Here is a 44,887-nt window from a genome sequence, read left to right on the forward strand (position 1 = left end):
GTAGCCTGGCAGGTTCATGGCGAGCGCCGAGGTCGAGAAGTTGATCACGCGGCCGCCGTCCGCGAGCTTCGTCGCCGCTTCGCGCAGCGTGTTGAGCGTGCCGCGCACGTTGATGTCGAAGGTCTCGTCGTAGAGCGCATCGGTCGATTCGGCGATCGTGATGGTCTTCATGATGCCGGCATTGTTTACGAGCACCGTGGGCTGGCCGAGTCGTTCGCGGGTGGTGTCGAAGAGCCGGCGCACCTCGTCGGCCTTCGCAATGTTGGCTTTTACGGCAATGGCGCGTCCGCCGGCCGCCTCGATCTTCGCGACGAGCGCCTCGGCCTCGGCGCTGCTCGACGCATAGTTGACGACGACGGCGTAGCCGTCGCGCGCGAGGCGCGCGGCGAGGGCGGCGCCGATGCCTCGCGAGGCGCCCGTGACGATGGCGACGCCGCGCGAAGGGGTGGATTGGGCGGATTGGGTGGATGCATTCATGACCGTGCTCCTTGCGTGTGAGGTGAGAACGGGGTCGATCATGAACGAAGCGGCGGCAGGAATCATTGCCTGCCGCCGGGTTTCATTATTCCATTTCGATTAACAATGATGCGGCAGGCGGCTGAACGTTCGAAAACATCTCCGACCGCCGCATCGATGCGGCGGGCAACGGAATCAGTACGCGATGCAGACGGATTTCGTCTCGGTGTACGCGTCGATGATCGCGCGGCCGTGCTCGCGGCCGATGCCCGATGCCTTGAAGCCGCCGAAGGGCAGCGCCGGGTCGACCATATTGTGCGTATTGACCCACACGGTGCCCGCCTGCACGCCGTCCACCACGCGCAGCGCGCGGTCGAGCTGGTTGGTCCACACGCTCGCGCCAAGTCCGTACTCCGAATCGTTGGCCGCCGCGATGGCTTCCTCCACGTCGTCGTAAGGCATGGCCACGAGCACCGGCCCGAACACTTCCTCGCGCACGATGGTCAGCGGCTTGTTGTCGGCGTTCGATATCACGGTGGGCTCGACGAAGTAGCCGGGGCGATTGCCGTCGCCGCCACCGGCAACGATATCGCCGCCTTGCGCGCGGCCCTGCGCGATCATGCCCGCGACCTTGGCGCGATGGCGCGCGGAAACGAGCGGGCCCATCTGCGTGGCGGCGTCGAAGCCCGAGCCGAGCACGGTCGAGCGCGCGAGCGCGGCAATGCCCTCGACGATCTCCGCGTAACGCGCGCGCGGCACATACAGGCGCGAGCCCGCCGTGCACACCTGGCCATGGTTGAAGAAGATCGCGCCCGCCGCGCCTTCGATCGCCCGGCGCGGGTCGCAGTCGTCCAGTACGATCACGGGGCTCTTGCCGCCCAGTTCGAGCGACACGCGCTTGAGATCGCTCGCGCATTGTTTGCCGATGATGCGGCCCACTTCGGTCGAACCCGTGAAGGTGACCTTGTCCACCTGGGGATGGCGCACGAGCGCCGCGCCCGCGGTTTCGCCCTGGCCCGTGACGACGTTGAACACGCCCGGCGGAAAGCCCGCTTCGTGCGCGAGCTCGGCGAGGCGAATGGCCGTGAGCGGCGTTTCCTCGGCGGGCTTGAGCACGACGGTGCAGCCGCACGCGAGCGCGGGTGCGATCTTCCAGACGGCCATCAGCAGCGGGAAATTCCACGGCACGATGGCGGCGACCACGCCCGCGGGCACGCGGCGCGTCGAGGCGTTGTAACGCACGCCGGGCGGGAAGGCCAGCGAGAGATCCACCGTGCTGCCTTCGATCTTGGTCGCCCAGCCCGCCATATAACGCAGCCATTGCACGCTGCCGCCCACTTCGAGCATCTTCGAAAAGCCGAGCAGCTTGCCCTGGTTGAGCGTTTCGAGCGCGGCGAGCTCGTCGCCGTGCTGCTCGACCAGGTCGGCGAGCTTGAGCAGCAGGCGCTCGCGCGCGGCGGGCGGCAGGCGGCGCCACGAGTCGGCTTCGAAGGCGCGGCGCGCGGCGTGAACGGCCGCGTCGATATCGGCGTCGCTCGCGTCGGGCACCTGGGCGATCTCGGCGCCCGTGGCGGGGTTGAATGCGGCGAACGTGCGGCCGTCGCCGCTTTCGCTAAAACGTCCGTCGACGAACATTTGCGTGCGGATCGTGTGCGTGAAGTCCTGGCGGTCCATACCGTCTCCTGGTTTCGGTGAGAGTTTCCGTAGTAATGCGAACGGTTTTGTGTTTGCTTCAGCGAAGGTCGAGTGCGCCGCCCGCAGCGAGCGCGGGCGCAGCGGAGTAGAGCGTGCGTGCCGTCGTCGCGCGCGGCATGGCGAGTGCGAACGCGCACGCAAGATTGAGTGCGCCGCCAAGCAGGAACAGCGCATAAAAGCCCGCGCCGAAGCCCCATGACGTCGTGGCGAGCGCTGCGCCGGCGACCATGCCCGAGTGATGTGCCAGACCGGGGCAGCCCGCTCCCGAGGCGCGCGCGGCGCGGCCTGCGCGCATGAGCGTGGGCAGCGTGAGAAAGTCGATCAGCGCGAATGCGGGCGCGGCGAGCGCGATCCATGGCGCGAGCGCGTTCAGCGTGAGCGCCGCGAGCAGCACGCCGCGCAGCACGAAGAGGGCGAGCAGCGCGCGCCCGTGGCCGACGCGCTCCGCGAGCCAACCGGCGAACGTCACGACGGCAAGCGAGACCGCGACTTGCGTTACCGAGGCCGCGCTTGCGCCGCAGAGCGCGAAGAACTGGAAACGCGCGAGCATGCCGCTGGACAGCCCGGCGAGCAGCGCGGGCGCGAGCAGCACCGCGCCACTGCGCCACGCAGGCGCCGCGAGGCGTGCGCCAGTGCGTGCCACGGTGTGCGTATGCGCCGGTCGCGGCGTCGCCACGCGCCGTGAGCGCCGCGAACGCCACCAGAGCGCCGCGAGCAGGGCGACGCCGCAGAGCACGAGCGGTGCCGCACCCGCCGCCGTGCCCGTGCGCGCCCAGGCCGCCGCGGCGCTCATCGCCGCCATCGTGAGAACGAGTGCGCTTGCCACCGGCACCGTGGCGTGCTGGCCAAAGGACCGCACCAGCGCCGCGGGAACGAGCGCCATCGCCAGCAAGGCGAGCGTGCTTGCCGCGTAGGCCGCAAGCGCGCCGCCCGCCTGCATGGCCGCGAGCATGACGCCCGCGGCGAGTGCACAGGCGCTGCCCGTGACCGCGCTCCACAACGCGAGCGCGCGCAGCGCATTCATGACGGCAGGGTGGCGCTCGCGCAACGTCATCGTGTGCTCACGACTTGCTGTGGCAGCACGATTGCGCTTCGGGCGCGGGTGCGCCGTCCTGCACGCTGTGCGGATCGCGCCCGCCCGGCAGGTCCATCGCCGGGTTGCCGTAGAAGAAGTTATTGGGCTTGAGCATGAAGCCCGCATACTCCACCGGCATCACCGGGAAATCCTCGGGCTTGCACACGTGCGTGTGGCCGAAGCTGTGCCACAGCACGATGTCCTCGTTCTCCACCTTGCGGTTCGCCTCGATATAGCGCGGCAGGCCGTCGCCGCCCGCGTGCTGGTTCGGGCAGTCGCCGCTCGCGTAGCGCTGCGTCGTGTCGTACGGCGTGACCCACACGTGGCGCGTGGCGAAACCGCCGCGCTGGCGCACCTTCGAGTTCGGATCGGCGAGCATGAGCGGCGAGTCGTTGATGATGAGCTTGTAGCCCGGATTCGCGCCCACGCGATTCTTCACATTCGGGTTCACGACCTTCCAGAAGCGCCCCGTCTGGCCGTTGGCGTTGCGCGCCGCTTCCTGCTCGGTCTTGAGCACGCGCTTCGTCGTGTCGAACACATTGCCGTACGGGTTCTCCGGGCCCATGGGGCGCGGCACGAACTCGTGCTCGGTCACGGAGTTCTTCTCGCCGTCCACCATCATGTGCAGACGCGCGTTGAAGAAGTGCTGATGCGTCGGGCCGCCCAGGTTCTCGGTCACCATGCCGCCCCACGGGTAGGTGTCGCCGTCGGCCACCGCCGACGTCTGGATGATGCCCGTGAGCTTGCACTCGAGCTGGATCGTGCCGTCCTGATAGAAGTACCAGTAGAAGCCGTAGTCGTAATTGCCCACGGTCGCGAAGAACGAGATCACGAGGCGGCGCGAGCGGCGCATTTCGAATACGCCGGTGCGGAATTCGTAGTGCTTCCAGAGCGTGCCGTAGTCCTCTTCGTGCAAGCACACGGCGTTCTTCATGACGAAGCCGTTGCCGAAGTCGTCGGCGCTCGGAATGTCGAAATAGCGGATCGTGCCCAGGCAGTCGCAACCCAGTTCCAACTGGTTCGCAAGCTTGCCGAGGCCGTACTCGCCCGCATCGAACGCGCTTTTCCAGTAGTGGTTCGTGGTCGGGTCCGAGTAGGGCACGCACATCTCGGTCACGCTCGCCCGGTAGACGATGGGGCGCGGCGCGCTCTTGCCGTCGTCCCAGGTGATCTGGTGCAGCACGAGCCCTTCGCGGGGCGTAAAGCCCACGCGGAATTTCCAGTTTTGCCAACTAACCTGCCAGCCGTCGATCGTGAAGCTCGGGCCTTCGGGCTGGCTGATCGACAGCGGCTTGACCGTGCTGCGCGGCTCGCCGAGGCTCGGCGTGTCGTAGTTGTGCTTCGCGCGCGGAATGGGAATGATGCGGCCGTCGTCGACGAGTTCGATCACTTTTTGCGCGAGCAGGTCCACCACGGCCACCACGCCTTCGATCGGGTGCGCATAACCGTTGTCGGTCACGGACTCGCGGTAGTAGCTCACGCAGCGCACGAGGCGGCGGCCGTTTTCGTTCGGCCGGTCGAAGGCGCCTGCCGAGAACGGATCGACCTGCACGCGTGCGAGATCGTCTTCGCTCAGCCCGCGCTTCTTGATGGCTTCGCGCCACGCGGCGTCTTCCTTCACGATGCGCTCCGCATTCATGAAGTCCTCGATCATCACGGGCGGCTGGCCATACGGCGCGCTTTGCAGCGCGAGCGCCTTGCGCGATTCCACCTTTTTCTCGCGCAGGTCCACGACGAATTCGATCGTCTGGTTGCGCGTGCGGTCGATCGCAATGACGAAGGCGCGCCGCGAATAATAATCGCCCGGCTTGTAGGCGACGACTTCGGCCTTGGGCGGCTCCATCAATTCGGTGACGGGGAAGCGCCCGTATTCATCGAGCTGCTCGGCGGCTTTCACGATGTCACAGGCGAGCTGCATTTCGGCGATGCTGAGCAGGTCGAGCGGATGCGCATTCGGATTCGTGTTCATAAGCATTTCGTAAGGATGACGTTGGGCGCAACATCGCGTGAGACGGTATGAAGAAAGCGGGGAAAACCGCGGCCGCCTCTTGCGATGTCGATGGCCAAATCGTAGAAACGCCGTATTTTTTTCGCGCTTGCAAAGCGCGCCAAAGGGGCGATAGAGTGCGCCAGAGACGATCGACGGTTAAGGCCGTCGTCGCAAACAGGCCCTAACGGAGCGAGACATGAAAAGAGTGCCTGTCAATAGCGGTTTCCCCATGATTCGCGGCGCCGTGATGGGCCCCATCATGCGTGCGCTCGACGCCGCTGATGCGGACTGCGATGCATTGCTGGCCGAGTTCGGGCTGAGCCGCCGGCAGCTTTCCAATCCTTATGAAATCGTGGCACTCGGACGCTACGTCGGTGCGTTCGAACGCGCGGCAAACGTGCTCGACGAACCGTATCTCGGCCTGCGCCTCGGCTCGGAGTTGCAACTCACCGAATTGGGGCCGGCCGGACTCGTGTTCATGTCGTCGCCGACGCTCGGTTCCGCAATCCGCAAGTTCACCGACGCGCTCGGCTCCTGGCAGAGCGGGACGGCGGTCGATCTCGTGCGCGACAACGAGTGGCCGATGTGGAGCTATCGCATCGCGCATACGCACATCTGGCCGCGCCGCCAGGACGCCGAATACAGCGTCTCGGCGATGTGCCACATGATCCGCCTCGTGCGCGGCGCGGCGTGGGCGCCCGTGGAGGTGCATTTCGAGCACGCGGCGCCCGCCGACCTCAAGCCCTATATGCGCGTGTTTCGCGTGCCGGTGCGCTTCCAGCAACCGGCGAGCGGCGTGGTCCTGCATCCGCTGGATCTCGACGCCCCGCTCAAGAGCGCCGACGTGCAGATGGCGCGCATGATGGAACGTCACGCTACCGACCTCATTTCGCGCGATACGCTCCCACACTCGCTCGTCGACCAGGTGCGCGATCTCGTCACGCGCCGGCTCGCGCGCGAGAAGCTGGTGGTCGCCGATATCGCCCGCGATCTCGGGCTATCCGACCGCTCGTTGCAGCGTCACCTCGGCGAGGCGGGCACCTCGGTGCGGCAGATCATTCGCGAGGAGCGCGAGCGCAGCGTGGCCGTGCTGCGCGAGCAGGACGGCATGACCAACGCGGCCGTGGCGCGCGCCGTGGGTTACGCCGACGCCACGGTGCTGTGGCGCGCCACGCGCAATTGGGGCCGCACGGGTGTGAAGCGAACGCGCTAGCCAAAACGCGTTGAAAGCTGATTGATATGAAACGGTAAGTCTGTTGGCTGAACAAAGCACGTATTTCCCGTTCACGCATTTGATCAGGATGCCGAAGGTAATATCGACCGTTTGACGGCATTCAGTGAAAACCCGCTCCCGGCCTGGCGCAATTTATCGAAAATTTGGCGCGTTGCGCCAGGTCGGCAAATTTATTAGCTGCCTAACATGCGCTCAAATCGAATCGGGAAATTCGATACGTCGAGCGCCACAGGCACGCGATTGTTCATCGTGTCGCATGGCGAATCCAGGACAGACACCAACAGAGGCAACGATGAACGAACCGTATTCTCCCACTCACCTGGCCGCCGGCGCTCCCGCAGCGCAGCCGGCAGGCGAGTCCGCCGTGGCGTCGAACCGAAGCCTCCTCGGGCTTTGGCAGATCGTCTTTCTCGTCATCTCGGCGGCCGCGCCGCTCACCGGCATGCTGGGCGCCGTGCCGCCCGCCATCAGCCTCGGCAACGGCGCGGGCATTCCGGGTGCGTTCGTGCTGGCGGGCGCCGTGCTGCTCGTGTTCAGCGTCGGCTTCGCTTCGATGAGCCGTCACATCGTGCGTGCAGGCGCGTTCTATGCGTACATCACCGCGGGCTTCGGGCGTCCCGCCGGCATGGCCGGCGCGCTCGTCGCGCTGCTCTCGTACACGAGCATCCAGATCGCGCTGTATGGCCTGTTCGGCTTCTTCTGCACCGTGGTGCTCGGGCCGCTCGTGCATGCCGCCGTGCCCTGGTATGTGTGGTCGTTTGCGTGCCTCGTGATCGTGCAGTTCACGGGCCTGCGCGGCATCGACCTGAATAGCCGCCTGCTCGGCGTGCTCATGTGTCTCGAACTCGGCATCCTGCTGCTGCTGAGCCTTGCGATCGTGATTCACCACGGCGGCCCGGACGGCCTCACGCTCGCGCCGTTCGCGCCGCGTCATGTGTTCAGCGGCCACCTGGGTATCGCCGCGATGTTCGCGCTCGCGTCCTTCATCGGCTTCGAGGCCACGGCGATCTACGGCAAGGAGTGCCGCGACCCGAAAGTGACGGTGCCGCGCGCCACCTACGTGTCGGTCACGCTCATTCTCGTGTTCTTTGCGTTCGTCACGTGGGCCATCGTTTGCGCCTATGGCATCGACAACGTCACGGAAGTGGCGACGAAGCAACCCGGCGACTTCTGGTTCATCCAGTCGACCAAGTACCTGGGCGGCGCCATGACCACGACCATGAGCTTCCTGCTGCTCTCCAGCATTTTCGCGAGCCTGCTGTCGTTCCACAACACGATCGTGCGCTACATCCACGCACTCTCGGGCGAGGGCATCCTGCCGGCCGTGCTGGACCGCCTGCATCCGAAGTACGGTTCGCCGTATCTCGCGAGCTATCTGCAAACGCTCTCGGTGGCCGTGCCGCTCGGCGTGTTCGTGGCCGCGAACAGCGATCCGTTCAATATCGTGTTCAGCTGCACCTCGGCGCTCGGCACCATCGGTATCGTCATGTTGCAAGCGCTCACGAGCTTTTCGGTGGTGGCGTTCTTCCGCGCCACGAAAAAGGACACGCGGCTCTGGCATGCGCTGCTCGCGCCGGTGCTGGGCGGCGTCGGTCTGCTTGCGATCGGCATCGTGCTGATCGGCAATCTCGACGCGCTCTCGGGCTCCGATAGCCCCGTCGTGCGCTCGTTCCCCTGGATCGTGCTCGCCGTGGCGTTGTTCGGCGTGGCGATCGCCTTCGTGCTCAAGCGCTCGCGTCCGGATATCTACGCGCGATTCGGCCAGTAGCGCGGCCAGTAGCGTCGCGCTTCACACCGCGCACACGCTTCACGCGCCTCACGCAGTTCCCGCAAGACCCTGATCGGGCGGCGCGCGCCTCGCGCGCCGCGCTCCGGTCGCGCGCGCGACGAGCTTCGCGGCGCGGCCCATCTCTCTTCGAACAAGACAACGATATGGCAACGCAATTCGTCAAGCGCACGGCGCTGGCGCTGGCTTCGTGCGCCCTTGCGACTGGCGCGCACGCACAATCTTCGGTCACGCTCTACGGCACGATGGACGTGGGTCTCGTCTACACGAACAACCAGCAGGTCACGCATGCCGACGGCAGCACGAGCGGCCACGCGAACTGGCAACTGGGCGGCGGCAATCTCGTGCCTTCGCGCTGGGGCCTCACGGGCAGCGAGGACATCGGCGACGGCACCACGGTCAATTTCACGCTGGAAAACAGCTTCTTTTCGCAGAACGGCGCGCTGCTGCAAGGCGGCACGCTCTTTAACCGCAACGCCTGGGTGGGCGTGGCAAACACCCGCTTCGGCACGCTCACGCTCGGGCGCCAGTACGACCCGTTCTCGGACGACCTCGGCGCCTATGCGTCGAGCAACAACTGGGCGACGCTCTACGGCTCGCATTTCGGCGACGTGGACAACCTCAACGAAGCGTTCAACTTCAACAATTCGGTCAAGTACGTGAGTCCGAGCTTTGGCGGCTTCACGATCGGCGGCCTGTTCAGCTTTGGCGGCGTGGCGGGGAACTTCTCGCAAAATCGCGGCTGGTCGGTGGCGGCGAACTATGCGAACGGGCCGCTTTCGCTTTCGGCGGGCTACCTGGAATTGCGCAATCCGTTGCAGGCGGCGCTCGGCGGGGAGAGCGGCTATATCGGCGACTTCAGTTGCAGCAATCCATCTGCATCGTACTGCGAACTACAGAACGCGCAGCGCGTGAATATCTTCGGCGCGGGCGGCTCGTACGCATTCGACAAGGTGTCGGTCGCGCTCAGCTACACGCACACGCGCCTTTCGCATAGCCTGTATTTCGCCGATGCGGCGCGGCCGCAAGGCGCGGACATCTCCTTTGACATCGCCGAGCTGAACACGTCGTGGCAATACTCGCCGGCGCTGCAATTCGGTTTCGCCTATATCTTCAACGACGCGCATCCGGACGGCGCATCGTCCACGCGGCTGCATCAGATCAACCTCGGCGCCGTGTACAGCCTCTCCAAGCGCACGGCGGTCTATGCGGTGGCGATCGGGCAGAAGTCGTCGGGAGCGGGGCTCGGCATCGATCCGGCGAACGGCGCGACGCAGAACCTCGCGCAGATTCCGAACCTCGTGAACTCGGACAGCGACAAGCAAATCGCGGTGGTCGCGGGCATCCGCCATAACTTCTGAGCCAATGGGCGCGCCAGGGCAGGGGGCATGACGCAGCGCGGCAAGACCGGCGCGGCAAGACCTGTGCGGCAAGACCTGTGCGACCTGAGCTGTACACGCTGGCGGAGCGCTTGCGCCGTTCGGCAGTAGAATGTTCAGGTCCGCTTTTCGCGTGAGCCCGAGCATGAAAGTCGCTCTCTTCGTTCCCTGCTTCATCGACGCGTTCTACCCCGAAGTCGGGATCGCGACGCTCGAACTGCTGGAGCGCTTCGGCTGCGAGGTCGACTATCCGCTCGAGCAGACCTGCTGCGGTCAGCCCATGGCCAACAGCGGCGCGCAGGCCGAGGCGGCCGGCGCGGAGCGCGTGTACGCGCGCGCGTTCGCGGGCTATGACTATGTCGTCGGGCCTTCCGCGAGCTGCGTGAATCACGTGCGCGATCACTTCAACGCGATCGAGCAGACCGACGAAGTGCGCAAGGTTCGCGAGAGCACGTACGAGCTGGTCGAATTCCTCCACGACGTGCTCGGCGCGCGCGATTTCCCGTGGGCCGAGTTCCCCTGGCGAGTCGGTCTGCACAACAGTTGCAGCGCGCTGCGCCATTTGCACGAAGCATCCATCTCCGAGGTGGCCGGTCCGGCCTTTTCGAAGCCGCTTGCGCTGCTCGAACATGTGAAGGGCATCGAGTTCGTGAAGCCCGCGCGACCCGACGAATGCTGTGGTTTTGGCGGCACGTTCGCGGTGACCGAGGAAGCGGTTTCGGTGCGCATGGGCCAGGACAAGGTCGTCGATCACGTGAGCGCGGGCGCGCAGTACATCGTTTCCGCGGACATGTCCTGCCTCATGCACCAGCAGGGCTGCGCCGAACGGATGAACGCGGAGATCCGCTTCATCCACATCGCGCAGGTTCTCAACGGAGCGCGCGAATGAAGCGCATCGAACACGCCAGGCTCGCCGGAGCGTTTCTCTCGCGGCCCGAGCACGTGGCCTTCCACGACAAGCGGCTCTGGGACCTGCGCACGAAGCGCGATGCGCAGGCCCACGCGATTCCCGAATGGGAAACACTGCGCACGCTCGCCTCGCAGATCAAGGCGCACACGCTCTCGCATCTCGCCGACTATCTCGACCAGTTCACGCGCACGGCGGCGGCCAACGGCGTGCAGGTGCATTTCGCCGATACGGCCGAGGAGCACAACGAAACCGTCTACCGCATTCTGAGCGAGCGCGGCATGACGGCGCTCGTGAAGAGCAAGTCGATGCTCACCGACGAGTGCGAGATGCGCCCGTACCTGGAGTCGCGCGGCATCTCGGTCATGGAGACGGATCTCGGCGAGCGCATCCAGCAACTCGACCGGCAGCCGCCCAGCCATATCGTCGTGCCGGCCGTTCACAAGCTGCGCGACGACGTGGCCGAAGTGTTCGGCCGCACCATCGGCACCGACCCGCACAACAACGACATTCACTATCTGGCCGAAAGCCAGCGCATGAATACGCGGCCCTGGTTCGTGCGCGAGAAAACAGCGGGCATGACCGGCTGCAACTTCGCGGTGGCCGAAACGGGCACCGTGGTCGTGTGCACCAACGAAGGCAACGCGGACCTCTCCGCGAACGTGCCGCCGCTGCATATCGTGTCGATGGGCATCGAGAAGCTGATACCGCGCCTGTCCGACCTCGGCGTGTTCATCCGCATGCTCTCGCGCAGCGCGCTCGGCTCGCCCATCACGCAATACACCTCGCATTTCCGCGCGCCGCGCCCGGGCGCGGAGATGCACTTCGTGCTCGTCGACAACGGGCGCAGCGCGCGCCTGGCCATGCCGGAGTTCTGGTACTCGCTCAAATGCATCCGCTGCGGCGCGTGCATGAACACCTGCCCCGTGTACCGCCGCAGCGGCGGCCTTTCGTACGGCAGCACCTATGCGGGGCCCATCGGCGCGATCATCAATCCCACTTTCGATCTCAAGCGCTTCAGTGCGCTGCCGTTCGCCTCGACGCTCAACGGCAGTTGCACGAACGTCTGCCCGGTGAAGATCAACATTCACGAGCAGATTTACCAGTGGCGCCAGGTGATCGCGGCGCAGCACGAGTTGCCGTTCGTGAAACAGGAAGTGCTGAAGATGGCCGGGCGATTGCTCGGCAGTCCGACGCTTTATCGCGGCGCCGTCTCGTCGCTCGAAGGCGCGTTGCGGCGCCTGCCCAACTTCATGCTCTATAACCCGCTCAATATCTGGGGCAAGCAGCGCGAGCTGCCGCACGTGCCGCGCACGACGTTCCACGCGTGGTACCGGAAGAACCGCAAGGGAGGCGGCAATGGCGGATCGTGAAGCCTTTCTCGCGCGTGTGCGCGCCGCGCAGCCTGCCCATGAGCCGTTGCCGGAAGTGCCGCTTTTCGAAGCGCCGCCGGGCGACCTGCGCGAGCGCTTTTGTGCGGCGCTCAAGCTGATGGGCGGCGGCGAGGTGGAGGTGCGCGCAGCGGACGACGTTCGCGCGCTCATCTTGCGGCGCTTCGGCAGCGAGGCGCGCATCGCCTCGGCCACACCCGAGGTGCAGGGCACGCGCGACTTCAACGCGGCCACGAAGCCGGCTTCGCTCGAAGACGTCGACGTGGGCGTGGTGCGCGCGCGCTTCGGCGTGGCGGAAACGGGTTCGGTGTGGCTCAGCGAGCGCGAGTACGTGGTGAACGCGCTCGGCTATATCGTGCAGCATCTCGTGGTGCTGCTCGATCCCGCGCGTCTGGTGGCGGGGTTGCAGGACGCCTACCGGCGCGAGGATTTTCGCGGCGCGCGCTATGCGGCGCTCGTCACGGGCCCCTCGGCTACGGCCGACATCGAGGGCGTGCTGATCCAGGGCGCACAAGGGGTGAGATCGTTGACGGTGGTCTGGTTGCCGCCATCGTGACGGCGGCGCGCGACACACAATGGTCATCCACGTCCTTCTCCTGAGCGGTTTTCTGCTGGCGAGCATCGCGCTCGTTCAGGCGGTGAGCCTGCGCTGGTCGATTTCCGAATCGGTCCTCCTCGCCGCGTGGGGCTTCACGCTCGGCGGCGTTTATCTCGTGAGCGGCGAGGCCTGGCCCGCGCTCGCCGAAAGCTTCGTGACCCCGGCGCTCGCGCCGCGGCTGCCGCCCGAAGCGTACCTCTGGATCTTTTTGCCGCCGCTGCTCTTTCAGGCCGCGCTCAGCGTGAACGTGCGCGAGATGCTGGGCGACGCCGCGCCCATCCTGCTGCTCGCGGTGGTGGCCGTGTTCGTCGCGACCGGCATGGTGGGCGGCGCGATCCGGCTCACGGGCCTCGGGCCGCTCGCCGACGGCCTCTTGCTCGGCGCGATGATCGCGACGACCGATCCCTCCGCCGTGCTCGCCGTGTTCCGCGAAGTGGGCGCGCCCGAGCGCCTCGTGCGCCTCGTCGAAGGGGAGAGCCTGCTCAACGACGCCGCGGCCATCGCCATTGCGAGCGTGCTGATCGCCGCCATCACCGGCGACGCCGCCAATGTCTCGGCCACGGCCGCGCTGCGCTCGCTCGGCATCGCACTGGGCGGCGGCCTCCTGGTCGGCGCGCTCGCGGGCCGCGCGTTCGCGTGGCTCATTCCGTTGCTGGGCGGCGAGGGCAAGGCCGAGATATCGCTGAGCTTCGCGCTGCCGTATCCGCTTTATCTGTTCGCCGATCAGATGCTGCATGTCTCGGGCGTGGTGTCCGTGGTCGCCGCCGGGCTCGTGATCAGCGGGCTGGGCCGCACGCGTCTGTCGCCGGTGAACTGGCAGCATCTGCAACTGATCTGGGAACAGATCGCGGCCATGGCGGGCGCGGCCATCTTTTTGCTGGCCGCCATGCAGATTCCCGCCACGCTGCGCGACGCGCACTGGGTCGATCTCATCGCGCTCGCCGTGGTGGTGGTCGCGGCGCTCGCCGCACGCCTCGTCGTGGTGTTCGGCATGTTGCCGCTGCTGAGCCGCTTGCGCCTCACTGAGCCCGTGAGCGCCGCCTACAAGCTCGTGATCGCGTGGGGCGGGTTGCGCGGGGCGGTCACGCTCGTGCTCGCGCTCGGCCTGGCACAAGACACGGCGCTGCCCGAGTCCACGCGCCGCTTCGTCGCGATTCTCGCGACCGGCTTCGTGCTGGTGAGCCTGATCGTCAACGGCACATCGCTCAAGCTGCTGATCCGGCGTTTGCATCTCGATCTGCTCTCGCCCCAGGAGCAGGCGCTGCAACAGAAGGCGGTGCAGCTTTCGGCAATCGGCGTGTCCGCGCGCGTGCACATGGCCGCGCGCACGTTCCATATACCCGAGGCGATCGCCGACCAGGCGTGCAGCACCTACCGCCATAGCATCGACATCGGCGCGACGGCGTTCGATATCGAAGCGGCGCTCACCGAGCGCGAACGGCTCGTGATCGGCCTCGTCACGCTCTCGGCCAAGGAGCGCGACATGATTCCGCAGTATGGCAGCGGGATCATCACGATCCGCAATCTCGATGCGATGATGCGCAACACCGACGCCATGGTCGAAGAGGCGCGCACGGGCGGACGCATCGGCTATCAGCGGGCGGCGGCGAAGATCCTCGCGGATACGCCGGGCATGCGCGTCGCGCGCTTCCTGTACCGTTGGCTGCGCATCCGGCAACCGTACGGCGATGCGCTGGCCGATCGTTTCGAACTCCTGATGTGTCGCCGCGTGGTGCTGCATCAGCTGATCGTGTTCAACGACACGAGCCTCACGCCGCTGCTGGGCGAGCGGCTCGCCCACCTGCTCAAGGCGATCCTCAAGGCGCGTATCGAGGCGGCCGAGCGGGGCCTGGAGGAAGTGCGCGAGTGCTTTGGCCGCGCCGCCGACGTGCTGGAGCGCCGCATGCTGTTGCTCTACGCGCTGCGCGAAGGGCGCGAGCGCGTGGCGGCGATGTACGAGGACCGGTCGATTTCGAAGGAGATCTACGACGCGATCCGCCGCGAGCTGGACGTGGCGTGGAAGCTCGCGGTGCCGAGGGCGCATCCGGACATCGTGCCGAGCGAAACCGACTCCCATGCGATTCACGAGCGCATCGACGCGGCGATCGCGCGCGGCGCGCAAAACGCCACGCACGATGCAGCTAAGGACGCAACTGAGGACGCAACTGAGGACGCCGCAAACGACGCTCCGACGGATGCCGCGAAAGCCGCCGGAAGCGATGCCCCGCAATACGCCACGTCGCCGGAGGAGAGCGCTGCCGACGCGGCGGAGCGGAGATCGTCGTCATGACGGAGATCGAGTCGGCCGTGCTCGTGTTCGTGCTGCTGCTCGGGGGCACGGGGCTCGGCCTGCTGTTGCGGCCGCTGCTGCCCGAGGAGCATCGCAAGCACGAAACGGTTCAGCTCGTGCAACTCGTCATCGGCATGCTCGTGACGTTCGCGGCGCTCGTGCTGAGCTTGCTCACCGCGTCGGCGAAATCGAGCTTCGACACGGCCACCAACGACATGCGCGCCTACGCCGCCAACCTCATCCAGCTCGATCAGCGCCTGCGCGATTACGGCCCCGATGCGTCCGCGGCGCGCACCTTGCTGCGCGCCTATACGGCCAGCGCGATCGCCTCGACCTGGACGCAGGAAAAGCCGCCGGCCGGCAATTATTATCCGCACGACCCGGCCGGGAACAACGACGAACTCGAAAGCCGCCCGCTCGGGGCGCTGCTCGACGCGGTGGGGCACGAGATCGACACGCTCGCGCCGCACGACGCCTACCATCAGGCGCTCGCGGGCACGCTGCCGCAGTTGTTCGGCCGCGTGACGGACACGCGCTGGCGGCTTATCGAGGAAGCGCACGGCACGATCTCGCGGCCGTTCTTCACGATGCTGGCGCTATGGCTGGTCCTGATCTTTCTGAGCTTTGGTCTTGTCGCGCCGCATAACGCGCTGGCGATCGTACTGATCCTGCTCGGTGCCGTGTCGATCTCCTCGGCCGTCTATGTGATCGCCGATCTCGACACGCCCTTCACGGGGCAACTGGTGGTGCCGAGCGACTCGATGCGCGACGCGCTCGCACACATGAGCGCTCCGGCAGCCTGAGGCGCCCGGAGCGCCCACCGTGCTTGCGCCGGTCGCGTGTGCGTTGCGCTAGACTCGCGCGACGTGACGCGTACAGGAAAGGAGATTCGCAATGTTGCGCAAGACGCTCAATGCTTCGCGCCTGCAAGAGGAAGTGCACCGGCGCCTGCACCGCTTGCAGGAAGTGCTCGAAGACGGTGTGAAGATCGGCGTCCCGCGCCCGCAGCCGCAGGCGCCCGATCGCACCGGCTGCAACTGGACGATGCAGCACTTCGGCAACGCCGCCGGTTTCGAGGCGAGCATCGCGCGCGTGCTCGCCCAGGTGCAGGCCGAATACAACCTCGCGCAAGCGCCGGACGAAGCGGAGCCGCCGCCCGACGCGGCTCAAGAGGCGGGCGATCCTTTCGGCGGCACGACGCGCGCCGCCGCGCGCAATCCGTTCGGCGAGGCGAAGGCCGCGCCCGCGGCCAACCCCTTCGGCGACTCGACGCCCAAGGGCAAGTCGAATCCCTTTGACGACGCAAAGCCCGGCGATGACAATGCGCAGCCGCAGCGGGGCGAGCGCGGGCCGAACCCCTTCGGGGACGATTGAACCGCGCGTCGCGTGCAGATCGGCGCGGCCCCCGTTCCCGATTCAGCGGATCAGTTCTCTTCCGCCGCGGGCTTGCTGCGGGCGCGGCGCGCCCGCGTTTTCTTCGCGGCGGGTTCGGCCGCAGGCGCGGCCGGGGCCGCTGCCACGGCTTCGTCCGCGGACGCGACCTGGGTTGCGTCGTCTTTCTTCGCTGCCTTCTTGCGTGCGGGGCTCTTACGTGCCGCCGTCTTGCGCGCTCGCCTCGGGGCGGCTTGCGCTTCGGCTGCCGCTTCCGGCTCGGCCTCGACGCTCAGGGGCGCGTGCGCGCCGTGCGTGTCATGCGCTTCGTACCAGTCGTGCGCTTCGTACGTCTCGTGCGGTGCATGCACCGGCTCGCCAGCGCTAAACGGCTCGGCGGAGAAGGGCAGCGCCGCTTCGTCATGCGGCCACGCATGCGCTTCAGCGGCTTCGAACGGAATTTCGCCCTGTGCCTCGACGCTCGCCTCGAACGTGGCTTCACGCGTGTCCTGAGCCGATGAGCCGCCACGGCCGTTGCGGCGGCCCTTGCGCTTCGAGCGCGATTCCTCGTTACGCGGCGGCGGGTTCTCCTGCGCGGCCGGCGCCGGAGCAGCGAGCGCGAGCGGCGGCGGATTCAGCCGCGACACCCACGTCCCCGACTTGTCGTCGCGGCCCACTTCGAGCAGGCCGCGCGACTGCGCTTCTTCAAGCAGATTGCCGAAGGCGCGAAAGCCATAGCGCGTTTCGTTGAAGTCGGGCCGGCGGCGCTTGATGGCGCTCTTGAGCACCGAGGCCCAGATCTTGCCGCTTTCGCCGCGCTCCAGCACGAGCGCGTCGAGCGTCTCGATCGCGAACGCCACGGCCTTGGACTTGCGCTCGTCGCCGTCCTGCTTCGGCTGGCGATCCTCGCCGCCCTGGCGCTTCGCGCCCGCGTCGCCCTTGGCCTTGCCTTTGCCTTGCGCCTGCTGTTCGCGTCCGAGTTCGCGCCCGAGTTCGCGCACCAGGTCGTCATAGAAGATGAATTCGTCGCAGTTGGCGACGAGCAGGTCGGAAGTGGAGTGCTTCACGCCCACGCCAATCACCTTCTTGGCGTTCTCGCGCAGCTTCGAGACGAGCGGCGAGAAGTCGGAGTCGCCGCTCACGATCACGAAGGTGTCCACGTGCGACTTGGTATAGCAGAGGTCGAGCGCGTCCACGACGAGGCGGATATCGGCCGAGTTCTTGCCCGACTGGCGCACGTGCGGAATTTCGATCAGCTCGAAGCTCGCTTCGTGCATCGCGGCCTTGAAGCCCTTGTAGCGCTCCCAGTCGCAATAGGCCTTCTTCACGACGATGCTGCCCTTGAGCAAGAGCCGCTCCAGCACGGGCTTGATATCGAAGCGGTCGATCTTCGCGTCGCGCACGCCGAGTGCGACGTTCTCGAAGTCGCAGAACACCGCCATGCTGATGTTTTCCTGGGGGGAGGCCATGTGATTCGTTCGTTCCATCTACAGTTCGAACTCACATGATAGCGGGTTGCACCGGGCAGGTCAGGAAACCCCGCTCGGGGCGTCCCGCGCCACGGGCGATTTCGTTGTGTGCGCAAGCATGGTTCTTTCGAACGATTTTCGAACGTACGGTCACAAAACCCGCCTGTTTTCACGCAAGCGTCACAAACGATTCGTAAGCTTGCGCGGCCCTGGCATTTCGCATCGCCCGGGTACCAATAAGCCGCGAGCGCTGCAAGGGCGCCAAAGCGGCAAGCAACCGCAAATAAACCAAAAACGACTCGACACACAGAGGACTCTCCCATGGCTGTTCGCTTCAGAGGCAAGGCCGGCGCACGCTTTTCCGCGCTGTTCGGTGCCGTTTTCGCTGCGCTTTTCGTCGCGTTCTTCGTGAGCGCGTGCGGCTCGTCGGACAAGTCGGCATCGACGGCCGGCACCATGCAGCAAATCAAGCACGTCTTTATCATCACGCTCGAAAACGAGAACTACACGACGACGTTCGGCGCGAGCACCAAGGCACCGTACCTCGCGACGACGCTTGCCGGGCAGGGCGCGCTCGTGCAGCAGTATTTCGGCACGGGGCACGTGAGCCTCGACAACTACATCTCGATGATCAGCGGCCAGGCGCCCACGCTGCAAACCGACAACGACTGCACGACCTATGAGGATTTCAGCCTCACGGGCATGACCTCGGACGGCCAGGCGATCGGCACGGGCTGCGTCTATCCGGCGAGCGTGAAAACGATTGCGGACCAGCTCACGGCGGCCAAGCTCACGTGGAAGGGCTATGAAGGCGACATGGGCAACGACCCGGCGCGCGAGGCGGCGACCTGCGGGCACCCGACGCTGAACACGACCGACCTGACGAACACCCAGGAAGCGCCGAACGCGACGACGCCGGCCGGCGACTCGTACGCCACGCGCCACAACCCGTTCATGTACTTCCACTCGATCATCGACTCGCCCGACTGCGAGAAGAACGTCGTGAACCTGAACCAGCTCACGACCGACCTGCAACAGGTGTCGACCACGGCGAACTTCAACCTCATCACGCCGAGCACCTGCGACGACGGCCACGACGCGCCGTGCGCGAACGGCGCGACGGGCGGCCTCGTTTCGGCCGATGCGTTCCTCCAGAAGTGGGTGCCCATCATCACGGCTTCGCCGGCGTTCAAGCAGGACGGCCTGCTCATCATCAACTTCGACGAGAGCAGCTACGCCTCCGTGTCGATGCCGAACACGACCGAGGTGGACTTCACGTTCGCGGGCGAGACCTGTTGCAGCCAGCAGCCGGGCCCGAACCTCGGCACTTTCCCGCAAAGCGCAAAGATGGGCACGGTGCCCGCCGCGTACCTCTCGGCGCTGGGCGTGAGCGCAACGGGCCTCTCGGGCAACATCGACCTCGTGCTGAACAAGCAAAGCTACGGCGGCGACCGCACGGGCGCGGTGATGATCTCGAAGTTCATCAAGCCGGGCACGGTCTCGACGGTGCAGTACAACCACTATTCGATGCTCAAGAGCATCGAGGACATCTTCGGTCTTGGCTATCTCGGCTACGCGGGGCAGGCCGGGCTGGTCGGCTTCGGCAAGGACATCTTCACGAGTCTCTAAGCCGATGACCGTTCTTTTCGCAAGCCGCACGGCGCGCCGCGCCGTGACCGCTGCGCTCGCCGCCACCGCTGCCGCGGTGGCGGTGTTTGCCGTTTCCGAGGCGCGCGCCGCGCCGCCGCAAACCGGGCAAAGCGCGCAGCCCACTCCCTACAGCGACGTCGCCGCGCTCGGCAAGCTGATCTTCAACGACCCGGCGCTCTCGGCCTCGGGCCGCATGTCGTGCGCGAGCTGCCACAGTCCCGCGCACGCGTACGGTCCGCCCAACGGTCTCGCCGCGCAGCTCGGCGGCCCGGCGCTGCGCTCGCAGGGCACGCGCGCGGTGCCAACGCTCGCCTACGTGCTCAATCGCACGCCGGTATGGACGCACGTGCAGGCCGCAAGCATCTTCGAGCGTCTGACCGACGCAGACAGTCCGCCTTCGGGCGGCTTCGGCTGGGACGGACGCTTCAACACGCTGCACGATCAGGCGCTGTTCCCGCTTTTCAACGCCAACGAAATGGCCAATCGCGACGCCGCCGACGTGGTCGCGAAGCTCGCGCGTGCGCCATACGCGGCGCGTTTCAAACAGGTGTTCGGCGAGACGATTTTCGTTTCGAAAGACGCGGCGCTGCGCCAGGCCATGGCGGCGGTCGAGCGGTATGAACTCGAAGAGCCGGGCTTTCACGCGTACACGAGCAAGTTCGACGCGTACCTGGACGGCAAGGCCCAACTCACCGCGAGCGAGCTGCGCGGCAAGAAGCTGTTCGACGACCCGAACAGCGGCAACTGCGCCTCGTGCCATATCGACCAGCCGGGCGTGAACGGCGCGCATCCGCTCTTCACCGATTTCCAGTTCGAGGCGCTCGGCGTGCCGCGCAATCCTGAACTGCGCGCGAATCGCGATCCGTCGTATTACGACGAAGGGCTGTGCGGGCCGATCCGCACGGACGTCGCGAAGAATCGCCTGTACTGCGGACTCTTCAAGACGCCGACGCTGCGCAACGTCGCCACGCGCCAGGTGTTCTTCCACAACGGCCGCTACCATACGCTGCGCGACGCGCTGCGCTTTTACGTGGAGCGCGACACGAATCCGGCGAAGTGGTATTCGAAGGATGCGCACGGGCATGTCGTGAAGTTCGACGATCTGCCGCCGGCACTGCGTGCGAACGTCGACACCGTGGACGAGCCGCTCACGCGCAAGCAGGGCGAGCGCCCGGCATGGAACGAGCACGATATCGACGACGTGATCGCCTTCCTGAAAACGCTGAACGACGGCTATCCGGGCGCACCCGCAGCGGCCGCGCCCGCCACCTTGACGAAGCGCTAGTCGCGGCGCGCCACGTAGCCGAGCAGCGCGCTCGAGGCTTCGGCTTCGCGGCGCACGGCGCGCCCGATCGGGCCGTCGGGCGCGGCGTCGAAGCCGCCCGTCGCGCCGAGCGCCGTGATCGCGGCGCATAGCTTGCCCGAGTGATCGAAAAGCGGCGCGGACACCGCGCTGATCCCCTTGAGATTCGTGTCGCGCACGCTCGCGCAGTGCGCGGCCTGCACGTCGCGCCGCAGCGCGCCGATCGGGTCGTGGCCATTAAGTTGCGCGCGCAACGATGCGTCGGCGTGCGCGAGTTCTTCCTCGGCCTGCGCGAGCACGCGCGTGTCGTCCAGCAGGCCGAGAAACACGCGGCCGGTGGACGACCAGAGCAGCGACATCACCGACCCCACGCGCACGTTGACCGTGACGGGCAGCCCCGGCTCCTCGAAGCGGATGATCGTGGGCCCCTTGTTGCCCATCACCGCGACGAACGACGTGACTTCGAGCGCCTCGCGCAAACGCACGAGCGCGGGCTCCGCAATGCGCACCGGGTCGGCCTGGCGCATGGCGGCCACCCCGATCATCATCGCCTCGGCGCCCAGCAGGTACTGCTGCGTGGCGGTGTCCTGGGCGACGAGCCCTTCCTCGATCAGGCTCACCAGATAACGATGCACCTTCGCGGGACTCTCGCCCACGCATGCGGCGAGGCCCGAGAGGCTCGCGCGGCCGCCCAGGCGCGCGAGACCCTTCAGCACGGCCATGCCCGTTTGCGCGGACTGCACGCGCTGGCGGCGCTCGCGCGGCGCGGGCGTGGCCGGTGCGTCGGGTTGCTCGCGCGCGGCTTTCGGGGCTTTGGTGGATTCTGTGGATTTTGTCGCCATGATGGCTTGAGTGACGGCTTCGGAGGCGGCCGCGGAAGAATGGGGTGGACTCATGCGGGATTTTAGGGCGCGTAGGCGCGATCCAGCGCTGCGGGTGTTTGCAGGTTAACCCCTATCTCTCGATTACGCAATGCGTACTAGAGTTACGCAAATCGCAACACATGCAGGTTGCAGGAGACGAACATGAGCGAAACACCTTCGCAGCAAGCCGGCCGCTGCCCGTTCCCCCACGCGGCAAGCAACGCCGCAGGCGCCGCGCCGCGCTGCCCGGTCAGCGCCAACGCCGCGGCATTCGACCCCTTCAGCGACGGCTACCAGCAGGACCCGCCCGACTACGTGCGCTGGGCGCGCGAGCAGGAGCCGGTGTTCTACAGCCCGCAGCTCGGCTACTGGGTGGTGACGCGCTACGACGACATCAAGGCGATCTTTCGCGACAACCTCACGTTTTCGCCGTCCATCGCGCTTGAAAAGATCACGCCCACGGGTCCCGAGGCGAACGCGGTGCTGGAGTCGTACGGCTACGCGATGAACCGCACGCTCGTGAACGAGGACGAGCCCGCGCACATGCCGCGCCGCCGCGCGCTGATGGAGCCGTTCACGCCCGAGCATCTCAAGCACCACGAGCCCATGGTGCGCCGCCTCACGCGCGAATACGTGGACCGTTTCATCGACGACGGCCGCGCCGATCTCGTCGACCAGATGCTGTGGGAAGTGCCGCTCACCGTGGCCCTGCATTTTCTCGGCGTGCCCGAGGAGGACATGGAGCTGCTGCGCAAGTATTCGATCGCGCACACGGTCAATACGTGGGGGCGGCCGCGCCCCGACGAGCAGGTGGAAGTCGCGCACGCCGTGGGCAACTTCTGGCAGTTCGCGGGCAAGGTGCTCGACAAGATGCGCCAGAACCCGGACGGTCCGGGCTGGATGCAATACGGCATCCGCAAGCAGAAGGCGCATCCGGAAGTCGTCACGGACTCCTATCTGCATTCGATGATGATGGCCGGCATCGTGGCCGCGCACGAGACCACGGCCAATGCCACGGCCAACGCGATGAAGCTGCTGCTGCAACACCCGCATGCGTGGCGCGAGATCTGCGAGGACCCGAGCCTCATTCCGAACGCGGTGGAGGAGTGCCTGCGCCACAACGGATCGGTCGCGGCGTGGCGGCGTCTCGCCACGAAGGACGTGCAGATCGGCGGCATCGACATCGCGGCCGGCTCGAAGCTGCTCATCGTGACGTCGTCCGCGAACCACGACGAGCGCCATTTCGCCGACGCCGACCTGTTCGACATTCGCCGCGACAACGCGAGCGATCACGTGACGTTCGGCTATGGATCGCATCAGTGCATGGGCAAGAACCTCGCGCGCATGGAGATGCAGATCTTCCTCGAAGAGTTCACGCGCCGCTTGCCGCATATGCGTCTGGCCGAGCAACAGTTTTCCTACGTTCCCAACACATCGTTCCGTGGTCCTGAGCATGTGTTCGTGGAATGGGACCCGGCGAACAACCCGGAGCGCGCGAATGCGGACTTGCTGGGCGTGCAGGTGCCGGTGCGCATTGGCGAGCCCTCGGCGCATGCGCTCTCGCGGCCCGTGGTGGTGGAGCGCGTGGAAGCCGCGGCCGAAGGCATCGTGCGCCTGCGTCTCGTCGCGCCCGATGGCGGCGCGCTGCCGCGCTGGGCGCCGGGTGCGCACATCGACGTGGAATGCGGCGACACCGGCATTTCGCGCCAGTATTCGCTGTGCGGCGACCCCGCCGACACCGGCGCATTCGAAATCGCCGTGTTGCGCGAAACGCAAAGCCGCGGCGGTTCGGCGTGGCTGCACGACACGCTGCGCGAGGGCATGCGGCTGAAGATTCGCGGCCCGCGCAACCACTTCCGGCTCGACGAAGAAGGGCGCCGTGCGATCTTCATCGCGGGCGGCATCGGCATCACGCCGGTGAGCGCGATGGCGCGCCGCGCGCGCGAGCTGGGCATCGACTATGAACTGCACTACAGCGGGCGCTCGCGCGGCACGATGGCCTTGATCGAGCCACTCGCGCAACTGCATGGCGAACGGCTCCGTCTGCATGTGTCGGAGGAAGGCACGCGCAACGACTTCGCGGCGCTGCGCGTGGACGAGCAAACGCGCGTCTACGCTTGCGGCCCCGCGCGCATGCTCGAAGCGCTCGAAGCCTGTAGCGAGGCGTGGCCCGAAGACGCGTTGCGTGTCGAGCATTTCGCCGCGAGCGGCGGCAAGCTCGATCCTTCGCAGGAGCGCGCGTTCGAGGTCGAACTGAAGGACTCGGGCCTCGTGCTCAACGTGGCCGCCGACCAGACCGTGCTCGACGCGCTGCGCCGCGCGAACATCGACGTGCAAAGCGACTGCGAGGAAGGCCTGTGCGGCTCGTGCGAGGTGCGGGTGCTGGCGGGCGAGATCGACCACCGCGACGTGGTGCTCACGCGCGCGGAGCGCGACACGCAATCGCGCATGATGACCTGCTGCTCGCGCGCCCGCTGCGGCCGGCTGGTGCTGGAGCTTTGATACGTAACGTAATGCGTAGCCCGTAGCGTAGCCTTCGCCGCGCGATCGAGACGATAAAACAAGGATTGGAGACTTGGCATGAAGAAGACCGTGGAGGTCACCGGCGTCATCGACGAAAGCCGGTTCGGGCCGTATCAACTGCTCGTGGTGGCGCTGTGCGCGCTGTGCCTCGTGATGGACGGCTTCGACGTCCAGGCGATGGGCTATGTCGCGCCGGTGGTGATCCGCGAGTGGGGCATCGCGAAGGAAACACTCTCGCCGGTGTTTGGCGCGGGCCTCTTCGGCATGTTGATCGGCTCGCTCACGTTCAGCGCGCTCGCCGACAAGATCGGCCGCCGCCCGGTGCTGATCGGCGCCACGCTGTTCTTTTCCGCTTGCATGATCGCAACCGGTTTCGCGCAGTCGATCACCGAACTGGTGGTCTGGCGTTTCGTGGCGGGTCTGGGCCTGGGCTGCATCATGCCCAACGCCATGGCGCTCGCGGGCGAGTACAGCCCGCGCCGCATGCGCGTTACGCTCATGATGATCGTTTCGTGCGGCTTCACGCTTGGCGGCGTGGTGGGCGGCCTCATCACCGCCGCGCTGATTCCGGCGTTCGGCTGGCGCGCCGTGTTCTTCGTGGGCGGCGCGATTCCGCTCGTGCTCGGCGTGCTCATGTGGCTCGCGCTGCCCGAGTCGATCCAGTTCCTGTTGTTCCGCGCGCGCGGCGACCACACCCAGGCGCGCGTGCGCCGCAATCTGGCCCGCGTGGCGCCCACACTCGCGCTGCCCGCGGGCGTGGAGTTCACGACCACGGAAACGCGCTCGCGCGGCGTGCCCTTCGTCGAGCTGTTCAAGGAGGGGCGCGCACGCGTGACCGTCCTGCTGTGGGTCGTGAACTTCGCGAACCTGCTGGCCATGTATTTCCTGTCGAACTGGCTGCCGACCGTGATTCGCGACGCCGGCTATTCCACCCAGACCGCTGTGTTCGCGGGCACGGCGCTGTGGGGCGGCGGGGTGATCGGCACGCTGCTGCTCGGGCGCATCATCGACAGGGCGGGTTTCACGCGCGTGCTCGGCACGACCTTTCTGATCGCGATTGTTTCGACAGCGGCAATCGGTAATCCCGCCGTGATGGTGTCCGTGACGGCCATGTTCGTCGCGATCTTTGTCACGGGCTTCTCGGTCATCGGCGGCCAGCCCGCGCTCAACGCGCTCGCGGCGACGTACTATCCGACCTCGCTGCGCTCCACGGGCATCGGCTGGAGCCTGGGCGTGGGCCGCATCGGTTCGGTCGTCGGCCCCGTGCTGGGCGGCGCGCTCATGCATCTGCAATGGTCGTCCTCGTCGCTCTTTCTCGCGGCGGCGGTGCCGGCCTGTGTCTCGCTCGCGGGCATCGTGGCGATTCATCGGGTGAATAGCGGGGCGAATCGGGCAGGAGGCGAGCGTGCGGCGACGCAGATGGAGTGACTGGCGGCAGCGCCTGCGCATGGCCGCGCTGGCCGCGGCGCGTCGCCCGCACGGGCATGGCGGCGGCGCCGAATGGCCGGTCGCGGCGGGCTTGTGCGCGGACCGTGCCGCCGCCACGGCGCGCTGGCTGAGATAAACCGGGTATGACCCGCGCGAGCAGACCGTTCGCGCCCTGGATCGAGACGGCAATCGTCTCGATGGCCCGGCCATCGGGGCTAATTCGGACTTCTGGCCAGACGAATGCCGGCTTTATCGAAAACGAATTGTTGGCGCGCCTCGCCTCCACCACACTGATACCTGTCGCGATGCGGCGCGCTACGGCGCGTCGCACGCAGTGAAAGAGCAACGACAGGAGGTGACGGTGGACAGGCGAGCGGCGCGCAAGATCAGCGATATCGCGCGGCACTGGGCGGAGGTCTCGCCCGGGGCCGTGGCGATTCGCGAAGACTCAGTGGAAACGAGCTTCGGGCAGCTCTGGAGCCATGTCGGGCAGGCCCGGCAGTTTCTTCGCGAGCAGGGCGTGGGAGTGGGCGACCGCGTGCTCGTCGTGGCCGAAAACTGCTCGGCCGTGGTGACGCTGCTGTTCGCGCTTTCGGAAATCGGCGCGTGGCCGGCCGTGGTCAACGCGCGGCTTTCCGAGCGCGAGATCGAGACGATCCGCGCGCATTGCGGGCCGCGTCTCATGCTGTTCACGCACGGGGCGTCGCCCGACGCGCTGCGCCACGGCGTGCGCTACCGCGCGCGCGAAATCGCGCCGGCGGGCCTCGGGCCGCTGATGATGGCCGAACCCGATTCCACCGTGGCACGCGAGCCCGAAGCGCTCGCGCACGAAGTGGCGGTGCTCATCTATACGTCGGGCACGACGGGCCAGCCCAAGGGCGTGATGGCCACGCATCGCGGGCTGCTGCACTTCGCGCGCGTGTCGGCCACGTCGCGCGACATGACGCAGGCGGACTGCGCTTACGCGGTCATGCCGATGTCGCACATTTTCGGCCTCGCCACGCTGCTGCTCGCCACCTTCGAGGCGGGCGCAAGCCTGCATCTCGCGGCGCGCTTTTCGGCGGAAGAAGTCGTGAAGGCGCTCGGCGCCGCGGAAATCTCGATCCTCCAGGGCGTGCCCACGCTCTTCACGCGCATCGTGGCCTACGTGCGCGAACACGGCGGCGCGGTGCACGCGCCGCGCCTGCGCTATCTCTACACGGGCGGCGGCCCGCTCGACCCCACGCTCAAGCAGCAGGTGGAAGCCCTTTTCGGCATGCCGCTGCATCACGGCTACGGCATGACCGAATACGCGGGCTCGCTTTTCATCACGCGCATGGACCGTCCGCGCAAGGATGTTTCGTCGGGCGAGATCGTCGAAGGCGCCGAGTTGCGCGTGGTCGGACCCGACGGGCGCGACGCGCCGCAGGGCGAGGCCGGCGAATTGTGGGTGCGCGGCCCCGGCGTCATGCACGGCTATTACCGGGAGCCAGGCCTCACCGCCGAAGTGCTCGACGCAGAGGGCTGGCTCAAGACCGGCGACCTCGGCCGCCTCGACGCGGACGGCGCGCTCTTCATCGTGGGCCGCTCGAAGGACCTGATCATCCGCTCGGGCTTCAACGTCTATCCCATCGAAGTCGAGTCGGTCATCAACACCTATGCGCCGGTGCGCCAGAGCGCGGTGGTGGGGCGACGCGACGCCGAGGGCAACGAGGAAGTCGTGGCCTTCGTCGAAGCGAAGGAGGGCGCGCGCATCGACGTCGCCGATCTCGCTTGCTACCTGAGCGAGCGCCTTTCGCCTTACAAGCGGCCCTCGGAAATCGTGGCGATCGACATGATCCCCACCACCGCGAGCGGCAAGCTGCAAAAGCAGCCGTTGCGCGAAATGGCCAGGCGCGCCGTGCGTGCGCGCTGAGCGCCGCGTTCCGCTTTTTCTTCTTCCCAGCGGGCGGCGCCGTGCCGCCCGATCAACGATTGCAGGGCATACACCATGATTCGCGACCAGGAAACGATGAACGTTCTGCTCGACAACGTCGCGCGCTTCGTGCGCGAGCGTCTCGTGCCGAATGAAGAACGCGTGGCCGAAACCGATGAAATTCCGGCCGGGATCGTCGACGACATGAAGGCCATGGGCCTCTTCGGCCTGACCATCCCGGAGCAATACGGCGGGCTCGATCTCACGATGGAGGAAGAGGTGCTCGTGATGTTCGAACTGGGCAAGACCTCGCCCGCGTTTCGCTCGATCATCGGCACGACGGTGGGCATCGGCTCGCAGGGCATCGTGATCGACGGCACCGAGGAACAGAAGGCGACGTGGCTGCCCAAGCTCGCGAGCGGCGAAGTCATCGCCAGTTTCGCGCTCACCGAACCGGGCGCGGGCTCGGACGCCGCTTCGATCAAGACGCGGGCCGAGCGGCGCGGCGACCATTATGTGGTGAACGGCACCAAGCGCTTCATCACGAACGCACCGCAGGCCGGCATGTTCACACTGATGGCGCGCACCAATCCCGACGAGCCGCGCGCGGGCGGCATCACGTCGTTCATTGTCGACGCGAAAACGCCTGGCATCAGTTTCGGCAAGCGCGACAAGAAGATGGGCCAGCGCGGCGCGCATACGTGCGACGTGATCTTCGAGGACGTGAAGGTGCCGGCGGAGAACATCATCGGCGGCAAGGAGGGCGTGGGCTTCAAGACGGCGATGAAGGTGCTCGACAAGGGGCGCATCCATATTGCGGCGATCTGCGTGGGCGTGGCGCAGCGCATGCTCGACGACGCCTTGCGCTATGCGACGGAGCGCGAGCAGTTCGGCGAGAAGATCGCCGAATTCCAGCTCGTCCAGGCCATGCTCGCCGATTCGCAGACCGAACTGTATGCGGCGCGCTGCATGGTGCTCGACGCGGCACGCAGGCGCGACGCAGGCGAGAACGTGAGCACGGAAGCCGCCTGCGCGAAACTCTTCGCCTCGGAAATGTGCGGGCGCGTGGCGGACCGCGCGGTGCAGATCTTCGGCGGGGCCGGTTATATGTCCGACTACGGGATCGAGCGCTTCTATCGCGACGTGCGCATTTTCCGCATCTACGAAGGCACGAGCCAGATCCAGCAGATCGTCATCGCGCGCAACATGATTCGCGCGGCGAACGGGCGCTAAGGTCAACGGGCGGCGCGCTGCATGCGCCGCCGCCTTGCCTTATTCGAGCCGGCCGATGCCGTCGGCCACGAGCAGATCGACGAGCTTGCGCGCGAAAAGCGGCAGCGCGTCGCGCTCGGCCATGCAGATTTGCAGCTTGCGCACGGCCCATTCGTCGGTGAGCGGGACGATCTTGAGCGACATGGTTTGCGCGTGGCGGCGCGCCGTGCCCTCGGGCAGGACGCCGATGCCGATGTTCGCCTCAATCATGCGGCACGCGGCTTCGAAATTGCCGATCTGGATGCGCCAGCGTATGGTGCGCTGCAAATCCGAAGACGCGCGCTTCAGGAACGAGAAAATCGCGCTTTCGTCGGGCGGCCCGATAAAGTCGTAGTCGAGCGTGTCGGCAAACGCTATTTCGCTCTCCTGCGCAAGCGGGTGGCTCAACGCCGTGGCGAGCACGAGCCGGTCGCGCCGGTAGGGCAGCACTTGGAGCCCCTCGGTGCGCACATTGCCCGCCACGATGCCGATATCGATCGTGCCGTCCTGCACCGCGCGCACGATGTCGGGCGACAGACGCTCGTGAATGTCCACGTAGACGTCGGGATGATTGATGAGGTAAGTGCGCAGCACGGCGGGCAGGAATTCGCTCATGGCCGTGGTGTTCGCAAACACGCGCACATGGCCCTTCACGCCTTGCGTGTACTCCTGGAGGTCGCCTGTCAGTTGCTCGAGTTGCTTGAGCACGCGCCGCGCATGCGCGAGCAGCGTTTCGCCGGGGCCGGTGAGCGTCACGCCCTGGCTCGTGCGGCTCAACAGCTTCACGCCCACCTGTTCTTCGAGATTCTTGATGCGCGTGCTCGCCGCGGGCAGCGAGAGGTGCGCGCGTTCCGCGCCGCGCGTGAGGCTGCTCGCCTCGGCCACGTGGGTGAAGAGTTTCAGGTCGACGAGATCGAAATGCATGGGGTGGCTTGCCGTGTCTCCAAGGTAGGCGTGCGCCCGCTCGTTCGTTCGAGGGATAGCAGGGACGAGCGGACTCAAGCATTATTGCGCCGCAGCGCGATGCGCGCCATTAGCGATAGTACGGGTTAATCCTGGCCGAAACGGGCGTTCGGCATATCCAAATTGTGCAGCCGTAGCCGATGCGTCAAGCTCCAGATCGAACGGCACGGATTGCCGCACGACGATTCAAATCGAATGAATGCCCGGCGCAACGCGGGCTGGAGGAGCGAAAACGATGACGACGCAACGAATGCTGGATGGCAAGGTAGTGGTGGTGACGGGCTCGGGCGGGGGCATTGGCCGCGATATCGCGCTGATGATGGCGCGCCACGGCGCGAAAGTGGTGGTGAACGACGTGGGCGCCTCGCTCACCGGCGAGGGCCATAACGACGGCCCGGCGCAGGCCGTGGTGAACGAGATCGCGGCTTTCGACGGCCAGGCCACCGCCAACACCGACAGCGTGGCCGACCCGGCGGGCGCGGCGCGCATCGTGCAGAACGCGCTGGACGTATTCGGCCGGATCGACTGCGTGGTGAACAACGCGGGTATTCTGCGCGACCGCTTCTTCCACAAGATGAGCGAAGAAGAGTGGGACGCCGTGCTGAAGGTCCACCTCTACGGCTCGTATTATGTGTCGCGCGCCGCCGCCGATCATTTCAAGGAGCAGCGCAGCGGGGCGTTCGTGCACATGACGTCCACCTCGGGCCTGATCGGCAATCTGGCGCAGGCGAATTACAGCGCGGCGAAGCTCGGCATTGCGGGGCTCTCGAAGTCGATCGCGCTCGACCTGGAAAAGTTCGGCGTGCGTTCGAACTGCATCGCGCCGTTCGCGTGGAGCCGCATGATCAATTCGATCAAGATCGACTCGCCGGAGCAGGAAGCGCGCGTCGCCAAGATCAAGCAGATGACGCCCGCGAAAATCGCGCCGCTCGCGGTCTATCTCGCGAGCGAGCAGGCCGCCGACGTGACGGGCCAGATCTTCGCGGTGCGTAACAACGAAATCTTCCTGATGAGCCAGCCGCGCCCCGTGCGCTCGGTGCATCGCGGCGAGGGCTGGACGCCGGAGACCATCGCCGAGCACGCCATGCCCGCGCTGCGCCAGTCGTTCCATACGCTCGACGTTTCCGCCGACGTGTTCAGCTGGGACCCGGTCTGATGACGCGCGGCGCACGCGCGGCCCGCACGGTCGAGGCCGCGCAGCTCGATCTCGCGCAGTACGTGCGGCCCGGCGACACGATCACGTGGGGCCAGTGCGGCGCCGAACCGTGCACGCTCACCGAGCGGCTCATGGCGCAGCGCAAGGCGGTGGGCGGGCGGTTTCGCGTCTTCGTGGGCGCTTCGTGGTCCGAAACACTCGATCCGGCGCACGCGGACTGCGTGGACTTCGTCGCGTACGGCGGTTCGGGCACGAACCGGCGGCTCGACCAGGCGGGCGTGCTCGACATCCTGCCGTGCCACTACTCGCAGTTTCATGGCGCCCTCACGAGCGGCCCCAATCGCATCGACGTGCTGCTGTTGCAGGTCGCGCCGGCGGACGAAGCGGGCCGCTACAGCCTCTCGATCGCTCACGAATACCTCGTGCCGCTCATCGAGAGCGCGCGCGTCGTGATCGCCGAAGTCAACGCGGCCGCGCCTTGGACCTATGGCGAGCGCATGTTGCGCGCCGACGATTTCGACGTGCTGATCCATACCGAGCGCGCGCCGCTCGAAGCACCCGCCACGCAGGCAGGCGAGATCGAGCGCCGCATCGCGACACATGCGGCTTCCCTGATCGAAGACGGCTCGACGATCCAGCTCGGGCTTGGCGCGTTGCCCGAAGCCATTGCGAGCCGGTTGCACGACCGGCGCGATCTCGGCGTGCACACCGGCACGATCGGCGACGCCGTGGTCGACCTGATCGAAGCGGGCGTGGTGACGAACGCGCGCAAGTCGCGTGACCAGGGCGTGAGCGTGGCGGGCACGATGATGGGCACGCGCAAGGCCTACGCGCACGCGCATCGCAACGCGCGGGTCCAGTTTCGCTCGACCGCCTATACGCACGATGTCGACGTGCTCGGCAGTCTCGACCGCTTCGTCGCGATCAATTCGGCGCTCGAAGTCGATCTGACCGGCCAGGTCAACGCGGAATCCGTGGGCGGCCGCTACGTGGGCGCCGTGGGCGGCGCGCTCGACTTCATGCGCGGCGCGGCGCGCTCGCGCGGGGGCGTGGCGATCGTTGCGCTCGCATCGAGTACGCGAAACGGCAGCCGCATTGTCGCGCGCTTGTCGGGTCCGGTGAGCACGCCGCGCAGCGACGCGGCGGTAATCGTGACCGAGCACGGCGTGGCGGACCTGCGCGGGCTCACGCTTGCGCAGCGCGTGGAGCGCATGCTGGCCGTCGCGCCGCCCGAGTGGCGCGAGACACTGGCAGCCGCGCGCCACGACGAGCACCGGCGCACGCTGCCGGCCTGAGCGCACGCCGCGCCGAATAAGACCCTCTACCAGAGATTATAGAAAGGAATCCGAAATGAGAAGAGCAGCGATAGTCGCACCGGTTCGCACGCCGGTTGGCACCTTCGGCGGAAGCCTGCGTCCGGTCGCGGTCGAGACGCTCGCGGCTACCGTGTTGCGGGAAACCATCGCGCGTAGCGGCCTGGACCCGGCGCGCATCGAGGACGTGGTTTTCGCGCAGTCGTACGCGAACAGCGAAACGCCCTGCATCGGCCGCTGGGCGGCGCTCGAAGCAGGGCTGCCGGTGCACGTGCCCGGCATGCAGCTCGACCGGCGCTGCGGCGGCGGCCTCCAGGCGGTCGTCACGGCCGCCATGATGGTGCAAAGCGGCGCGGCCGATGTGGTGGTGGCCGGCGGCGTGGAGAGCATGAGCAACATCGAGTACTACACGACGGATATGCGCTGGGGGGCGCGCGCGGGCTCGGTGAAGATGCACGACCGCCTCGAGCGTGGTCGCGAACGCTCGCAGCCCGAAAGCCGTTTTGGCTATCTCTCCGGCATGATCGAAACGGCCGAGAATCTCGCGAAGGAATATGGCATCACGCGTGAGGAGGCGGACGCCTACGCGGCGCGCAGCCACCAGCGCGCGGCGGCGGCGTGGGAGTCGGGCCGCTTCGCCGAGGAAGTCGTGCCGGTTTCCGTGCCGCAACGCAAGGGCGACCCGGTGCTGTTCGCCCGCGACGAGGGCGTGCGCGCCGATGCGAGCGCAGAGTCGCTTGCGAAGCTCAAGCCACTCATGAAAGGCGGCACGGTCACGGCGGGCAACGCGAGCCAGCAGAACGACGCCGCGGCCGCATGCCTGATCGTGGCCGAAGACCAGCTCGACAAGCTCGGCCTCACGCCGCTCGGCTATCTCACGGGTTGGGCCGCCGCGGGCTGCGAGCCGGCGACCATGGGCATCGGCCCGGTGCCCGCCGTGCAAAAGCTGCTGCAAAAGACCGGTCTTACCTTCGATCAACTCGATCTCGTCGAGCTCAACGAAGCGTTCGCATGCCAGGTGCTCGCGGTGCTCAAGGGCTGGGGATGGCACGACGAAACGCGCCTGAACGTGAACGGCTCGGGCATTTCGCTCGGTCACCCGATCGGCGCGACGGGCGTGCGCATGCTCACGACGCTGCTTCACGAACTCCAGCGCCGCAAGGGGCGCTATGGTCTTGAAACGATGTGCGTGGGCGGCGGGCAGGGCATCGCGGCCATCTTCGAGCGCGCGGCGTGAGCGTAAGCGTGCGCGCCGCGTGCGGCCACCATCGATAGAAGGAGGAGACGATGTTCGATTTGCTCAACGCACAACTGGCGCGGCTGCAAACGCATCCGTTTTACGAGGGGCGTTTGCCGCGCAGCGTTGCGAGCGCAACGGAATTCGCCGAACGCGTGCCGCTGATGTCGCGCGCGCAACTCGTTGCCGAAATGAACCGCCCCGGCTACGGCGCATTCGCGCCTCAGGTGCCGCCGGTGCGCGTGCATCTCACGCCGATGGGCGCTTCGCTCGTGCCGATCCTGCACAGCGCGGCGGACCTGCGTGCGATCGAAGCCGCGTGCGGGCAGCATCTGGACGCCTGCGGCATCGGGCCGGGCGATGTGTGCATGGTGACCTTCGGCTATCACCTGTTTGTCGCCGGGCTTTTCTACCAGAGCCAGATGGAGGCGCGCGGCGTGGCGTGCATTCCGCATGGGCCGGGCGAGACCGAGCGTGCCGCGCGGGTGGCGCGGCAATGCGGCGTGACGGTGCTGGCCGGCAATCCTTCGCACGCGCTCAAGCTCATCGAAGCGGGTTGCCCCGTGCCGCGCGTGTTCTTCGCGGGCGGCGAGGCGTTCACGGGCAATGCCGCGCTCTACGAACGGGTGCGCGAGGCGATGCCGGGCACGCTGCTGATCGACAGCTACTCGCTCTCCGAATGCCTGCCCGTTGCGCGCACGTTTCCCGGCGGAACCGGCGTCCATGTGTTCGACGAACTGCTGTACGCCGAAGTGATCGACCCGGAAAGCGGCTTGCCGGTCGCCGAGGGCGAGCGCGGCGAACTCGTGCTCACGCATCTGAAGAGGGAATTGCAGCCGCTCGTGCGCTACCGCACCGGCGACCTCACGGTGCTCGAACGGACCGCGCCCGTGCACGGGCGTGTTGTGTCGCTGCCGCGCGTGGTGTTCGGCCGCGCCGATTCGATGGTGAAGATCAAGGGTGTGAAGGTGTATCCGTCGGAGCTCAAAACCGTACTGCTGGGCGTGGCAGGCGCGACGGGCGCGTATCGCCTTGTGGTCGGCAGAAAAGAGCACGGTGGCGATCACCTCACGCTTCAGGTGGAGGGGGCACCCGCCGGTGCGGCGATCGAGGCGATCGCGGAGCGCTTCAAGCGGCAAACGCTCATCCACGCGGACACGATCGAGGCCGTTGAGAAGCTTGAGGGCGGTGCGCTCGTGGAAGACACGCGCAATTGAATGGGAGGGGGCGGGCGCCGAAGCACTAAAGCGCCACCCCCCATCGACAGGAGTGAGACAACCATGAACACAAGCACTACGAATCATCAATCGCCTTGGCGCCTCGTCGTCGGCGGCCACAGCTACGCGGATTTTTCGATCTCGGTGTCGCCGGCCGTGGAGCGCGCCGTGGCCGAAAAGCTTGCGCCACCCACGGTGTATCTGAACATCTTCAATGAAGACAGCATCACGGTGGGCGTGAACGAAGACCCCAACCAGGTGCTCGACCTGCCGTTCTGCCGCGACAATAATGTGCTCACGCGGCGGCGCGTGAACGGCGGCGGTGCGATTTATGCGGGGCGCGGCTCCGCGTTCCTCGCGTTCTATCTGCCGCTCGGCCTGCCGGGCGTGCCGGATACGGCGGCGCAGGCGTTTCCCGCCATTCTCGGGCATGTGGCCGAGGCGTTGCGCGACGTGTTCGGTTTGCAGGCCTCGTACCGCCCGCTCAACGACGTGGAGATCGACGGCCGCAAGCTCGTGGCCACCTCGCTCAAGATCGAGGGCGGCGTGCTGACCTTCCGCATTCTGCTGAACGTGAAGGCCATCGACACGGCCATCGCGGCGCGCGCCATGCCCATGGCGCCCGAGAAAGTGAAGGACAAGAAGCACAAGGATCTCGGCTCGCGTTACACGTATCTGGAGCAGGAACTGGGCCGCGAGGTGAGCACGGACGAACTCTCCGCATGGGTGCAGGCCTGCGTGCGCCGCGCTTTCGGCGACGTCACGCTGGAGCCGGGAACGCTCGGCAGCGGCGAGCTTGCATTCGCGCAGCAGTATGAGAGCGAACTGCACGAGGAAAGCTGGTTCCACGAAAAGAGCGAGGCCACCCGTTACGGCCCGCTTGCGCGCGAAGGCGACCGCGTCGTGCGCGGGCGTGAAAAAGCGCCTGCCGGGCTGATCTGGCTGAGCCTGCTCGTGCGTGACGGGCAGGTGGCGAAGGCCATCGTCAATGGCGACTGGCATCCGCGTCCGCTGGCGTCGGTCGCGTGGCTCGAAGACGGCTTCACCGGACTCGCCGCCACGCGCGAGGCGTGTTCCGCGCATATCGAGGCCTTTCTCGCGCGCCCGGACGTGGAATTCGCGGGCGTCGAGCCGGTGCATCTCGTCACGGCGCTCGATAAGGCACTGGCCGAACTGGCGAGCGTTGGCGCAAGCGCCGGGGTGAACGTATGAGTGAGCACAACGAACCAACCTTGCTGGTGGAGCGCGAAGAGGGCGTCGTGACGCTCACGTTCAATCGTCCGGCGGCGAAGAACGCCCTCAACGGTGAAATGCGCGTGGAACTGCTCGAAGCCGTGCAGCGCATTCGCGCCGACCGCAGCGTGCGCGCCGTCGTGCTGCGCGGCGCGGGCAGCGACTTCTGCTCGGGCGGCGACGTGCGCGGCATGAACGTGACGAGCGCCGAGGCGGGGCGCGACCGCATCGACGATCTGCATGGCTGGGTGAGCATGCTGATCGATCTCGATCGCCCGGTGATCGCGGCCGTCGACGGCGTGTGCTATGGCGCGGGCTTCAGCTTCGCGCTCGCGGCCGACTTCGTGATCGCCAGCACCCGTGCGCGCTTTTGCATGCCGTTCATGAAGGTGGGGCTCGTGCCCGATTGCGGCGCGTTCTACACCTTGCCGCGCGTGGTGGGGCTGGCGCGCGCGAAGGACCTGGTGTTCACGGCGCGCGAGGTGAAGGCGGCGGAGGCGAAGGAAATCGGCGCGGTGCTCGAAGTGGTCGAGCCGCAAGCGCTCCACGCCCGCGCCGCACAGATCGCGGCGAGTCTCGCCTGTGCGTCGCCCATTGCGTTCGGTCTCGCCAAGCGCGCGTTGAATCAGTCGCTTGGCAGCGATTTGCGCGCGATGCTCGAAATCGAGTCGGCCGCGCAGGGCATTGCCTTCACGACCGAGTTTCACCGTGAGGCGACGAGACGCTTTCGCGAGAAGGCCGACCCGCTTTTCAAATGGCCGGCCGCCGAAGCCTGACCGCTCACTTCATTCACCGCCATGGCAATCGACTATCACACCCTGCGTAACTGGCCGTTCAAGGACGTCGAACAGACTTACACCGCGCGCGACGCGATGCTCTACAGCCTCGCCGTGGGCTACGGCGCGAATCCCGTCGATTCGGACGACCTTGCATTCGTCTACGAAAAAGAGCTGCGCGTGCCGCCCACGTTTGCCGTCGTGCTCGGCTTTCCGGGGTTCTGGGCGCGCGACCCGCGCTCGGGCATCGACTGGGTGCGGCTGTTGCACGGCGAGCAAAGTCTCGTGATTCACAAGCCGCTGCCGCCGGCCGCGACCGTGATCGGCCGCTCGCGCATCACACGCGTGGTGGACAAGGGGGCAGGCAAGGGCGCGCTGCTCGAAATCCAGCGTAGCATTACGGACAAGGCGAGCGGCGAAGTCTATGCCACCGTCACGCAACTCACGTTTTGCCGCGGCGACGGGGGCTTCAGCGCGACCAACGGCTTGAGCGACGAAGCGCCGCCCGCGCCGCCGCCCGTGCCCGAGCGCGCGCCCGATCACCACTGCGATTTGCCCACGCGCACCGAAACGGCGTTGATTTATCGTCTGTGCGGCGACGACAATGCCTTGCACGCCGACCCGCAGGTCGCGCGCGCGGCCGGTTTCGAGCGGCCGATCCTGCATGGTCTCGCCACCTGGGGCGTGGCCGCGCACGCGGTGCTCAAGACGGTGTGCGCGAGCGACCCGGCGCGCCTCGTCGCCTTTCAGTCGCGTTTCACCGCGCCCGTCTATCCGGGCGAGACCATACGCACCGAAATGTGGCACGAGGGCAACGAGGTGAGGTTCCGCGCGCGCGTGCTGGAACGCGACGTGATCGTGCTCAACAACGGCCGCGCGCAATTGCGCTGAACGCTATTCTGTATAACGAAGGAATCACTATCATGGCCCGTCAACCGAAACCGCTCGTGCGCTCGGATATCGCATACAGCACGCCCGATCGCATCGTCGTGCGCGGCAAGAGTCTGCCCGACGAAGTGCTCGGTCACATGAATCTCGGCGACTTCGCGTTTTTGCAGCTCACGGGCAAGACCGCCACGCCGCAGCAGTCGGCGATGTTCAACGCCATCGTCATCACGCTCGTCGAGCACGGCATGACGCCGAGCGCGATTGCCGCGCGCATGACCTATGCGGGCGCGCCTGAGTCGTTGCAGGCGGCTGTTGCCGCTGGCCTGTGCGGCCTCGGCTCGGTGTTCGTCGGCAGCATGGAGGGCGCGTGCCGCATGCTCTCCGAAGCGCTGCCGTATGACAGCGCTTGCGACGACCTCGAAAAGCTCGCCGTCGATACGGTCGCCGCATGGCGCGCACGGGGCACGCCGATTCCGGGCCTCGGGCACCCGCTGCACAAGCCCATCGATCCGCGTACCCCGCGCCTGTTCGAACTGGCCGCGCAAAACGGCATGTCGGGGCGCTACGTGAAGCTCATGCAGTTGATCGGCGCCGAGGCCGAGCGCGTGTCGGGCAAGTCGCTGCCCATCAACGCAACGGGTGCGATAGGTGCGATCTGCTGTGAGTTCGGCTTTCCGTGGCGCATCGTGCGCGGCTTCGGCGTGATGGCGCGCGCGATCGGGCTCGTTGGCCATCTGCTCGAAGAAGGCGAGCGCCCGATGTCGTACGAGTTGTGGCAGCGCGTGGAGGACGAGGCTTCGGCGCATTTGCGCGGCGAAGCCTGAGCGGCGCACGCGGTGATGGGTGAAAGCCGCGTGCAAGGCAACGCAACGCAACGCATAGGTCGGGCGCGGCATCGAGCGGGGCATTAACGAAAGCGAAAGGCCCGATTCGGAAAAGCCAACTTCGCGAAACGCCGTGAGCCGTTCATAGTATGGCCAACTGTCTCGCAACGGAGAAACGCCATGCCGCAATCGCCAACGCCAACGCTCGATGCGTGGCTCGACAAGACCGAAACGCTCACCGACGACATCACGGCGTTTCCTCTGCGCGCGCTCGCGGCCACGCTCGACCGCGAGGCGCCCGGCGACGCCGTGCCGCCGCTCTGGCACTGGCTCTATTTTTTGCCCGTGGCGCCGCTTGCGCAGGTGGGGCCCGACGGCCACCCCAGGCGCGGCGGTTTCCTGCCGCCCGTGGAGTTGCCGCGCCGCATGTGGGCCGGCGCACGCCTGACCTTTCACGCGCCGCTGCGCGCGGGCCATGAAGCCGCGCGCACTTCGACCATCGCCAATATCGAGGACAAGACCGGCCGCAGCGGCCACCTCGTGTTCGTGACCGTGCAGCATCGCTATGAAAGCGGCGGGACGCTGTGCATCGAGGAAGAGCACGATATCGTCTACCGCGACGCACCCCAACCCGGCGCGAGCGCGCCCAAGCCTGCGCCCGCGCCCCAGGGCGAAACCTGGTCGCGCACGCTCACCGCCGACCCGGTCATGCTGTTCCGCTATTCCGCGCTGACCTTCAACGGCCATCGCATTCACTACGACTTTCCGTACGTCACGCAGGAAGAAGGCTATCCCGGCCTCGTCGTGCATGGCCCGCTCATCGCGACCTTGCTGATGGACCTCGTGCATCGCGAGCGCCCCGATGCCACGGTCGAGACCTTCGCGTTCCGCGCGGTGCGTCCCACGATCTGCGGCAACGCGCTCACGCTGTGCGGCAAGCCTTCCGCCGACGGCCGCACGGTTGAACTCTGGGCGAGAGACCACGACGGCTACCTGACGATGCAGGCCACGGCCACGCTCGCCTGAGGCGCGGCCCGATCATCCATAGCGAAATCATATCGATCATGCAAACCACGCAACAAGATTCGTTTCAAGACATTCGTGAAGCCGTGCGCGACCTGTGCCAGCAGTTCTCGGGCGAGTATTTCCGCAAGATCGACGAAGTGCGCGGCTACCCGGAAGCCTTCGTCGACGCGCTCACGAAGGCCGGCTGGCTCGCGGCGCTGATTCCTCAGGAGTACGGTGGATCGGGGCTGGGGCTTACCGAAGCCTCGGTCATCATGGAGGAGATCAACCGTTCGGGCGGCAATTCGGGCGTGTGCCACGGCCAGATGTACAACATGGGCACGCTGCTGCGCCACGGCTCGGCCGAGCAAAAGCGCAAGTACCTGCCGAAGATCGCGAGCGGCGAACTGCGCTTGCAGTCGATGGGCGTGACGGAGCCGACCACGGGCACGGACACCACGAAGATCAAGACCACGGCGGTGCGCAAGGGCGACCGCTATGTGATCAACGGGCAAAAGGTGTGGATTTCGCGCGTGCAGCATTCGGACCTCATGATCCTGCTCGCGCGCACCACGCCGCTTGCCGACGTGAAGAAGAAGTCCGAAGGCATGTCGATTTTCGTGGTGGACCTGCGCGAAGCGATCGGGCACGGGCTCACCGTGCAGCCGATTCTCAACATGGTCAATCACGAGACCAACGAGCTCTTTTTCGACAACCTCGAAATTCCGGCGGAAAACCTGATTGGCGAGGAGGGCATGGGCTTCAAGTACATCCTCGACGGGCTGAACGCGGAGCGCACGCTGATCGCGGCGGAGTGCATCGGCGACGGCTACTGGTTTATCGACAAGGTGAGCGCCTATGCGAAGGAGCGCATCGTGTTCGGGCGGCCGATCGGGCAGAACCAGGGCGTGCAGTTTCCCATCGCGCGGGCGTTCGTCAACGTGGAGGCCGCGAGCCTGATGCGTTTCGAAGCCGCGCGCCGCTTCGACGCGCACGAGGCCTGCGGCGCGCAGGCGAACATGGCGAAGCTGCTCGCCGCCGACGCGTCGTGGGAAGCCGCGAATGCGTGCCTGCAATTCCACGGCGGTTTTGGTTTCGCCTGTGAATACGACGTCGAGCGCAAGTTCCGCGAGACACGCCTCTACCAGGTCGCGCCGATCTCGACCAACCTGATTCTCTCGTACGTGGCGGAGCACGTGCTCGGCCTGCCGCGTTCGTTCTGACCGGAGGGCGTGCCATGAGACCACTCGACGGCATCAAGGTCGTCACGCTCGAACACGCGATTGCCGCGCCGTTCTGCACGCGCCAGCTGGCCGACCTCGGCGCGCGCGTCATCAAGATCGAGCGGCCGGGCGTGGGCGACTTCGCGCGCGGGTATGACGAACGCGTGCACGGACTTGCTTCGCACTTCGTCTGGACGAACCGCTCGAAAGAGAGCCTGTCGCTCGACGTGAAGCACAAGGAGGCCGCGCCGATACTCGACGCATTGCTCGCCGACGCCGACGTGCTCGTGCAAAACCTCGCACCGGGCGCGGCGGCACGGCTCGGTCTTGGCTACGAAGCGTTGAGCGAGCGCTATCCCAAGCTGATCGTCTGCGACATTTCCGGTTACGGCGACGACGGCCCTTACCGCGAGCGCAAGGCCTACGATCTGCTGATCCAGAGCGAGTCGGGCTTTCTCTCGATCACGGGGTCGCCGGGCGAGCCGGCCAAGGCGGGCTGCTCGATCGCCGACATTGCGGCGGGCATGTACGCGTATTCGAACATCCTGAGCGCGTTGCTCATGCGCGGAAAGACCGGGCGCGGTTGCCGCATCGACGTTTCGATGCTGGAGAGCATGGTGGAGTGGATGGGTTATCCGCTTTACTACGCGATCGACGGGCAGACGCCGCCGCCGCTCGCGGGCGCCTCGCACGCGACGATCTACCCCTATGGGCCGTTTCCCGCTGGCGACGGCAAATCGGTGATGCTCGGGCTTCAGAACGATCGCGAATGGAAGCTCTTTTGCGAGCATGTGCTGTTGCAAACGGAACTCGCCACCGACGCACGCTTCGCCGTGAACTCACAACGCTCCGCACGGCGCGCCGAACTGCGCGAGCTGATCGTCGCGGCTTTCGCGAAACTGAGCGCCGCGCAGGTGATCGAGCGCCTGGAGCGCGCCGGCATTGCCAACGCGCAGATGAACACGATGGCCGACGTGTGGGCGCATCCGCAACTTCAGGCGCGCGAGCGCTGGCGCGAAGTGCAAACGCCCGCGGGCGCCATTCCCGCGTTGCTGCCGCCGGGCGCGCCCAGCGCGTTCGGCGCGCGCATGGAGGCGGTGCCGGCACTCGGTGAGCATACCGAACCGATTTTGCGGGAGCTTGGCTATGACGCGGAGCGCATCGGCGCGCTGCGCGAAGCCGGGGCGATCTGAGCCCGCTCGCCGCCCGGACCAACCCGATATCACGAAACCGTGCCATGACAGATCAATCCAGCCGCGCGCTCGCGGCCTTCGCTTCGCAACTGCGTTTCGACTCCATTCCCCCGCATGTGGTCGAGCGCACCGTCAACCTCTATGTGGACTGGCTCGGCTCCGCGCTCGGCGGCAAGGGCGCGCGCCCGGTCGAAACCATCGCGCGCTTCGCTCGCGCGGCGCGCGGTGAGCCGGGTGCACTGGGAGCGTGCGACGTCGTGATCGACCGCACGCGCACCACGGCGTATTTCGCCGCGATGATGAACGGCGCCGCGTCGCACTTCGTCGAGCAGGACGACGTGCACAACGGCTCTGTGCTGCATCCCGCGACCGTGGTGTTTCCGGTGACGCTCGCACTAGCGCAGACGCTGGGCGCAACAGGACGCGAATTCATCGCGGCTTGCGTGGCGGGCTACGAGGTGGGCATACGCGTAGGCGAATTCATGGGGCGTTCGCACTACAAAATATTTCACACCACGGGCACCGTGGGCACGATCGCGGCGGCGGCCGCGGCGGGGCGGCTGCTCAAGCTCACGCCCGAGCAGATGCTCGATGCGTTCGGCTCGGCGGGCACCCAGGCGAGCGGTCTATGGGAGTTCTTGCGCGACGCGGCGGATTCGAAGCAACTGCACACGGCCATGGCGGCGGCCAACGGCTTGATGGCGGCGCAACTCGCGGCAGACGGCTTTCGCGGCGCGCAGCGCATTCTGGAAGGCGCGCAAGGCATGGCGGCTGGCATGTCGAGCGACGCCGATCCGGCAAAGCTCGTCGATCGCCTCGGCGAGCGCTGGGCGACTGTCGAAACGTCGTTCAAGTATCACGCGGCATGCCGCCATACGCACCCGGCCGCCGACGCGCTACTCGCGGTGATCGAAGCGCACGGCTTGAATCCGGACGATATCGCGGCGGTGACGGCCCACGTGCACCAGGGCGCAATCGACGTGCTCGGCAGCGTGGTTGTGCCGAGCACCGTGCACCAGGCGAAGTTCAACATGGGGACCGTGCTCGCTCTCGTGGCGTACCGCGGCTATGCGGGCGTGAACGAGTTCGAGCGCGACTACGCGGCGGGCGACATCGCGGCATTTCGCGAGCGCGTGACGATGGCGCTGGACGAGGAAGTGGATCGCGCCTATCCCGCGCGATGGATCGGCAAGGTCACCGTCACCACGCGCGACGGCCGCACGCTGCACGGGCGCGTGGACGAGCCGAAGGGCGACCCCGGCAACACGCTCTCGCGCGAGGAGATCGCGGCGAAGTTCGTGCGTCTCGCGGCGTTCTCGGGGGCGGCGAGCGAGCGTGAGGCGCAACGTCTTCTCGACGCGGCATGGGGGATTGCAGAGGTGCAGCGCGTCGGCACGCTGTTCGTCGAGGAGGCAGGCGCATGAGCACGGCGTTGGCACGTTCGTATCTCTTCGTGCCGGGCAACCGGCCAGAGCGCTTCGAAAAGGCGCGCGGCGCGGGTGCCGACGCCGTGATCGTCGATCTGGAGGATGCGGTTCAGCCCGAGGAGAAGGGCGCGGCGCGCAACGCCGCGGTTGCGGCGCTGGATGCGGCGCGCCCGGTGTGGGTGCGCGTGAACGGCACCGACACGCCCTGGTTCGCCGACGATGTCGCGGCGCTCGCGCAACACGCCGGCGTAGCGGGCATCATGTTGCCGAAGGCGGAAAGCGCGGAGCAGGTGGCGGCGGTGCTGGCCCGCGCACACAGCGCGCTGCGGGTGCTGCCGATCGTGGAGACCGCGCGCGGCATCGCGAGCCTGAATGCGCTGTGCGGCGCGCAAGGCGTGCTGCGTGTGGCGTTCGGCACGCTCGACTTCCAGGTCGATCTGGGCATCGACGGCGACGGCGAGGAACTCGACGCCTTTCGCTCACAGATCGTGCTGGCTTCGCGGCTGGCCGGCATTGGCGCGCCGGTGGACGGCGTATCGACGGTGTTCGACGACGCAGCGGTGCTGGAAGCCGAGGCGCGTCGCGGGCGGCGCTTTGGCTATGGCGGCAAGCTCTGCATTCACCCGAAGCAGATCGAGGCCGTGCATCGCGCTTACGCGTGGAGCGACGCCGAGCGCGCATGGGCCCAGCGCGTGCTCGATGCGGTGCAGGCCAGCGGCGGCGCGGCCGTGGCGCTCGACGGCAAGATGGTGGACATGCCGGTGATCCTCAAGGCGCGCCGCATTCTTGGTGTTTGATTGCCGAAGCGGCCGAGGTTGCCGCTTTTACGATGATAAAAAAAGCGCCTCTGCGTGAGCAAAGGCGCTTTATCTTTTACTGAGCGCTTAGTGGACGCTTCGTGGGCGATTAGCCGAGTGCGCCCGCGAGTTCGGGCACGACCGTGAACAGGTCGCCCACGAGGCCGTAGTCGGCCACGCTGAAGATCGGCGCTTCTTCGTCCTTGTTGATCGCGACGATGACCTTCGAGTCCTTCATGCCCGCCAGATGCTGGATCGCGCCGGAGATGCCCACGGCAACGTAAAGCCCCGGTGCGACGATCTTGCCGGTTTGGCCGACCTGGTAGTCGTTGGGCACGTAGCCCGCGTCCACGGCCGCGCGTGAGGCACCCAGGGCTGCGTTGAGCTTGTCGGCGAGAGGTTCCAGAACCTTGGTGTAGTTCTCGCCGCTGCCAAGACCGCGACCACCGGAGACGATGATCGACGCGCTGGTGAGTTCCGGGCGATCGAGCTTCGTGACTTCGCGGCTCACGAACTGCGACAGGCCGCTGTCCGCTGCGGCTTCGAGCTTTTCGATTGCGGCGCTGCCGCCTTCGGCTGCGACGGCGTCGAACGCGGTCGTGCGGACCGTGATGACCTTGACCGGATCGGCCGATTGAACCGTGGCGATCGCATTGCCCGCGTAAATCGGACGCTCGAAGGTATCGGGCGATTCGACGGCGGTGATGTCGCTGATCTGTGCAACGTCGAGCTTCGCGGCAATGCGCGGCGTGACGTTCTTGCCCGCAGCGGTGGTCGGCGCGAGGATGTGCGAATAATTCTTCGCAATGCTCATGACTGTCGCTTCGATGTTTTCAGCGAGACCTTGTTCGAGTTGCGGCGCATCGGCCAGAAGCACCTTCGCGACGCCTGCGATCTTCGCTGCGGAATCGGCTGCGGCCTGCGCGTTGTGGCCAGCAACCAGCACGTGAACATCGCCGCCAATCTTTTGCGCGGCGGCCACGGTGTTCAGCGTCGCGGCCTTGACGCTCGCGTTGTCGTGTTCGGCAATAACCAGAATCGTCATTTTCAAATCGCTCCCTTACAGCACCTTGGCTTCGGTT

Annotated in this window: 35 protein-coding genes and 1 pseudogene (1 of these 36 only partly in view); 28 read left to right on the forward strand and 8 right to left on the reverse strand. The window is 66.7% G+C overall.

From position 1 onward, the window contains the following. The 4 genes from C7401_RS37755 to C7401_RS37770 all read right to left on the reverse strand — a co-directional run. Positions 1-477, reverse strand: the 5' portion of a protein-coding gene (locus tag C7401_RS37755; protein WP_112177181.1) for an SDR family oxidoreductase. Its footprint begins 288 nt before the window's first position; 477 of the gene's 765 nt are visible here — the first part of the coding sequence; its start codon is at positions 475-477; its stop codon lies off the left edge, out of view. Positions 478-651: 174 nt separating this feature from the next. After that, positions 652-2,130: a phenylacetaldehyde dehydrogenase StyD gene (gene styD, locus C7401_RS37760; protein ID WP_112177141.1), complete on the reverse strand. Its 1,479-nt coding sequence runs from the start codon at positions 2,128-2,130 to the stop codon at positions 652-654. Between the two features lie 58 nt (positions 2,131-2,188). Continuing rightward, positions 2,189-3,205 (reverse strand): hypothetical protein, encoded by a 1,017-nt coding sequence (locus tag C7401_RS37765; RefSeq protein ID WP_112177142.1) that lies wholly within the window; start codon positions 3,203-3,205, stop codon positions 2,189-2,191. A gap of 7 nt (positions 3,206-3,212) precedes the next feature. Then, a complete protein-coding gene (locus tag C7401_RS37770; RefSeq protein WP_112177143.1) occupies positions 3,213-5,195 on the reverse strand; it encodes a primary-amine oxidase in 1,983 nt (660 codons plus the stop codon). Positions 5,196-5,412: 217 nt separating this feature from the next. Here C7401_RS37770 and C7401_RS37775 point away from each other — a divergent pair, with 217 nt between their 5' ends. The 9 genes and pseudogenes from C7401_RS37775 to C7401_RS37815 all read left to right on the forward strand — a co-directional run. Beyond that, complete coding sequence (locus C7401_RS37775) at positions 5,413-6,429, forward strand: AraC family transcriptional regulator (RefSeq protein WP_112177144.1); 1,017 nt, start codon at positions 5,413-5,415, stop codon at positions 6,427-6,429. Between the two features lie 313 nt (positions 6,430-6,742). Continuing rightward, the gene (locus C7401_RS37780) at positions 6,743-8,218 is read left to right on the forward strand and encodes an APC family permease (RefSeq protein ID WP_112177145.1); all 1,476 of its coding nucleotides are present in this window, start codon (positions 6,743-6,745) and stop codon (positions 8,216-8,218) included. Between the two features lie 164 nt (positions 8,219-8,382). Beyond that, the gene (locus C7401_RS37785; RefSeq protein ID WP_112177146.1) at positions 8,383-9,597 is read left to right on the forward strand and encodes a porin; all 1,215 of its coding nucleotides are present in this window, start codon (positions 8,383-8,385) and stop codon (positions 9,595-9,597) included. A 163-nt stretch (positions 9,598-9,760) separates the two neighbouring features. Continuing rightward, on the forward strand, positions 9,761-10,504 hold the full coding sequence (locus tag C7401_RS37790; RefSeq protein ID WP_112177147.1) for a (Fe-S)-binding protein: 744 nt from the start codon (positions 9,761-9,763) through the stop codon (positions 10,502-10,504). Then, positions 10,501-11,895 (forward strand): lactate utilization protein B, encoded by a 1,395-nt coding sequence (locus C7401_RS37795; RefSeq protein ID WP_112177148.1) that lies wholly within the window; start codon positions 10,501-10,503, stop codon positions 11,893-11,895. The genes C7401_RS37790 and C7401_RS37795 overlap by 4 nt, the downstream gene beginning before the upstream one ends. Continuing rightward, the gene (locus tag C7401_RS37800) at positions 11,882-12,469 is read left to right on the forward strand and encodes a LutC/YkgG family protein (protein WP_112177149.1); all 588 of its coding nucleotides are present in this window, start codon (positions 11,882-11,884) and stop codon (positions 12,467-12,469) included. Before C7401_RS37795 ends, C7401_RS37800 begins: the two co-directional genes overlap by 14 nt. 19 nt (positions 12,470-12,488) lie before the next feature. Further along, positions 12,489-14,801 carry a cation:proton antiporter gene (locus C7401_RS37805; RefSeq protein ID WP_112177150.1) on the forward strand — a complete coding sequence of 771 codons (2,313 nt, stop codon included), beginning with the start codon at positions 12,489-12,491 and terminating at the stop codon, positions 14,799-14,801. Continuing rightward, on the forward strand, positions 14,798-15,604 hold the full coding sequence (locus tag C7401_RS37810; RefSeq protein WP_112177151.1) for a bestrophin-like domain: 807 nt from the start codon (positions 14,798-14,800) through the stop codon (positions 15,602-15,604). The genes C7401_RS37805 and C7401_RS37810 overlap by 4 nt, the downstream gene beginning before the upstream one ends. Positions 15,605-15,695: 91 nt before the next feature. Further along, a pseudogene (locus C7401_RS37815) lies at positions 15,696-15,962 on the forward strand (hypothetical protein); the annotation flags it as partial. 263 nt (positions 15,963-16,225) lie between these two features. Here C7401_RS37815 and C7401_RS37820 read toward each other — a convergent pair. After that, positions 16,226-17,641: an NYN domain-containing protein gene (locus C7401_RS37820; RefSeq protein WP_112177152.1), complete on the reverse strand. Its 1,416-nt coding sequence runs from the start codon at positions 17,639-17,641 to the stop codon at positions 16,226-16,228. Positions 17,642-17,962: 321 nt separating this feature from the next. Between C7401_RS37820 and C7401_RS37825 the strand changes: the two genes are divergently transcribed. Together C7401_RS37825 and C7401_RS37830 are read left to right on the forward strand one after the other, a co-directional pair. Further along, positions 17,963-19,270 carry an alkaline phosphatase family protein gene (locus C7401_RS37825; protein ID WP_112177153.1) on the forward strand — a complete coding sequence of 436 codons (1,308 nt, stop codon included), beginning with the start codon at positions 17,963-17,965 and terminating at the stop codon, positions 19,268-19,270. A gap of 4 nt (positions 19,271-19,274) precedes the next feature. Further along, on the forward strand, positions 19,275-20,576 hold the full coding sequence (locus C7401_RS37830) for a cytochrome-c peroxidase (RefSeq protein ID WP_112177154.1): 1,302 nt from the start codon (positions 19,275-19,277) through the stop codon (positions 20,574-20,576). Here C7401_RS37830 and C7401_RS37835 read toward each other — a convergent pair. Further along, positions 20,573-21,436, reverse strand: coding sequence for an IclR family transcriptional regulator (locus tag C7401_RS37835; protein WP_112177155.1), 864 nt, complete (start codon positions 21,434-21,436; stop codon positions 20,573-20,575). The two genes, C7401_RS37830 and C7401_RS37835, sit on opposite strands and share 4 nt — an antisense overlap. Positions 21,437-21,619: 183 nt before the next feature. Here C7401_RS37835 and C7401_RS37840 point away from each other — a divergent pair, with 183 nt between their 5' ends. The 4 genes from C7401_RS37840 to C7401_RS37855 all read left to right on the forward strand — a co-directional run bounded on the left by C7401_RS37840 (position 21,620) and on the right by C7401_RS37855 (position 28,535). Continuing rightward, positions 21,620-23,959, forward strand: a complete 2,340-nt coding sequence (locus tag C7401_RS37840; RefSeq protein WP_112177156.1) for a cytochrome P450/oxidoreductase — start codon at positions 21,620-21,622, stop codon at positions 23,957-23,959. 78 nt (positions 23,960-24,037) lie between these two features. Then, positions 24,038-25,408, forward strand: coding sequence for an MFS transporter (locus tag C7401_RS37845; protein ID WP_112177157.1), 1,371 nt, complete (start codon positions 24,038-24,040; stop codon positions 25,406-25,408). A gap of 355 nt (positions 25,409-25,763) precedes the next feature. After that, positions 25,764-27,302: a class I adenylate-forming enzyme family protein gene (locus C7401_RS37850; RefSeq protein ID WP_112177158.1), complete on the forward strand. Its 1,539-nt coding sequence runs from the start codon at positions 25,764-25,766 to the stop codon at positions 27,300-27,302. Positions 27,303-27,377: 75 nt separating this feature from the next. Then, positions 27,378-28,535, forward strand: a complete 1,158-nt coding sequence (locus C7401_RS37855; protein WP_112177159.1) for an acyl-CoA dehydrogenase family protein — start codon at positions 27,378-27,380, stop codon at positions 28,533-28,535. A 39-nt stretch (positions 28,536-28,574) separates the two neighbouring features. Here the strand turns inward: C7401_RS37855 and C7401_RS37860 are convergent, their stop codons facing one another. Then, positions 28,575-29,477 carry a LysR family transcriptional regulator gene (locus C7401_RS37860; protein ID WP_112177160.1) on the reverse strand — a complete coding sequence of 301 codons (903 nt, stop codon included), beginning with the start codon at positions 29,475-29,477 and terminating at the stop codon, positions 28,575-28,577. Between the two features lie 289 nt (positions 29,478-29,766). On the opposite strand from C7401_RS37860, the gene C7401_RS37865 reads away from it, so the two are divergent. The 13 genes from C7401_RS37865 (at position 29,767) to C7401_RS37925 (ending at position 43,805) form a co-directional block, all read left to right on the forward strand. Continuing rightward, positions 29,767-30,672: an SDR family NAD(P)-dependent oxidoreductase gene (locus tag C7401_RS37865; RefSeq protein ID WP_112177161.1), complete on the forward strand. Its 906-nt coding sequence runs from the start codon at positions 29,767-29,769 to the stop codon at positions 30,670-30,672. Next, positions 30,672-31,967 carry an acetyl-CoA hydrolase/transferase family protein gene (locus C7401_RS37870; protein ID WP_112177162.1) on the forward strand — a complete coding sequence of 432 codons (1,296 nt, stop codon included), beginning with the start codon at positions 30,672-30,674 and terminating at the stop codon, positions 31,965-31,967. The genes C7401_RS37865 and C7401_RS37870 overlap by 1 nt, the downstream gene beginning before the upstream one ends. 55 nt (positions 31,968-32,022) lie before the next feature. Continuing rightward, entirely contained in the window at positions 32,023-33,222 is a 1,200-nt protein-coding gene (locus tag C7401_RS37875; RefSeq protein WP_112177163.1) for an acetyl-CoA C-acetyltransferase, read from the forward strand. A 50-nt stretch (positions 33,223-33,272) separates the two neighbouring features. After that, positions 33,273-34,439 carry a phenylacetate--CoA ligase family protein gene (locus tag C7401_RS37880; RefSeq protein ID WP_112177164.1) on the forward strand — a complete coding sequence of 389 codons (1,167 nt, stop codon included), beginning with the start codon at positions 33,273-33,275 and terminating at the stop codon, positions 34,437-34,439. Between the two features lie 63 nt (positions 34,440-34,502). Next, the gene (locus tag C7401_RS37885) at positions 34,503-35,651 is read left to right on the forward strand and encodes a lipoate--protein ligase family protein (protein ID WP_112177165.1); all 1,149 of its coding nucleotides are present in this window, start codon (positions 34,503-34,505) and stop codon (positions 35,649-35,651) included. After that, a complete protein-coding gene (locus C7401_RS37890; RefSeq protein ID WP_112177166.1) occupies positions 35,648-36,448 on the forward strand; it encodes an enoyl-CoA hydratase/isomerase family protein in 801 nt (266 codons plus the stop codon). Before C7401_RS37885 ends, C7401_RS37890 begins: the two co-directional genes overlap by 4 nt. Before the next feature lie 21 nt (positions 36,449-36,469). After that, the gene (locus C7401_RS37895) at positions 36,470-37,339 is read left to right on the forward strand and encodes a MaoC/PaaZ C-terminal domain-containing protein (RefSeq protein WP_112177167.1); all 870 of its coding nucleotides are present in this window, start codon (positions 36,470-36,472) and stop codon (positions 37,337-37,339) included. A 32-nt stretch (positions 37,340-37,371) separates the two neighbouring features. Next, positions 37,372-38,160 (forward strand): citryl-CoA lyase, encoded by a 789-nt coding sequence (locus C7401_RS37900; protein ID WP_112177168.1) that lies wholly within the window; start codon positions 37,372-37,374, stop codon positions 38,158-38,160. Positions 38,161-38,340: 180 nt separating this feature from the next. Next, positions 38,341-39,186 (forward strand): HTD2 family dehydratase, encoded by an 846-nt coding sequence (locus tag C7401_RS37905; protein WP_112177169.1) that lies wholly within the window; start codon positions 38,341-38,343, stop codon positions 39,184-39,186. 38 nt (positions 39,187-39,224) lie between these two features. Further along, on the forward strand, positions 39,225-40,388 hold the full coding sequence (locus C7401_RS37910) for an acyl-CoA dehydrogenase family protein (protein ID WP_112177170.1): 1,164 nt from the start codon (positions 39,225-39,227) through the stop codon (positions 40,386-40,388). 14 nt (positions 40,389-40,402) lie between these two features. After that, the gene (locus C7401_RS37915; protein WP_112177171.1) at positions 40,403-41,581 is read left to right on the forward strand and encodes a CaiB/BaiF CoA transferase family protein; all 1,179 of its coding nucleotides are present in this window, start codon (positions 40,403-40,405) and stop codon (positions 41,579-41,581) included. Positions 41,582-41,625: 44 nt separating this feature from the next. Beyond that, positions 41,626-43,005 carry an MmgE/PrpD family protein gene (locus tag C7401_RS37920; protein ID WP_112177172.1) on the forward strand — a complete coding sequence of 460 codons (1,380 nt, stop codon included), beginning with the start codon at positions 41,626-41,628 and terminating at the stop codon, positions 43,003-43,005. After that, positions 43,002-43,805, forward strand: coding sequence for an HpcH/HpaI aldolase/citrate lyase family protein (locus C7401_RS37925; RefSeq protein ID WP_112177173.1), 804 nt, complete (start codon positions 43,002-43,004; stop codon positions 43,803-43,805). Before C7401_RS37920 ends, C7401_RS37925 begins: the two co-directional genes overlap by 4 nt. Before the next feature lie 109 nt (positions 43,806-43,914). Here the strand turns inward: C7401_RS37925 and C7401_RS37930 are convergent, their stop codons facing one another. Then, on the reverse strand, positions 43,915-44,850 hold the full coding sequence (locus C7401_RS37930; RefSeq protein ID WP_112177174.1) for an electron transfer flavoprotein subunit alpha/FixB family protein: 936 nt from the start codon (positions 44,848-44,850) through the stop codon (positions 43,915-43,917). Between the last annotated feature and the right edge of the window lie 37 nt (positions 44,851-44,887).

It is taken from the genome of Paraburkholderia unamae, from assembly GCF_003268775.1.
GTDB lineage: Bacteria > Pseudomonadota > Gammaproteobacteria > Burkholderiales > Burkholderiaceae > Paraburkholderia > Paraburkholderia unamae.

Coding starts and splice junctions, on each gene's coding strand:
- styD (WP_112177141.1), bottom strand. CDS start 2,130: ATGGACCGCCAGGACTTCACGCACACGATCCGCACGCAAATGTTCGTC.
- C7401_RS37765 (WP_112177142.1), bottom strand. CDS start 3,205: ATGACGTTGCGCGAGCGCCACCCTGCCGTCATGAATGCGCTGCGCGCG.
- C7401_RS37770 (WP_112177143.1), bottom strand. CDS start 5,195: ATGAACACGAATCCGAATGCGCATCCGCTCGACCTGCTCAGCATCGCC.
- C7401_RS37775 (WP_112177144.1), top strand. CDS start 5,413: ATGAAAAGAGTGCCTGTCAATAGCGGTTTCCCCATGATTCGCGGCGCC.
- C7401_RS37780 (WP_112177145.1), top strand. CDS start 6,743: ATGAACGAACCGTATTCTCCCACTCACCTGGCCGCCGGCGCTCCCGCA.
- C7401_RS37785 (WP_112177146.1), top strand. CDS start 8,383: ATGGCAACGCAATTCGTCAAGCGCACGGCGCTGGCGCTGGCTTCGTGC.
- C7401_RS37790 (WP_112177147.1), top strand. CDS start 9,761: ATGAAAGTCGCTCTCTTCGTTCCCTGCTTCATCGACGCGTTCTACCCC.
- C7401_RS37795 (WP_112177148.1), top strand. CDS start 10,501: ATGAAGCGCATCGAACACGCCAGGCTCGCCGGAGCGTTTCTCTCGCGG.
- C7401_RS37800 (WP_112177149.1), top strand. CDS start 11,882: ATGGCGGATCGTGAAGCCTTTCTCGCGCGTGTGCGCGCCGCGCAGCCT.
- C7401_RS37805 (WP_112177150.1), top strand. CDS start 12,489: ATGGTCATCCACGTCCTTCTCCTGAGCGGTTTTCTGCTGGCGAGCATC.
- C7401_RS37810 (WP_112177151.1), top strand. CDS start 14,798: ATGACGGAGATCGAGTCGGCCGTGCTCGTGTTCGTGCTGCTGCTCGGG.
- C7401_RS37820 (WP_112177152.1), bottom strand. CDS start 17,641: ATGGCCTCCCCCCAGGAAAACATCAGCATGGCGGTGTTCTGCGACTTC.
- C7401_RS37825 (WP_112177153.1), top strand. CDS start 17,963: ATGGCTGTTCGCTTCAGAGGCAAGGCCGGCGCACGCTTTTCCGCGCTG.
- C7401_RS37830 (WP_112177154.1), top strand. CDS start 19,275: ATGACCGTTCTTTTCGCAAGCCGCACGGCGCGCCGCGCCGTGACCGCT.
- C7401_RS37835 (WP_112177155.1), bottom strand. CDS start 21,436: ATGGCGACAAAATCCACAGAATCCACCAAAGCCCCGAAAGCCGCGCGC.
- C7401_RS37840 (WP_112177156.1), top strand. CDS start 21,620: ATGAGCGAAACACCTTCGCAGCAAGCCGGCCGCTGCCCGTTCCCCCAC.
- C7401_RS37845 (WP_112177157.1), top strand. CDS start 24,038: ATGAAGAAGACCGTGGAGGTCACCGGCGTCATCGACGAAAGCCGGTTC.
- C7401_RS37855 (WP_112177159.1), top strand. CDS start 27,378: ATGATTCGCGACCAGGAAACGATGAACGTTCTGCTCGACAACGTCGCG.
- C7401_RS37860 (WP_112177160.1), bottom strand. CDS start 29,477: ATGCATTTCGATCTCGTCGACCTGAAACTCTTCACCCACGTGGCCGAG.
- C7401_RS37865 (WP_112177161.1), top strand. CDS start 29,767: ATGCTGGATGGCAAGGTAGTGGTGGTGACGGGCTCGGGCGGGGGCATT.
- C7401_RS37870 (WP_112177162.1), top strand. CDS start 30,672: ATGACGCGCGGCGCACGCGCGGCCCGCACGGTCGAGGCCGCGCAGCTC.
- C7401_RS37875 (WP_112177163.1), top strand. CDS start 32,023: ATGAGAAGAGCAGCGATAGTCGCACCGGTTCGCACGCCGGTTGGCACC.
- C7401_RS37880 (WP_112177164.1), top strand. CDS start 33,273: ATGTTCGATTTGCTCAACGCACAACTGGCGCGGCTGCAAACGCATCCG.
- C7401_RS37885 (WP_112177165.1), top strand. CDS start 34,503: ATGAACACAAGCACTACGAATCATCAATCGCCTTGGCGCCTCGTCGTC.
- C7401_RS37890 (WP_112177166.1), top strand. CDS start 35,648: ATGAGTGAGCACAACGAACCAACCTTGCTGGTGGAGCGCGAAGAGGGC.
- C7401_RS37895 (WP_112177167.1), top strand. CDS start 36,470: ATGGCAATCGACTATCACACCCTGCGTAACTGGCCGTTCAAGGACGTC.
- C7401_RS37900 (WP_112177168.1), top strand. CDS start 37,372: ATGGCCCGTCAACCGAAACCGCTCGTGCGCTCGGATATCGCATACAGC.
- C7401_RS37905 (WP_112177169.1), top strand. CDS start 38,341: ATGCCGCAATCGCCAACGCCAACGCTCGATGCGTGGCTCGACAAGACC.
- C7401_RS37910 (WP_112177170.1), top strand. CDS start 39,225: ATGCAAACCACGCAACAAGATTCGTTTCAAGACATTCGTGAAGCCGTG.
- C7401_RS37915 (WP_112177171.1), top strand. CDS start 40,403: ATGAGACCACTCGACGGCATCAAGGTCGTCACGCTCGAACACGCGATT.
- C7401_RS37920 (WP_112177172.1), top strand. CDS start 41,626: ATGACAGATCAATCCAGCCGCGCGCTCGCGGCCTTCGCTTCGCAACTG.
- C7401_RS37925 (WP_112177173.1), top strand. CDS start 43,002: ATGAGCACGGCGTTGGCACGTTCGTATCTCTTCGTGCCGGGCAACCGG.
- C7401_RS37930 (WP_112177174.1), bottom strand. CDS start 44,850: ATGACGATTCTGGTTATTGCCGAACACGACAACGCGAGCGTCAAGGCC.